This window comes from Jejuia spongiicola (assembly GCF_023502325.1).
Lineage (GTDB): Bacteria > Bacteroidota > Bacteroidia > Flavobacteriales > Flavobacteriaceae > Wocania_A > Wocania_A spongiicola.
In genome coordinates this window covers 57672-115342 of record NZ_JAMFLZ010000002.1, presented here as the reverse complement: position 1 = coordinate 115342, position 57671 = coordinate 57672, and the positions used below count along the sequence as shown (strand labels likewise).

The window sequence follows — 57671 nt, the reverse complement described above, 5'->3', positions numbered from 1 at the left end:
GATAATAAGGCAAATAATAAGAAAGCTAATTTTTGTACCAAATTTTATAAATTATTATAGTGATATAACTTAATATTAAAAAAATCACTGGTATAAAGAACGCATTTCTAATCTTAAAGAAATTAAAAATTGCTTTTAATTTTTTGTTAAAAACTCTGTGCTTTTTTTATTTAGAAGCTCCAAAAACTCTATTTCTTTGCCATAATTCAGCAAAGTAAAATCAAAGTTTTCTGTTTCTACAAATCGGATAAATTCTTCAACCCTGTGTTTAGGAATATCAAAATTATCAACTAAAAACTCAGAGCCAAAATAGTATTTAATTGATTCTACAGGAACATCAGGAACACCCACTTTTTCCTTATTAGGAACCTCTGATCTAAACAAAGGAATTAATAATTGATCTACTACATTAACAATATTCAATCCATTAACCATAGGCTTATGTTGTCTATCAATACTAATATTATCAACTTTTGATATCGCATCATTTTCAAAATTATAATCCTTATTATTCTTTACTCCAAAATACAAAGCATCTAACTTAGGCTTAAACAATTTGGTGGTTTTTATATCAGTTTTTAGGTTTCCTGAAAGCTTATTTTTAGTTACAACAATCTCATCTAATTTATTTATCTCTTCAATTAAAAAAAGTTTAATTTTTTTAGATTCAATAATATCTTTATTTACAATAAAACTTATATTTTGATATTGCAATGCACTTACTTCAATAGTATCATTCAATGCTACATTTAATTTAAATTCGCCTTTTTCATCAGTAATAGTACCTATACCTGTGGATACATTAAAAATTGTAATGCCAATAATATCACTTCCTTCAACTATAATATTTCCTGAAACTTCAATTCTTTTAACGGTTTGAGAAACTGCACTTATAGAAACAAAAAAAGCAAGAATGACAAGTAATTTTTTCATAGGTTTTTATTTTAAAAATATGATTTAAAAGGCTAATATTAAAGTAAAATTTATTAAATCTTTTATAAAAGCTAATTTTGATTAGTTTTACAGTAAATTATAAATTTCTATGAGAAATATTATTATCGCAAGCACTTCTACATTACACGGAAGTGATTATTTAGATTATATTTTAGATGAACTAACTCATTTTTTTAAAAATGCTCAAACTGTTTTATTCATTCCGTATGCCAGACCTGGTGGAATATCGCATGATGATTATACTAAAAAGGTAGAAATAGCTTTTTCTAAAATTAATAAAAAAGCTGTAGGTATTCATACTTTTGAAAACCCAATAGAAGCCATTAAAAATGCTGAAGCTATTTTTACTGGTGGTGGGAATACTTTTGTTTTGGTAAATCAGTTATATAAAAATAATTTGGTTGATGTTTTAAAAGAAACGATTACAAATGGCACTCCCTATTTAGGCACAAGTGCTGGTAGTAATATTTGCGGACTTACAATAAAAACATCCAACGATATGCCAATAGTATATCCTCCTAGTTTTAATACTCTAGGTTTAGTGCCTTTTAATATTAATCCACATTATTTAGACCCAGACACCAATAGTAAGCATATGGGAGAAACTAGGGAAACAAGAATTAAAGAATTTCATAGTTATAATACACCGCCTGTAATTGGTTTGCGCGAAGGTAGCTGGTTACATGTTATAGATGACTCAATTGTTTTAAATGGCAATTTAACGGCTCGTATTTTTGAATATAACAAAGTTCCATACGAAGTAGAGTCTGGAACACAATTAAATCATTTAAAATAAAAAAGCTTCATATTTCTATGAAGCTTAAAGAGCGGGAGACCAGGTTCGAACTGGCGACATTCAGCTTGGAAGGCTGACGCTCTACCAACTGAGCTACTCCCGCATTAGCGATGCAAATATATACAATCTTATAAACTATTTGCAAGCAAAAACTACAACTTTTTAAAAAAATGATAACCTAAAATTTTAAAACCCTCATTATAATAAAATTTATGCGAAGGAGGATTACTTACATAGGTGTTTAATTCAATTGACTCACAACCTTTTAGCCTTACATAATTATAAATCCATTCAAAAAATTGCTTACCTAAACCTTTTCCACGATAAGTATCATCAATATAAACATGATCTGGTTCAACACTTTTTCCAGAATAATGTCTCGTACAAAACCACAAACCACATATTCCTATTAATTTTTCATTATCAAAAATGCCTGCACACTCATAGTTTTGGGTAATCATTTCTGAAAAACGTTGCTTTAAAACAGCATCTGTATCTTTATTTCCATTTAGCTTTTGAACTAATGGTATAATAGAATTTATGTTTTGTTTATCGATAATTTTAAATAGAAAAGACATTACATATTTTTTGCACGAAGGTAATTATTTTCTAATTATTAAAGAACCCTAATTTTAAACTGAGCAAATTAAAAGAGTGACTTAAAGACTGAAAATTGTGTCTAATATTAACACATAAAAGCAAATTATTTATATAAAGTCTTTTTTTTGTAATTTTAGTATCATAAACATATTCTGATGAGAGGTAGAAATTTTAAAGTTAGGTTATTAATTGGTTTAGCTATAGTAGCTTTTGCATTTATTAAAAAATGTAATAGCAAAGAGAAAAATGAGTATACAGGACGTATTCAAACTATTAACATGACATCGGACCAAGAAATAGCAATTGGATTACAAAATGCTCCGCAAATGGCTCAGCAACACGGTGGATTACATTCAAATAATCAATACCAAGCCTTGGTTGATAAAGTAGGGAACAAACTTATTAATAATAGTATGGCCAAAGATACACCTTACAGGTACGAGTTTCACCTTTTGGCGGATGAAAATACTATAAATGCATTTGCGCTTCCTGGAGGGCAAATTTTTATAACTTATGCACTATTTTCAAAATTAGAAAATGAAGATCAATTAGCTGGTGTTTTAGGACATGAAATTGGACATGTTTTAGGGCGGCATTCTGCAGAACGCATTGCCGAAAGTGACTTTTGGCAAACCGTATCAACTGGAGCTTCAGTAGGAGCAGATATGGGAGGTTTAGTAAGTGGGATTGGGCAGCAAACCTTATTGAAAAATGGTCGTGGTGATGAATTGGAAAGTGACGACCTTGGTGTTTTATTTATGCTGAATTCTGGCTATAATCCTGAAGAAATGATTGGGGTTATGCAAATTTTAAAAGATGCAGCTGGACCAAACCGTGTACCAGAATTTCAAAGTTCGCATCCAGATCCAGATAACAGGATTGAAAAAATTCAAGAATCTATAGAGAAATATAAAAATCAATAAAAAAAAGCCTTGTTTTCACAAGGCTTTTTCGAGTGACTAGCTCTAAATAATTGTTATATGAATTTTAATTATTTTAACTTAATGCTTCTTCAATAATTATTAAAGCCTCTTTGGCATTAGATTGTTTTGCATACTTCTTAGCAGTCATGCCTTTATCAGACTTAACTTTTAATTTAGCTCCTTTAGATATTAAAAGCTTTAAAATTTCTGTTCTATTAAACTTAGCCGCATACATAGCTGGCGTCATTCCATTAGACTTTTTGTTTACATCTTCTCCCAAGTTAATTAGCTTTTTTACGGTCTCAATATCTCCTTTTGCAATAGAAACACAAAAAGGATTCACCTTTACAGTAGTTTGAGTAATAAAAGTAGATTGATTTTCAGTAATGTTTTTTGCGTTAACTGATACTACAGAGAAACATAATGCGATTGCAGAAATAATGATTGATTTTTTCATGATGAAAGATTTTAATTTGATTAATGATTTTGTTTTTTGATATACTAAAGAGACGACAAAAAAATTAATCTGTTACATTAATTAACATAAATAATTATTTTTTAACTTAATTTTTAGAAATCCTTAAGATAATTTATAGATTTCTAAAAAACATTTAAAAACCAATAAAACCAGTAAGTTAAAAGGGTTTTCGCAACTTAGTTTCGTCAAAGTTCTTGTATCTTTGTTAAGAATTAATTTTTTTTAAAAATGAATAAAAAAGTCATATTAATGATATTGGACGGTTGGGGAAACTCACCAGATCCAAAAGTTTCTGCAATCGATTATGCTCATACTCCATTTATTGACTCATTATATAAAAAATATCCTTTCGCCACTCTAAGAACCGATGGCCTTCATGTTGGTTTACCAGAAGGGCAAATGGGAAATAGCGAAGTTGGCCATATGAATTTAGGTGCTGGTCGCATTGTATATCAAGACTTAGTTAAGGTAAACTTAGCAGTAAAAAACAAAACACTTAATAACGAGAAAGTTTTAGTAGATGCTTTTAGCTATGCAAAAAACAATAGCAAAAATGTTCACTTTTTGGGCTTATTAAGCGACGGAGGTGTACACTCTCATATTAATCACCTATTAGGCTTAATTGATGCTGCTAATGAATTTGGGATAACTAATACTTTTGTGCACGCATTTACTGATGGACGTGATGTAGACCCAAAGTCTGGCTATGGTTTTATAACAGCACTTGAAAATCATATTGAAAAAACGAATACCAAACTAGCAACTGTTACAGGACGTTACTATGCCATGGATAGAGATAAACGTTGGGAACGTGTTAAATTAGCATATGATGCTTTAGTAAATGGTATTGGCGAAAAATCTACAAATGCTACGAAATCCATTCAAAAAAGTTATGACGATGATATTACCGACGAGTTTATAAAACCAATTATTCTAACTGATAATGAAGGAAATCCAATTACAAATATTAAAGACGATGATGTTGTAATATTTTTTAATTTTAGAACAGATCGAGGTCGTGAGTTAACTGAAGCTTTAACGCAAACTAATTTTCATGAACAAAACATGCATAAATTAAATTTGCATTATGTAACACTTACCAATTATGATGATACTTATAAAAACATCAATGTTATATTCAATAAAGAAAATTTAACTGAAACTTTAGGAGAGGTTTTAGAAAAACACAATAAAAAACAAATTAGAATTGCCGAAACTGAAAAATATCCTCATGTTACATTTTTCTTTTCTGGAGGTCGGGAAGAACCATTTAATGGTGAATCTCGAATTTTAAGGAATTCACCTAAAGTAGCTACATACGATTTAAAACCAGAAATGAGTGCTTACGAATTACGAGACGCTTTAGTGCCTGAATTACAAAAAGGCGATGTAGATTTTGTTTGCTTAAATTTTGCTAATGGAGATATGGTTGGTCATACTGGTGTTATGGAAGCAGCAATAAAAGCATGCGAAGCAGTTGACGAGTGTGTAAAGGATGTTGTAAATACTGCACTAAATAGTGGCTATTCAACATTATTAATTGCAGATCATGGTAACTGTGAAACCATGATTAACCCGGACGGTTCACCAAATACGGCACATACTACAAACCCAGTACCAGTTATTTTAATTGATAATGATTTAACACAAATTAAAGATGGTATTTTAGGCGATATGGCCCCTACCATTTTAAAACTAATGGGAATACCACAACCTGAAACCATGACTCAGCAGGCTTTGGTTTAAATAAATGAAAAATAAATTATTGTACTTTTGTAACAAACTCAAGTCTTTAATTTGAATGAATTTTAACGAGACACTTATAATAGCTGTAGATTTTGATGGCACTATAGTAGAAGATGCTTATCCGAAAATAGGGAAGCCTATGCTTTTTGCTTTTGAAACCTTAAAAAAATTACAAGAAGAAGGGCATCGGTTAATTTTATGGACCTATAGATCTGGTGAAAAATTAAATGAGGCTGTTAATTTTTGTGAGGAGAATGGCATAGCTTTTTACTCTGTAAATAGTAGTTTCGCTGAAGAAGAATATAGCAAAAACATTAGCAGAAAAATTCATGCCGATCTATTTATTGACGACAGAAATATTGGTGGCTTTATTGGTTGGGGGGAGATATACCAGATGTTAACCAACACGAAACCTAATATTCCAGAAAAGAAAAAAGGGTTCTTTAATTTCTTTAAATAAGCTTAAATTAATTCAAAATAAGCTTTATCAATAGACTCTCTATGATCTGGGTGTGCTATATCTACTAAAGCTTTAACTCTATCCTTAATTGTTTTTCCGTATAAATTGGCTATACCGTACTCTGTAACTACATGATGTACGTGCGCGCGCGTTGTAACAACACCTGCACCTGGTTTTAAACTTGGTACAATTCTGCTAATTCCTTTTTTTGTTGCAGAAGGCAATGCAATTATTGCTTTACCACCCTCGCTTAATGAGGCTCCACGAATATAATCCATTTGCCCTCCAACACCAGAGTACATTTTAGCTCCAATAGAATCCGCACAAACTTGTCCTGTTAAATCTACTTCTATAGCTGAATTTATGGCTACCATTTTTGGATTTTGTTTAATTATCGAAACATCATTTACATAATCTGATGCTCTCATTTCAACAAATGGGTTATCGTCAACATAATCATAAAGTCGTTTTGATCCAATTAAAAAAGTTGCTAAGGATCGACCTGGATTAATACCTTTAAAATTTCCATTAATCACATCTTTTAAAATTAAGTCTATTACACCATCTGAGAACATTTCTGTATGTAACCCTAAATTCTTATGATTTTTTAGCCGCGATAAAACAGCATTTGGTATGGAGCCTATGCCCATTTGTAAAGTACTCTTATCTTCTATTAAACTAGCTACATAATCTCCAATTTTATTTTCAATATCAGAAGGCTCGCCATTGTTATGCACTGGTATTGGTTCATCACATTCAACAAATAAATCAATCTCTGTATGATGTATTATACCATCTCCATGAGTTCGAGGCATTTGAACATTTACCTGAGCTATAACAATTTTTGCACTTTCTATTGCAGCCAAAGTAGCTTCAACTGAAACTCCTAACGAGCAATACCCATGCTTGTCTGGAACAGATACATGAATTAAAGCCACATCTAATGACAAAATATTTCGTTTAAACAATAAGGGTAATTCGCTTAAAAAGACTGGAGTGTATGATCCGTTTCCAGCGGCTAATGTATGCCTAACATTACTCCCTATAAAAAAAGAATTAACGTGAAAACTATCTTTTAAATCAGGATTTGCATAAGGTGCCTCACCTTCTACATGTAAATGGCAAACCTCAACATTTCTAAGTTCTTCATATCTATCCGACATTGCTTTTGTTAGCAATTGTGGCGCAGCTGCCGCCGCTTGTACATATACTCTATCATTACTTTTTATAACTTCTACAGCTTCTTCAGCACTAACTACTTTATACATCTTAACTCATTTTATACAGCAAAATTACCTATTATTTAAATTATAAAAACTGTCAAAAGTCATATAAAATCAAAATAGATAGAATTTTATTTTTAAGTATCTTTGCCATTATTTTTTAAGTATGATTATAGTAAAAACTAGTGAGGAAATTGAATTGATGCGCGAAAGCGCTTTGATTGTTTCTAGAACGTTAGGAATGCTGGCGAAAGAAGTTAAACCTGGTGTTACAACCTTGCAATTGGATAAATTAGCCGAAGATTATATTCGCTCTCAAGGTGCTATTCCTGGATTTTTAGGCTTGTACGACTTCCCTAATACACTTTGCATGAGTCCTAACGATCAAGTAGTTCATGGTTTTCCTACCAGTGAGCCTCTTGTAGAAGGAGATATTATATCTATTGATTGTGGCGCTTTAAAAAACGGTTTTTATGGCGATCATGCTTATACTTTTGCTGTTGGTGAGATCGCTCCAGAAACAGAAAAATTACTTCAAGTAACCAAAGAGTCTCTTTACGTTGGTATAAGGGAGTTTAAAAAAGGGAATCGTGTTGGAGATGTTGGCTATGCCATTCAAAAGTATTGTGAAGATCATGGTTATGGTGTAGTAAGAGAATTAGTTGGTCATGGATTAGGCAGTAAAATGCATGAAGACCCAGAAATGCCAAACTATGGAAAACGTGGTCGTGGCAAAAAATTTATTGAAGGTATGGTGGTTGCTATTGAACCTATGATTAATATGGGAACTCAACGTATAAAACAACACAGAGACGGTTGGACAATTACTACTTTAGATAATAAACCAAGTGCACATTTTGAGCATGACGTAGCTCTTATAAATGGCAAACCAGAATTACTTTCAACTTTCGCCTATATATATGACGCTTTAGGAATTGAAAGTAATGAAGAAGAAGAATTTAGACAAAAGCAGTTTGTATTATAATTTATGACTCACAAATTTTCAGACATACCAGAAAAGGACCTTGTTGAAGGCATAAAAGGAAAATATATCCATACTGATAACAATACCGTAGGGCTTATCAATATTGAAGAAGGAGCTATTTTACCGGCACACTCTCATATACATGAGCAAATAACACAAGTTATTTCTGGTAAATTAGAAATGACAATTGATGGCATTACTAAAGTTCTTGAAGCAGATTCTATAACAGTAATACCTTCTAATGCTATTCATAGTGCAAATGCTTTAACAAACTGTGTTGTAATTGACACATTTTTTCCAGTACGCGAAGATTATAAATAATCGTTTTTGAAAAAACTTTTCAAGATTATATTGAATATTATCCCAAGACCTTTACTTATAAGGTTAAGTTATATTATTCGTCCCATTTTGGCTTTTTTTTTAAAAGGAAACAAGTACATTGATCCTATAGATGGAAAAGGTTTTAAAACCTTTTTACCCTACGGGTATGGTACTCAACGCAACAATGTATTATCTCCTTCAACTTTAAGTTTAGAGCGCCACCGCTTATTATGGCTGTATTTACAAAATAAAACTGATTTCTTTTCTACTAATAAAAAAGTGCTTCATTTTGCTCCAGAACAAGCTTTTTACAAGCGCTTTAGAAGGATGCCTAATCTAGATTATACAACTACAGATTTAAACTCGCCTTTAGCTGATGTAAAAGCTGATATTTGTAACCTTCCTTTTAAAAATGATAGTTATGATGTTATTTTTTGCAACCATGTTTTAGAGCATATCCCTAATGATACTAAAGCAATGCAAGAATTATATCGTGTTTTAAAACCTAATGGAATGGGAATTTTTCAAATACCACAAGATTTATCAAGAGAGTTTACTTTTGAGGACGATACTATAACAGATAAAAAAGAACGCGCAAAGATTTTTGGACAATATGACCATGTTCGTGTTTATGGTCGTGATTATTTTGATAAACTCCGTTCTGTAGGTTTTAAAGTTGATGAAGTTGATTATACCTCTAGGCTTTCTGATGATGACATCGCAAAATATTGTTTAGCAAAAGGAGAAATTATTCCTGTAGTAACTAAATAAAAAAAAGCTGAACTAAAATATATTTAGAACAACTTTTTTATTGATTAATAGCAATAATAAGACACAAAACTTCTAAAAAAGTCACAAAACTTATTCTGGAAAATTATTTAAGTTTAAAGTTTTAATCTCGCTTTTATCGTTTTCAAAAATTAAAAACACTTTAAGCTCTGGATGTGTTTTTAAAAACGTTTTTACTTTTTCAATACCCATAGTTTTGAAAACAGTTGCATAAGCATCAGCCTCCATACAGTTATCTGTAATAACAGAAATGCTTAATAAATTAGTTTTGCTAGGGTAACCTGTTTTGGTATCAATTATATGGGCATAACGGTTACCGTTTTCGTCTATTTTAAACTTTCTATAAGTTCCAGAAGTTGCCATAGCTTCATTTTGTAATGGTATAGCATGATTTATGGATTGTGTCCCATCAAAATTTGGATTTTCAACACCAACTCTCCATTCTAATTTTCTTTCAATATTTATGCCTTGTGCTCTCAATTCTCCGCCAATATCAACTAGGTAGTTTTTTATATTTTCACTTTGCAAAAATTCTGAAATAACATCAACGGCATAGCCCTTTGCAATAGCGTTGAAATCTAGAAACATACCATCTGGCTTAATAATTTCATTATCAATTCTATGAATCTTTTCAAATCCAACAAACTGCATTAAACTATCAATTTTCACACTATCTAAAGCAATGATTTTACCTTCTGGTCCAAAATCCCAAGCATTCACTAGCTTTCCAATCGTTGGATCAAAAAGGCCTTCAGTTTCAACATAAACCTTTTTAGAAGTATCATAAACATTTCTAAAATGAGAATCCATTGTAAGAGATTCATTTCTATTTAATTTAGAAATATCTGAGTTTACTTGATAAGTAGACATAGATTTATTAATAACATAAAATAGACTATCAAATTGTTTTTGATAATTAATTTCAGAATTATAAGTAACTCTATAATATGTGCCAAAAACCGCACCTTCAAGTATGGTGTTTTTTTGCTCTTTTTTACATGAAACTATAAGTAAGACAGTAAAAATTAATGCTAATATTTTTTTCATCTTTTAATTCAAGTTAGTTTCTAAAACTTGTATACCATTATACTCTAACAAATATTCTTCATTTAAATAGATTGGAGATTTTTTGTCATTACTATTTCCTAAACCAACGCCAGCATATAAAACTTTAGCATCTTTTTCTCTGGCATGTTTTTTAAATGACTCCATCCAAACTACATCATAATTGTTAGGATTGTCAGGTAAAATAACTGCCCGTACAATTACAAAATAATACTGCTTATTTTTATCGATACATACAAATTGTGGATGTTTTTTTAACTTACTGTTTACAGCAATAAACTCAAAACCGCGTTCTTCTAAATCTTTTCCAACATGGTTCATTGCTAAATTATGTAGTTCTTGTTCTGAAAGTGGTTTACTCATACAGCAAAAATAATATAAAAAAACCCAACACTTTCGTATCGGGTTTTGGTTTTATAAAGTTTGAAGTCTATCCTCCAAAATCATCAAATCTGATATGCTCATCTGGAATACCAAAATCTTCTCCCATTTTCTGAACGGCTTTGTTCATTAATGGTGGTCCACAGAAATACAGTTCTATATCTTCTGGTGATTCATGATGACTTAAATAGTTATCAATTACACAGTTGTGAATAAATCCAACAAAACCATCTCCTTCCTCATCATTAATATCTGTTTTAACCTTCCAATTATCACTTTCCATTGGTTCTGATAATGCTAAATAGAATTTAAAGTTTGGAAAATCTTTTTCTAATGCTCTAAAATAATGGATGTAAAACAATTCCGCTTTAGAACGTCCTCCATACCAATACGTTACTTTACGTCCTGTTTTTAAAGTTCTGAATAATTCGTATAAATGCGAACGCATTGGAGCCATACCAGCACCACCACCTACATACAACATTTCACTTTCAGACTCGTTGATAAAGAACTCACCGTAAGGCCCTGAAATTGTTACTTTGTCCCCAACTTTTTGATTGAAAATATAAGATGAAGCAACACCAGGATTTACATCCATCCAGCCTCCTTTAGCACGATCAAAAGGAGGAGTTGCAACACGAACATTCAGCATAATTTTTCGTCCTTCAGCTGGATATGAAGCCATAGAATAAGCACGTTCAACAGGCTCGTCATTCTTCATAACCAAAGGCCATAAACCAAATTTCTCCCAATCTGCTTTAAATTTATCAGGTTCTCCAGGATGATCTTCTGGATGTGCAGAAATATCCATATCTGAATATTTTATTTCACAGTTAGGAATTTCAATTTGAATATATCCACCTGCTTTATAATTCATATCTTCTGGAATTTCAACAACAAACTCCTTAATAAACGTTGCCACATTATAGTTTGAAACTACAGTTGCTTCCCATTTTTTAATACCAAACACTTCTTCTGGAATGGTAATGTTCATATCTTGTTTAACTTTTACTTGACAAGATAAACGTGCGCCTTCTTTTAATTCTTTACGCGTAAAGTGTGGCACTTCTGTAGGCAAAGCTTCTCCTCCACCTTCTAATACATGACATTCACATTGAATACATGTTCCACCACCACCACATGCAGATGGTAAAAATATTTTTTGCGCACCCAATGTTGATAACAATGTACCTCCAGAAGCTACTTCAATTTCTTTTTCGCCATTGATGGTGATCTTTACTGGACCAGATGGTGATAATTTTTGTTTTACAAATAATAATAATGCTACCAACAACAACGTAATGATTAAAAATGCTGTTACTGTTGCTATTACTGTTCCTAATGTTCCTGCTGCCAAAATCATATTACTCAGTTACTTTTATGTTGTTAGCTAATACTTTATCTTCTTTTGTAGAATCTTTAGATTCAACTTTTGCAGTCTTTTCTTCTTTCGGAGCTTCTTCTTCTTCTCCTCCAGTTAACATCCCACCAAAACTCATAAACCCAATCGCCATTAATCCAGTAATGATGAATGTAATCCCTAAGCCTCGTAATGCTGGTGGTACATTTGAATATCTGATTTTCTCACGAATAGCAGCAATGGCTAATATCGCTAAAAACCATCCTATTCCCGAACCAACTCCATAATTTAAGGCTAATCCTAAGGTTGCTATTTCACGAGATTGCATAAATAATGAACCTCCTAAAATCGCACAGTTTACAGCGATAAGTGGTAAAAAGATCCCTAGTGAATTATATAATGATGGTGAAAATTTTTCAACCACAATTTCTACCAATTGTACCATCGTTGCAATGGTTGCAATAAACATGATGAATGATAAGAAACTTAAATCGTAATCTGCATACTCTTCTCCTAACCAAGACAACGCTCCTGGTTGTAATAAATACTGGTCTAACAACCAGTTAAGAGGCACCGTTATAGCTAATACAAATATTACTGCAGCACCTAGACCTACTGCGGTGCTTACTTTTTTAGAAACAGCAAGGTAAGAACACATTCCTAAGAATGTAGCAAACACCATGTTGTCTATAAATATTGATTTGAAAAATAATTCTATATGTTCCATATTTTTAAGTCTTAAGTCTTCAGTTAGCGGTCTTCAGAATTAGCATTTAATGCCTGCCGTGGACTCTTTTACTGATGACTATTTTAATCTTCTACTAATGCTTTATTTCTACTACGTTGAACCCAAATAATGATTCCTACAACTATTAATGCCATTGGTGATAATAACATAAATCCGTTATTTTCATAACCAATAGAATATAATCCTGTTTTTTCAATTGGATCACCTAATACCGGTATTCCTAATAATGTTCCAGATCCAAGTAACTCTCTAAAGAATCCAACGATAATAAGTATAACAGCATATCCTAAAGCATTTCCAATACCATCCAGAAATGACCTCCATGGGCCATTACCTAAAGCAAAAGCTTCAAAACGCCCCATAATTATACAATTGGTAATTATTAATCCAACAAATACTGAAAGTGTTTTACTTAACTCATAAGCAAATGCTTTTAGTACTAAATCCACAATAATTACAAGTGTTGCTACAACGATAAGTTGAACGATAATTCTAATTTTTGATGGAATGATATTTCTCATTAATGAAATAACTACATTTCCTATTCCTAAAACAAATAATACAGATATAGACATTACAATTGACGCTTCTAATTCTGCCGTAATTGCTAAAGCTGAACAAATACCTAATACTTGAATAGTAATTGGGTTGTTATCTGCTAATGGGTCTAATATTAATTTGCCGTCTTTTTTTGAAAGTAAGCCCATAAATTAATTGTTTTTTAAGTTTTCAAAATAAGATACATAAAGCTTCAAATCACTTCTTATCATGGCAGAAACTCCATCTCCTGTAATGGTAGCTCCAGCAATAGCATCTACTTCGTTATCAGTTTTATTTTCGTTTTTTGGATCTGCGTTTCCTTTGGCTACATTAATTCCTTTAAAACTCCCATTGCTCATTAAATGCTCGCCAATAAAATCATCCATAAAAAAGCGTTGCTTGATATTTGCGCCTAATCCTGGTGTCTCTCCTTTATGGTCAAAATATGCGCCTTGTACTACCATACTTTCATCCATAGCAACATAAGCCCAAATAGCATCCCAAAGGCCTTTTCCTCTAATTGGAGCTATATAAAATGTTTTACCATCCTTTTCTCCTATAAATAAAGGCAAACGTCTTGCTATACCAGCTTTAGCATTTGCTTGTTCCTTTTTTACATCAATTAAATACGCTTGGTCGTCTTCAGATACTTTCCCGTCTTGAATTACCAATTGTTTCTTAATATATTGAGAGAATAACTCAGGTGCTTTTTCTGTAGATACAAAATTAGCACTGTTTCCTTCATTTTCATTTACTCCCATAGCATACAAAATATTTTGCTGCTTTTCCAAACGCTCATTTTCTGCAATTCTAGGTTTTAATGACGATGCCATAAACGCTAATAAAGCACCAACCACTATTACCATAGCTATGGCAAATATTATAGTATATGAATTTTTATCTGTTCTATTTTCCATCGTTATGCAACTTTAGCTTTTAAACGTTTCATTCTTTTCTTAACATTGCCCTGTACTACGTAGTGGTCAATTGTTGGTGCAAACACATTCATTAATAGAATAGCTAGCATTACTCCTTCTGGATATGCTGGATTAAATACACGAATTAGAATAGAAATAAATCCTATTAAAAATCCATAAATCCATTTTCCTTTATTTGTTTGCGATGCAGTTACAGGATCGGTAGCCATAAACACGGTACCAAAGGCAAAACCTCCTATTAATAAATGATGCCACCATTTTGTGCTCATTAATCCGTAAAATTTACTGCTTTCAGTTATCCAACCATAATCTATAACTTGATTAAATATTAATCCCATAACTAAAGCTCCTAATACAGAGGATAACATAATTCTCCAGCTTCCAATTTTTGAAAAGATTAAAAATAATCCTCCTAATAAAATTAGTAATGCAGACGTTTCTCCAACCGAACCTGGTATGAAACCTAAAAACATATCCATTACTTCATAACCAGCTCCTTTATTTTGAGCTAGACTTCCTAATATAGTTTCACCAGAAATAGCATCTAGATTTGCTCCTGCTGCAATTTCGTTTGTTCTTTCAACAGCACCTTCAACCCAAACTTTATCTCCACTCATCCAAGTTGGGTAAGCAAAGAATAAAAATGCGCGAATAGTTAATGCTGGATTAAGAATATTCATTCCTGTACCTCCAAAAACTTCTTTACCTATAACAACACCAAATATTACTGCTACAGCAAGCATCCAAAGTGGAATATCAACAGGTACAATAAGTGGCACTAACATTCCTGTTACTAAGTAACCTTCTTCTACTTCGTGTCCTTTAATTATGGCGAAAATAAATTCAATTCCTAAACCAACACCGTAAGACACGATTACTAATGGTAATATTTTCCAGAATCCAATCATAAAGTTGGCCATTGTCCAGAATTCTGAACTAAAGAAACCGCTAGCTGCTGCTTGAATTTCTCCAACAGCTAAATTATGTTGGTAACCCGCATTAAACATCCCGAAAATTAAACATGGTACCATAGCCATAATAACAGTATTCATGGTACGCTTTAAATCATCGGCAACTTTTATATGAGTACCATTATGTGTGGTCTCATTTGGCAAGTATAAAAACGTATGGATAGCATTAAATGCTGGTATCCATTTTTTGTGTTTATTCTTTTCTTTAAACTTATGTAAATTTTGTTTTAAACCCATTATCCTATCTCTTTAAGCATTAAGTCTAATCCTGCTCTTATAATTTTTTGGTGTGGTTGTTTAGACACACAAACAAATTCTGTTAATGCAAAATCTTCAGGTGCAACTTCATACATTCCTAAAGCTTCCATTTCATCCAAATCTTGATACATACAAGCCTTTAAAATTTGCATTGGATATATATCTAAAGGAAAAACTTCTTCGTAAGTTCCAGTAGTTACAAATGCACGATGCTCGCCGTTTGTATTTGTATTTAAATCATATTTTTTCTTAGGAGTTAACCAAGAAAATGTTAAAGCTCTAGAAGTAGATACTTTATTGAAAACAGGTTTATTCCAACCAAACAGCTCGTAGTCATCACCTTCTGGAATTATAGAAATTACATTGCTATAATAATCTAAACTACCATCTGGTTTTACTTGTTTTCCTGAAAGTACATTCCCTGAAATAATTCTAGCATTAGCATCTTTTGAAATGCCTTTATCATAAATCATGGTTGCAACTTCACTTCCAATTTTTGTAACAAAATACCTTGGTTTTTCTACTGAAGATCCAACTAAGGCTACAACACGTTCTGCGTTAAACTTGCCAGTTAATAACAACTCACCTATTATAACTAAGTCTTGAGCATTAACTGTCCAAACCACTTCGCCTTTATTAATAGGGTCTATTTTATTAATTTGAGTTCCTACATTACCAGATGGATGCGGACCAGAAACTTTATGAATAGTAGCTCCAGAAAGATTAGCTAATGGCGAATTAGAGTTTTTCCCAACAGAAACATGAACCTTCCCTTCTGTAAGTTTACTAAGAGCAGTAATTGCGGCTTGTAATTCAGCTTCTTTACCTTTCAGTATAAAATCTAAATCAGCAGCTAAAGGTGCACTAGCATAAGCAGAAACAAAAATAGATTTTGGTGCTTTATCCGGGTTTGCAATAACATCATACGGACGTTGTTTTACAAATGGCCAACAGCCAGAAGCTAATAAATGTGCTTTAACTGTATCTGCGGTTGCAGAATCTAAATTAAAATTCCCATTATCTTGATAAGTTTGTGCTTTATCTGCCTCAATCTTTATGGCATCAATGCGTCTTTTTGGTCCACGAACTACCTCTATCACTTTTCCAGATACAGGCGAAGGAAATTTAACAGCTTCATTAGACTTATCAAAAAACAATGTCTCTCCAGCTTTAACTGTAGTACCTTCTTTTGCGATAAGTTTTGGAATAATGCCGTGAAAATCTTCTGGTCTTATGGTGCAGTAGTTACTAACAATAGCTTGTTCAGCAGTTTTTTCAGCTTCACCAATGAGTTTAATGTCCAGACCCTTTTTAATACGAATGTCGTTTGACATATTTATTTTATTGAAATTAGTTGTCTAAAAATCGGTGCAAAAATACGAATTAATACCTAAAAATTCATTCAAAAAAAATCATCTTTATTATTTATATTTATTCTAAATAACATTTTTATATTAGGCATAAAATTTGTATATCTTTACAAAAAAACTAGTTGCATAATGACGTTTAGGTCTTTGTATTTAATTTGTTTATTATTAATTCCTGTATTAACTTTTTCTCAAGTTACAGAAGTTAATCCGCCTGATTATATCAAAACTATTGCCTTTAGAGGCGACACCAGAGAGAGCCAATTACCCATTTTAAAACTTGAAGACTATGTGATATTAGAGTTTGATGCATTAAATGGAGATGAAGAAGACTTTTATTATAAAATTGAACATTTTAATTTTGATTGGACACCGTCTATTTTAGTAAAATCTGAATATATGGATGGTTTTGACAATCAACGCATTCGAAATTACGAAAACTCATTAAACACCTACCAAATATACTCTCATTATAAACTTACAATTCCTAATTTACAAACCAAACGTTTAAAGGTGTCTGGTAATTATTTATTAAGTGTTTTTAATGATGATGACGAGCTAGTTTTCTCAAGAAAATTTATGATTTACGAAGACAAAGCCAATGTAGGTGTGAGTATAAAACGCTCCAGAGATGTTCAATTTATTGAAGAAAAGCAGCGTGTAGATATTGTTATTTCATCAAATGAAATGCAATTAAATAACCCAAAACAAAATGTAAGAACACTAGTAATACAAAACAACAATTTAAACACAGCCATTTCTAATTTAAAACCTCAATACACTATAGGTAATAAACTTATTTATAAATATGATACCGAATCTAGTTTTTGGGGTGGAAATGAATATTTATATTTTGAAAATAAAGATGTTAGAGCAGCAAACATTGGAGTGCAGCAAGTTGATTTGCAAGATTTATATCATAATTATTTATTCGCAAATACTGAAAGAGCTGGTAAACCATATACTTACAACCCAGATATTAACGGAAATTACTTGGTAACAAATATTGATGCCGACAATCCAAATATTGAAGCAGATTATGTTTGGGTACATTTCTCGTTAATTGCAAACGAGGCTTTAAAAGACAAATCTATTTATATATATGGTAATTTTAACAATTACGCCATAGATGAGAGTACAAAAATGATTTATGATGAATACAATCAAGTATTTACAAACGCTCTATTACTAAAACAAGGCTTTTACAATTACAAATATGTAATTGTAAATAATAGTGATGATATTGAAGAAGGCGCCATTAGTGGAAATTACTACCAAACCGAAAACAATTATAAAGTTATAGTGTATTACAGAGATTTGGGTGCACGATACGACAAAATAATAGGTTTGGGCGAAGGTAGTTCGGTCAATATCTCCAATTAATTGTACCGTTCAACTAATATTTTCAATCATTGATGTTAATTTTTGTTATTCTCAATGTAATATTCATTATTTTAGCCGACTAAACGCATTGTATATCAACAGTTAACATGGTTCAACAAGTTACAAGTGGCATAAAAATTTCGGTAGAAACCAATTTCGAAGGCTCATTTTATAAAAATTATAAAATACAGTTTGCCTTTGGATATACGGTAACTATAGAAAATCAAAGTAAGGACTCGGTGCAGCTTAATGCGCGTCACTGGGAAATTATGGATGCCTTAAATAATGTTGAAGTTGTAACAGGCGAAGGTGTTATTGGCGAAAAACCTGTTTTAAAACCAGGAGAATCGCATACCTATACATCAGGTTGTTTATTAACCTCTCCTTTTGGTGCAATGCAAGGGCATTACAGCATGGTAAACTTTACCACTACTAAAAAGTTTCAAGTTACCATTCCTACATTTAAGTTAAGCGCTCCTTTTGCAATAAACTAGTTCGTTATTACGAATCACTCTTTTTTGAGTGATGGAGCATCTCATCTTAAAATTTTAAACAATATTTATATAAAAAGTTGGGCTTTAAGCTATATCTATTTCTCGTGACTCGAAAAAATAAGGATGCCACTGCAACCCCTAATGCGAACCCTTCGTTTGGTAACAACTTGTGATTAATTAACGTTAATGAAAATAAAAAATCAACTATATTAGTCTTAGTAATGTATATAGACAACTATTAATCACACGCAAACAATGAAAAATTGGAATAAAATCGGAAAAATAAAAAGTTTAGCGATTTTGATTCTTTGTGTTTTATCACTAATGCTTGTTGATTTTAGCAGAAAAACGGAATTTAGAAATGACTTTTTTATCGGAATTATTATTCTGACTTTTTTATTCTTTGTTTCATTTCTTCCATTAATCACCAAATTTTGGAGTTTACTCGGATTTAAGTTTGAAAAACCAAATTGGAATGAAAACCCAATTACTTTTAAATTCTCAAAGAGCTTGAACTTTTTTCAATTTATGGCTTTTTGGTTTATAAGCTCAGGGTTTATTAACACTTTATTTGTTGGAATTTTTAATCAACAATTTGATGGAGAAAGTAGTAATTTATTTTTTGCGGGAATCAGTCTATTAATCGGAATAAAATTGAGCTTAAAATGGCTGAATAAAAACAGAAAAGAAAAAAATATTACCAACAATGCATAACAAAAATAGTGCTAATTTAGTTGTTGAAACACGCAACGAAATCATGCACAAGGCCGTTAACCTTTCTTTTTAAACTCTATGAAAATGATTGAATATTTATACTTAGGATTTCTTATTGTCTCTATGGTACTCATTTATTTTGCTTCTAAACAATATTACAACACGAAACATTTAATTCATAATGGTATTAAAACGAATGCAAAGGTTATTGACTTGATTAAGATAAGTAGTGATGATGGTTACACCTATAAACCTGTCTTTGAATTTACTGATAAAACTGATAGAAAAATAACATTTAAAAGTGATGTTAGCTCTAGTCCTGCACCTTATAAAATAGGTGAAACAGTTAAAATCGTTTATTCTAAAAAAACGGATGAAAAAAAAGTTGTTTCTTTTTGGGGATTATATAGATGGACAATAATACTTCTTTGTTTCGCTTCTCCGCTATTAATAATTGGAGGTGGATATTTTCTTTATTCAAAAACCTAATCAACAAAGGCTAACAATATGTATAATTCATTGCTGCTGATTTTCCTGTCGGAAAATCAGCCGTGGCTAAACAATAGGAGTTGCTTTTTACTATCTCAATGATTACAACAACGAGTCATACATTAACCTGATATAAAATATCAGAACTCTAACACATGAGTGTTCCATATTTTAACAGAATACTAGAATTTTTATAAGTTAAAAAAAGACTAATTGTATATATTTTAACTATAGTAGAAATAGAATAAAAATAGTTTAGTGGTCTAATTCACTTTCTATGAAAATAAAACTACTATTTCTAATTCTGATTTTTTCACTTTCCTATATTACTGGATATACGCAAACAGAATCCAATACTAAAAAAAACAAACTTGAATTTTCGACAGGTTACAATTTTGGGGCTTTAAAAAATCTTGAATTTGCACCAATTGCGCGTTACAATTATAATGGTTTAATCTACAAGTTGAATTATGAACGCATAAGTAAAAATCAAAATTTATTTGAAATAAAATTAGACTATTTAAATTCGGAATTAAAAACAGATTTAATTCCAACTCTTAATGCAGGCTATTCAAAAACAGGACTGGGCTTTTCGTATTTAAAGCAAATTTATTATAAAAACGCTTTTTCTATACATCTAGGTTTACAAGCACAAACCAATGTGTCAGTATATTCAAATAGCAACTATTACGCTGCGGAGCAAGAGTTTGGAATCGCAAGTCGATTTACTTATCAATTAAACAAAAAGCAATATTTAACGTCAAAAATAATTATTCCTCTAGCCTTATTAAGAGTTACGGAAAGTTCTGGTTTTAGTACCTACTCTTTAAATCGCTACCAAAGTACCTTATGGGAGTTAGAGTACGGCTATACATTTTCTAACAATTTTGATTTAAAGTTAAACTATGATTTTAAATATAATAGACTTCAAATTCCAAATATTTTTAGAGAATTACAACATCAAATTAACTTAGGTATTAACTATAAATTTTAATTAATTATGAAACTCAATACATCTATAATTTATATTTTTTATCTCCTATTTATTTTAATGATAATTTCTTGTGCAGACTCCTTAATTGGTGATAATGGGAAACGAGATGAAGACATTTATTTAAATTACCAAACCAAAACAGATTTAGAATTACCGTTTGATGAAGAATGGTATGTATCTGTTGGAGGAAGAACACACCTAGAAGGAGGTCACCACTTTATTACTCGTGGTTCTGGTCAAAGATATGCGTATGATATTGGCAAAGTAGTAAATGGAAGTTATTTTTCTGGAGATGGCGGTACAAATGAGGATACTTATACTTTTGGAGCACGTTTAAATGCACCTGGTGATGGAAAAATAATAGCTCTAGAAAATAATATTGAAGATAATGTTAGACCCGGCACTGTTAATGAGAACATTAATGATAGTAATCTTGCTGGGAATTATATTATGATAGACCATTTAAATGGTGAGTACTCTTTTATGGCACATTTTAAAAAGGGGTCAATAATAGTTTCTGTTGGCGATACAGTTGTAAAAGGGCAAGAAGTTGGTAAGGCAGGAAATAGTGGAAATTCTTCTGGTCCACATTTACACTATCATTTGCAAAACACACCAGAATATCTTAACGGAATAGGCCTTCCTGCTCAATTTGTAAATTATTATGCAGATGATAGGTTTATAGAAAGAGGGGAGCCCGTAAAAAATCAAATAGTAAAGAAAAACTAAAAAAACGTTTTATAATAACATGCATAGTTAATGTTTTGGTAATTACATACTCGGAAAATCCTATAGATTGCCCACTGATTCGTTTTCTTTTGCTAACTTAGTTCATTCTCAAAGCTACAAACCATGGCCAGCACGTTATGCTTCATTAAAGCAATACTAAAAATTAATAAAACATGAAACGTATTATTACAGCATTTGTTTTTACAGGAATTTTGATTTCTTGTAATTCATCAGACAAAACTAAAACCTCTATACAAGAACCCTCTGCAACAGAAACCGCAACAGAAACCGCAACGGAAAACGCATCAAATGATATAGATAAACAATTAAAAACTATTGATACTGATGAAGATTTAATTGCCACTGCATTAATGGCTGCTCCTGCAGAAAGCAGATCAGGCTGTAAAGTTATTGGGTATAACATGGCAGGTGAATTTGTGACGTTAAGAGATGGAAATAATGAATTTATTGTTCTTGCAGACAATCCTAATAAGGTTGGGTTTAATGCCGCATGTTATCATAAAAGCCTTGAACCCTTTATGGCAAGAGGAAGAGCCCTAAAAGCTGAAGGCAAAACAGGGAAAGAAATCTTTGCTATTCGTGAAGCAGAAATGAAATCAGGTCAACTTAAAATAATTCCTGGATCGACTTTGCACATCTACTTCGGATCAAAAACAACGTATAACCCTGAAACCTCTATGGTTGAAGATGCTCAACTCCGTTATGTAGTATACATGCCTTGGTCAACATCAGAATCTACCGGCTTACCAAAAGTACCACCGGCTCCAAATCATCCTTGGATTATGAATCCAGGAACACATAGAGCACATATTATGATTTCGCCTTTACCTGAAGATTCTGAGTAGTCTTAATGAAGAATTAAAATTACTTATTGTATGTAATCAGGAAATCTTGTCGGTTTTCTAGTCGTTCGTTTTCTTTTACTAATTTAGAATAAACTATACAGCCAATCATATACAAATACGTTATACCTAATTTGGTGAAATATGAGATTTAAAAGCTCCATTTTTACATTACTATTTCTTTCTTCGTCCATCATAATATTTGCACAAAAGTTTGAACCAGAAGATGGCAAATGCTTAGTTTTTATTGGGCAAGATTTAGAAGCAACTGGTGGCTTTGATGATTACAATAATGGTTACACTGATTATTTTGATATACCCGCTGGTGTAACAACATATACAAACTTATCTCCAAATAACACATCATACGGACACTACAACAAAGGGTTAGACGGTCTTAAAACCAAAGCCAATTGGGGAGCTGGAGATTCTTGGGCTAATCTTTATCTACAAGATTCTACTTATCAAAACAGTGCTATAGCCATTGGGTTATCCTTTGTAAACCATGAAAAAAATGTTTCTAAAGGAAAGCTTGATTACTTAATTAAAGATTTAGCCGATTGGATAAAATCTACTAAGCGTCCAATATTTTTAAGGATTGGTTATGAGTTTGATGGTTGGGATTGGAATCATTATAAGAAAAATATTATTTAAAAGCATGGAAAAGAATACACTCTATTTTTAAAACTAAACAAGTCGATAATGTTGCTTTTGTTTGGCAATCTAAAGGAACAGGTTCTAATCAAAATATTTTAGAAGCATGGTATCCTGGTGATGATTTAGTCGATTGGTGTGCCTATTCTTATTTTGGGCAACCGGATCAAGAAATGCTCATTTTTGCGAGGAAACATAAAAAGCCAGTATTTATTTCGGAAGCAACTCCAGTAAGGCAAATAGACAATTTATATTTCGATTCTGATTTAAAAAAAGAAAAGCTAGAAAAAACAATATGGAAAGAATGGTTCATACCTTTTTTCAAGACCATAAATAAAAACTCAGATGTAATCAAAGCATTTAGTTATATAAACTCTGATTGGTCTTCTCAACCCATGTGGATTACAAATTCAACATTTAATAAAGTTGACTCTAGGCTTCAGGTTAGTAAATATGTTTCGCAAAAATGGAAAGAAGAAATAGAGAAGCCAAAATACTTAAATGCTTCTGACGAATTGTGGAATAAAGGATTAAAAAACTAACTTAAGAATCAAAGCTTCCTCTCAAACCTAAAAACCTTTCCATTCTGCTCCACTTGAAAAAATTTGCAATTGGAATAATGTATAAATAGGTATCCTAAATTATAATTGAAAGTTTTATCCTTAATTTTAAAAATAGCATCTACATCAACATTCCCATATGGAGAAATACGTCTGAATCTATATTCTAACTCATCATCCGTTTCATGTAGCTCAAACCAAGCTCCCGCAGCAATTCCAGAAAGCCATTGTGCTTTTTCATGCAAATCCTCAACTGGTTTTGGTTTCTGTGTTCCTACTAAGTTAACTTTATGGTTTTTCAACTTATCTAAAAAGCAGCGTATATTTTCACTTTTTTGTGATCCTTTAAATTCTGAAATAACACCTGTTTCAGAAACCTCATAAGGATGATTTTCAGTATCAGCCAATAAAACATTACCAACAGTGCTTGGTGTAAACCATTTCGAATTTTTTAAATCCTTTTTTATTTGAGAATCTGACACCGAAACTATTAATGTATCGGTAACAAAACGTGCACAATTGCAAGCCTCTTTTATAAATGCTGCGTAACGTACAAAATGCTTGTTTTGCATTTTCGTAATATGCGCTCGAGCCTTTTGGTAATCAATAGACTTACAAACCGAAGCTACTAATTTACCATCACCATGCGTAAGTTTTGGGTGAGTTGCTAAAAACTTTAAAATGGCATCTAAATTTTTAATAGAGTCATTTTCAATTTCAGCTTTTAACGGAAAATGCAATTCGTTATCGGTATCTCTTCCTCTAACACGTCCGTTTGGTTCTGGCGTAATATAACGTCCAAAATCATGATATTCTAAAATGCCAGTTTCTTTATTAATCAACACCAAAGCGGCATGCCCTGCTCGCAAATAATCTTTTTTACCAACGCCTAAAAAACGTAAATAAGGAGAAAACCATTCTTCAGAAACCATTACAATAGTATCTGGATACGCCAAGGTTAAAATAATGCCTGTGTTATTCATTAACAATTTGCGGAATATGGAATGTTTTTGAAGTAATTACGTGGTCTACAAGACTTTCATACTGCATTTTTACAGTATGATTTGTTTTTTCTACTTGAGTTATACTAGTAGTTTTTACAAAATGACGATCCATAACAACGCCATATTCGATATTTTCTTTACCAGCACTTTTATGAAAGTTTATTAATGACTCTTTATTTAATTCATTTCCATTTTTAAAATCTTCAAACCAATTTAATCGTTCGGTTTTCATGGCTTTGGTATATAACGTAGAAGACGACCAAATTTTAGGTTCTAAAGGTAACTTTGTAAAATGTTTCTCAGTTCCGTCCCAAACCAACTCATAAAATTCTAAATTAGAATTCCAATCTGCAATCACCATTGTAAAAGGCTCAATATCTTCAAAATCATATGTATTTACAGTATGTTTCAAAGTATCAGCAACCATAAAATGATTAGCTACCACACCTCTACTCAATCTATATTCAGGTTTACGTTCATGAAACTCAAAACCTCCATTAAGCACACAAATCAATCTGTTTTTTTCGCTAACACCAATCCATGTCCCTCCAGAAATCTCATCTTTTGGAAATAAAACTGTAGTTTCATTAATAGTATAAAATTCAGGTTTTAACGACACTCTATTTGGTGCTTCATCACGATTTGAAGTCAACACAAAGTCATTTTCACCTTTAGGAATTATAGTTACTGTACACATGTAATCGATAGTCTTTAATCAGATTGCCAACTTACAAAAAATAACTAATATTTAACGCCATTTTAATAAACCATCAATTTAATAAATCATTTAAAAATTCGTAATTTTGCAGCTCAATTTTTGACAATTCAATAAAACACACACATTATAATGGGAAAAGGATTTTTTAATGTACCAGTAGCTGTTAACGAACCAGTTAAGGGATATGCTCCAGGTTCACCTGAGCGCGAAGCTGTTCTTTCTGCTTACAAAGACATGTTTAATAGCCAAATTGATGTACCAATGTACATTAACGGACAAAACGTTACTACAGGAAACACAAGAACAATGTCTCCACCGCATGATCATAAACATATTGTAGGCACATACCATTTAGCCGAACAATCTAATGTTGATGCAGCCATTTCTACAGCCTTAGAAGCTAGAAAAAGCTGGTCGTTAATGCCATGGGAACAACGCGCAGGTATCTTTTTAAAAGCAGCAGAATTAATTGCTGGTCCTTACCGCGCTAAAATAAATGCTGCTACTATGATAGCGCAGTCTAAAACGGTGCATCAAGCAGAAATAGATGCGGCTTGTGAGTTGATTGATTTTTTACGTTTTAATGTTCAGTTTATGACTGACATTTACATGGAACAACCAGAGAGTACAAGCGATGCTTGGAACCGTATTGAGTACCGCCCATTAGAAGGGTTTACATATGCTGTTACTCCTTTTAACTTTACAGCTATTGCAGGAAATCTTCCTGCATGCATGGCTTTAATGGGGAATGTTGTAGTTTGGAAACCTAGTGATAGTCAAGTATATTCTGCCAAAGTTATTATGGATGTATTTGACGAAGCTGGTGTTCCTCCTGGTGTTATTAATGTAGTTTTTGGAGACCCTGTTATGATTACTAATACAGTAATGGCTAGTCCAGATTTTTCTGGATTACATTTTACAGGTTCTACCTTTATATTTAAAGAACTTTGGAAACAAATAGGAAACAATATTCATAACTATAAAACTTACCCAAGAATTGTTGGAGAAACTGGTGGGAAAGATTTTATTGTTGCTCATAAATCTGCAAATGCAAAACAAGTAGCAACTGCTATTGTTCGTGGTGCTTTTGAATTTCAAGGACAAAAATGTAGTGCAGCTTCTCGTGCATATATTCCACAAAGTCTTTGGGCAGATGTTAAGAAATATGTTGTTGAAGATGTAAACTCTTTTAAAATGGGGTCTCCAGAAGATTTAAGCAATTTTATTACCGCTGTAATTCACGAAGGTTCTTTTGATAAATTAGCTAAATATATTGATGGCGCAAAAGCTGATGCTGATGCAGAAATACTAGTTGGTGGCGGTTATGATAAAAGCAAAGGATATTTTATCGAACCTACAGTTATTGTTACTAAAGATCCTAAATACACAACTATGTGTACAGAGTTATTTGGTCCTGTAATTACTATTTATGTTTATGAAGACGACGCTTACGCGGAAACTTTAAAACTAGTAGACGAAACTAGCGAATATGCTTTAACAGGTGCTATTTTATCTACCGACAGATATGCAGTAACGCAAGCTACTGAAGCTTTACAAAATGCCGCTGGAAACTTTTATATTAATGATAAACCAACTGGTGCAGTTGTAGGCCAACAACCTTTTGGTGGAGCAAGAGCTTCTGGAACTAATGATAAAGCAGGTTCTGCTCAAAACTTATTACGTTGGGTATCACCAAGAATGATAAAAGAAACATTTGTTACTCCAACAGATTATCGCTATCCGTTTTTAGGGGAATAAACTCCTGATCGAGAAACAATAAATTTATAAAAGAGACTGTCTGAAATCTAGACAGTCTCTTTTTTTTTTTAAATCTATTTTAAATTTAAGCCACTTGACTTTGGAAGAAAAAATGTCGAACTTCGTTTAGCGCAGTATATCAATCATTAAAACAAACTGATATACTTAAAAAGCATCAGCGGCAATTATAAGATAATGAGATACTTTACATTTATATTAATGATATTCTGTTTGATTTCTTGTAGCAATAGGCTAAAAGACGAAGTGAAATATAGTACCGACTACTTTGAATTTGAAAATAATTATTGGGTCAATTTACATCATTTCCTATATCAGAAAGCCGACAGCAGTCAACTGAGAAAACTACAAGAAGACGGATTAAATTTTGTAGAAATTGGAGAGGCTAAATCCTTAATTCAATTATCAAATGATGAAAAAGCTACTTTAGAATTAGCTGTTAAGTATTACAAAGACAGCTTAATAACAAAAAACCTAAGAAGGGATTTAAACGGTCTTAGGGTTTGGTTTCAGGAAAAAAGGGAAACTGAAAAAATAACCGACATAACTTACGGTAGAAAATTTACTGAAGTGATTAATGAAGTATCTCCAGTTTATGAAAAATATTTTTGGAGTCTACATAAATCACACAATATTTCTGTTTTAAACAAGCACATTAAAGTTATTAATGAAATAGAGGAAGAAGTCATTGCTAAAATGGAAAAATTCTCGTTAAACAAATGGCCTGATTCTGTAAAAGTAAGAGTTGATATTACTGCGTATGCAAGTTGGGCAGGGGCTTATACTACTTCTAAACCTAGACATAATATTATCATATCTACAATAGCCCCCTCAAATATCACAAGTTCTTTTGTGGAGACAATATTACACGAAGGCTCCCATCTACTCTATTTATTTGAGGAAAGCCCAATCAGAGATAAATTCTATTACAAAAGTGAAGAGTTAGGGATTGAATTTCCCAGAAATTTATGGCACGCAAATATGTTCTATTTAAGCGGAAGAGCGACACAGGATGAACTCTCAAAGTTTGGAATAAAGCATATAATACTTATGGATGAAAAAAATATTTTCTCAAATTATAATACACCTAAATTTAGAGAGAGTAGCGAAAAGTTTTATACTGGAAAAATTAACGCAGATTCATTAGTAATTAACATTTTAAATGAAATAAAAGCCGCTAAAAATGGCTATAAGTAATTGCTTGTCCCTGCCTACTTCTGGGAATTCGAGAGGATTTTCAGTTTCGTGTGTACTTGCAAAGTTATGTGCCAACCCACATAACTACTCATAGCCGATACCGTTAAACGAACCTTCAAAAAATATCCATAAACAGAGTTTGTAATAACTAAATTTAGTTTAATGCCTTAACTGGAATTTACTAAATATAAAAATCTGTCTCTTTTTCCTATTTCTCATACGTCTTAACTATATGACCTTTAATTATAAATATGTTAAAGATTTTATAGTATAAATAGTATTAACCAAAAAAAGAGAAAAACATGAAAAAACTTATACTAATAACATCATTAGTTATTGCATCTCAAATCTTGTCTGCTCAAAATTACAAAACCTCAACATCCGACATGAAAGAAGTCAATTCTAAAATCGAGGTTTTAGGTAATAAAAATGAGCAGAATTCAATTATAACTGTACTTGTTGATAAAAACTGGAACGGTATTGGAATGCTGATGGGAAAGAATGCAACATTTACAATGAATTGGCAAAACGTTTTGAACAGCCAATTTATAAAACTTGAATTTGAAAGCAAACGAAAAACTGGAGATAGTAAAGCTATTATATTTAAGGCAACTGCCTTTTACAAAATAGTAAATGACACTACTGTTATTGGAAATTGGTTTGATAGTAGAGGCGTATCATTTCCTTTAAAAGGTTCTGTAAAAGCAAATGAACTAATTATATTTTGGGGGAGCGAAGAAACCGAAATGGGAAAAACGATATATAGTAACTCAAATAATAATGAAATAACCGTTGAAGATTTTATAAAAATAAAAGGAACATATACTAAATTTGGTTACGCAATTTATAAGGCAAAAGATTAGTAAATAATTAGCCATAATATAGGATACGATTAAATGAGCATTATAAATTTATCTTAAATTTAATCAAAATTGGTTTTATCTAAGGAGGAATTATTAAATTCGAAAACGTGTCCCCTTTTTTAATTTAACAAACGTCTTAACTATATAAACTTTAAAAATATATAATTATGAAAGAATTTATGATGATTTTCGTTGGAGCTGATTATGTTGATTTAGGCTTATCGCCTGAAGAACTTCAAGGTAGAATGGGCAAATGGTTTGCTTGGAATGATAAAATGACACAAGCAGGTATTGTTACTCATGGTAATGCATTAACGCCACAAATACGTCGTGTGGTTGGAGCCAACAGAACCGTAACTGATTTAACATCGGCAGAGGTTAAAGAAATTGTTGGTGGCTACTACATTGTTAAAGCTCAAGATTTTGATGCGGTTCAAAAAATTGCTGAAGACTATCCAGATTATGACCTTGGTGGCACTGTAGAAATTCGTGAAATTATGGTATTTGACCAATAATGGAGCAAAAAAACATAGACCATCTTTTTCGCTATCATAGCGGAAAGATGGTTTCTGTATTAACCCGAATCTTCGGTCTTAAGCATCTTGATATTATTGAAGATGCTGTACAAGACACCTTTATAAAAGCTAGTATTAGCTGGCGCACCAAACAACCCGATTATCCTGAAGCATGGTTAACTCAAGCTGCAAAAAATAGAGTTTTAGATATTTTTAGAAAACTAAAAACGGCACAAAAACACCTTCCAAACATCAATCAAGGAACAGATGCTATTGCTATAAATGAGCTTTTTTTAGATTCTGAAATTGAAGATGCGCAATTGCGTATGATTTTTACCGCTTGTCATCCTAAATTAGATTCAAGAGATCGCATTTCATTTGCCTTAAAAACTGTTTCTGGATTTAGCATAAAAGAAATATCATCGGCCTTACTTACCAAAGAAGACACTATTAAAAAACGGATATTAAGAGCAAGAAAAACTATTAAAGAATCACAATTAAAATTTAAAATCCCTCAAGGCAAATTGCTTGCACCTCGCTTAGAAAGTGTTATGGAAGTGCTTTATCTTATTTTTAATGAGGGGTTCCATTCAAACAAACGCGATATACTCATAAGAAAAGAATTGTGTGGAGAAGCTATCCGTTTAACCCAAATGCTTTTAAAAAACAAGCTTACCAGAACACCTGAAACTTATGCTTTATGCGCTTTAATGTGTTTTCATTCTGCCCGATTAGAAACCAAAACAAATGCAGAGAACAAACTTTTAGATTTAAAGACCCAAGATAGGAGTCAATGGTATTTTCCGCTTGTAAAATTAGGTAACACCATGATGAATAAAGCCGTTGTTGAACAAAATGAATTTTCTTGTTATCATTATGAAGCTGCAATTGCTGCAGAGCATTTACGCGCAAGAAATTTTGAAGATACTAATTGGGATAAAATTCACTATTGGTATCAATGCTTAAACACTTTACAACCTATGCCAATTCATGTATTAACTATGGCTGTAGTATGCATGCAAAACCAAAATTACACTATAGCAAAAACATATTTAGACGATATTAAACAAGATGACTTTGAACAACGCAGCTATTTATATTATGGAGCAAAATCTGATTATCATGCTGCAACAAACAACATTGACAAGGCTATTAAATATATTAATTTGGCCTTAAATACTGTAAACAATCAATTAGAAAGAGAGTATTTATTAAAAAAGAAAACAGCACTTTTAAGCAAAAAAAATGATTGAACTTCGTAAGTTTATAAGCACCCCCTTAATCTAATAGTATCGATGAAAAAAAGTATAGTTCTTTGGTTAATTGCCTTAGCAATAATTGGCTGTAAACACAATACAGAACCCAATAAAAACCCAAGAGTGCCATTAATTACTTTGATTGACTCTTTAAATTTAAATAAAACCGATTTAAAGATTTTAATTGATAAAAGTGATTATAAATTACTTGTAGTTTCAAATTCTAAAATTATTAGAGAATATAAATCTGTATTTGGAACAAACCCGATTGATGACAAATTAATGGAGGGAGATAGGTGTACACCTGAAGGAAAATTTAAGGTTAGAGATTTATATCCGCATAAAGCTTGGTCTAAATTTATATGGATTGATTACCCTACTGAGGATTCATGGAAAAAACATAGAAAAGCTAAATTAGAGAATCGTATTAGTCAAGACGCCAAAATTGGTGGAGAAATAGGGATTCATGGCGTTCCTAATAATAGCTCTAATTTAATTTCAGAAAAACAAAATTGGACTTTGGGATGTATCTCTTTATCCAACGATGATATAAATGATTTATACGACGTTGTTTATAAAAATATGAGTATTGAAATTGTCAAATAAAAAATACAATTATTCAATAATAATTTTTTTGTTAATTCTCCCTTTAACCGTATTCAATTTTACAATATAAGCACCTGTGTCTACTAGTATTTGCTTAGATGTTTTACTTGTAGTATAATCTATAAACTTTATTTTTTGTCCAATAATATTATATAATGTTACATCTAAAACATCTTCGTAATCTATTCCTATTATTTTTAATTCGGATATCGACTTATCAAAATAAACAAATACATTATCTGTAATTCCAATATCATCAACCGATAAAGATTGTGACTGAAATACTAAAGAAAATCTATCGTTATAAACACCTGCATCTAGAAATATTTCAAATGGATTATTATTTATTAAAAACGTTTCGTTGGTAATATTATCTTTTATATAAAGTGTTTTAGTCTCATTTAAATTTTCAACACCATCAAGTTTAATTCTTGCTATACCAGAGTTTTTAATAACGATTCCTATTGGAAATTCTTGAGTGTCATCAAAATTACCAACTCCTTGAATGACAAACTTTCCTTTGCTAAAAGCCCAATACATATCTTCTTCTGCAACATCAAGCATAAAAGCATCATACCCTAAATCAAATTCATTAGAAGCATTAATATCCTTACCTATAACTATTTGCCTATGATATCCTGTTGGAGAATCAAAAATTAATCGTATTCTAGGAGTATCGTCTCTATGCTCATTATTTGTAATACTGTTTTTCTTATCTGTAGGCTTTAAAAATAATGATGTTGAACCGTCTTCGGTAGCAAAAACACGTTGGCTATTTTTAAATACAATATCGCCTCCATCAACAATATCGACAGCTGCTCCATTATCGTCATCAAAACCATCTAATGCAGTACTTACAAAAAATCCTTGATTAACCGGAATGTATTGTCCTGGAATTTTAGTTCCCAAAGCTGGCCCTCCTGCATTTGAAGTATTATTAATCCTCGTATCATCTGAAATTGCCGCAGCACCTCCAGTTAAGTTTCTTGTTGCATAACCACCAACATAACCTCGCAACTCGTGAGTGTTTTCTTCACCAAAATGATCCCAAAAATATAAAGCACCATTAAAAATAGTTCCTGTTGCATTATTTCCACCATCAGCAATACTCATATTATCCAAAATAAATTCTGTTGCATCAATTGCCGATGGATATGGGTTACCTATTAAACGATCGACATCTCCAGTTGGGTTTTGAGCGGTTACATTTTTATTTAACGCTAGTATTACATCTCCATTATTTGGCAAACCTTTGAACACATAGTTTTGTTGATCTGTAATTGCCACAGACCCTGATGTGCCTTTCATTGTAAAGCCTTCTCCCACAGCCAAAGATGTTGCTTCGCTAATACTTTCCCAAGAGTTATAATCATCTTCTGGTCCATAAAACTTGAATAGCCAATGCGAGCTGATTTCTTTTGCAGTCCCTGGAGGTGGTGGCAAACCTACTCCTGTACTTAAAGCTAAAATAAAATCTAATGATTGATATGCATTTGTATCTGTCCCGTCGTTTAAAACGCCAGATATAGTATGATTAGCATTTGATGAAGAAACTCCTGTACCTCTAGTACTTGTATTTCCTGCTATTGGGCCAACAGAAGAAGACCAATAATTATAGTTAAAACCATTTGCAGTTCCTTGCTGATCTTTTTCTAAAAAGCCGCCACTATCTGCATCTATAATACTACTCTCACCTTGAATTAATTGAGATTCGCCTATCAAATCTATAATCCCATCTAATTCTAAGTAATGAGAAATAGTTAATGCTTGTCCTGAGTTTGTTTCATCCTGAGTATCAACAGGGTCTGCTATTGTTAAAGTTCCAGCGGTTTGAATTAAGCCTAATAACGATATATCTCTATCTCCGGACGTAATATCATGAGAGATTTCAGCAATATTCCAATCCATTACAGTAGTTCCATCTAAACTTAGCGAATTTGGCACCATTTGATCAGCACTATTACTCCAGGTTGTTCCAGCATCCCAAGCTCCGTTAGCAATAGATACATAAGGCAAAGGTGTGGTTTGATTATCTATTACCTCTTTCGTTTTATTTAAATATTTTAATCGTAAAAAGAAGCGATCATCGGTTAATCCTTCAATAGTAGAACCGTAAAAAGAATTAAAATCATAATACACTCTTAAATTACTCCATGGTATATTCGCTATCTCATTACTTGTAGAGGCTTGTGGCAAAATTTTTCCGTCTACATAATCCGTTCCAGCAATATCAAATCGTTCTATTTCTTGATTCATTAAATAGCGTATCTGATCTTGACTTAATGCTAAATCCCAAACATAAACTTCATCAATCTCACCTAATAAAGGATTTATAATATTATTTTTATCAACATAAACTGCACCTATAGCGTAATTATTAAAGTTTGGAGACGGGTGCACAATGTCCTGAACTGACTTATCTAAAACACCATCTATATACATTAAAATAGTACCACTATGATACACAAACGTGGTATGATGCCATTTACCATCATCTACATCGACATTTGATGTATATTTTGGTGTAACAGCATCATCAATATACACCTCAATATTACCCGTTGTATTTAGTCTGATTTGTAACTTTTCGCCTTTAGCCATTACTGTTCTATTGCTAGCATTTGCGGCACATTTAATCCAAGCAGAAATTGTAAAATTATCCACATTTAAATTAAGATTAAATTCACCAACTAGGTAATCGCCTGAGGCTATATTTACTGAATGATTTTCGGCTAAATTTGATGTTTTACCAAAAGTAAAATACTTTGCGCCATCAAAATCATACCAAGTTTGGAGGTTTACTCCCCCATCTTCAGACCTAAGCGGAATTACATCAATAATATCTCCATTTGCGAAATTAGGATTATCAGCAACTATTAAAGCATATTCCTCAGTAGCTAGTTTTGAAAAACTACTAAATGCAGCAGATGGAATAGAAATATAAACAGTTTCTACGTCGCCATTTACGTTTTCATTTGATTCAACAATTTTCCATATTCTATCAATACGTGTTAACGATGTTGTAATTCCAGAAGCTATAGTTACTGTATTTGTACTAGAACCAGAAAAAGATGCATTATTATTTCCCCAAACCAAAAAATCTCCATCTTTCTTGAATTCATTTGGATTAGCACTGTTGGTTGTAAAAAGCCCGCCTAAACCAATACATACTTCATTAAGCATGTTTATAGTTTTTGATTGTTTTTGATTTAAATCTGAAATAGAATCTCTACCAATACCAGCAACATTGTAATTATAACCAGAGTTGGCCGTAATATCCCAAACCTTTGTGTCGAAAGAGTTAACATAATCCTTTTGCACTTCGGTTGAAGCGCCTAATGTAATTCCGTATTTAACAGCTAAATATGATTCCACTTTTTGTCTATCAGCATCAGATAATCTTTCAGAGAATGTAAATACCTCAGCAACACGACCATTTAAACTGCCTTGGATGTCAAAATTCCTACCAATCCAATAATCACTCCCCGATATATTTGTAAAAGCAACATCTGAAACATTTGACGTTGTTAACACATTAGAATTATAAAGTATATCTTGCTTAGTAGGTGATACTGCAGCATCATTTCTTACATTAATTATTCCAGCATTGGAATAAGATGAACTAATTTCTGCTTCACCATTAAAACTACCTCCGCCATCTACATCTTGATTATATGATAAGGTTTCGTTAGTAAACTCCGTCGAATAATTGCCAAACCCAATACCTGTAATATCTCCTGCACTTCCTGAATCTACGCCTGCAAAAATGGTATTTCTAACCGACGCACTAGTCATAGTAGCATCTGGAATCATAACAATAAATACATCATGGTTATAAAAACCGCTTATTGGTGCATCATTATTATACATGTATTGCTCAGTAGCTCCGCCATCGTTTTCAAATTTCACTACAGGGTTATAATTAATATTATCTGTAGCTGTATCTAAAAAGGTTGGTTCTTTACCAGATACAGTAGCGGCATCTTTTCCATTAGTTCCTAAATCTAACCAACTTGTTAAATTGGAACCAGATGTGACTATTCCTCTTGTAGATTTTAACCACAATTTGAAATTGGCGGTAATACCTCCAGGTCCCGGTATATTTTCGTTAAACATTTCTGCGGTTACATTTAATAGAAAAGGATTCGTATCAGGATCGTTAGTATTTATGCTAATGGTGGCAGACTGAGTACCTGTACCAGCAACTGGTGCTACAAAAGTTACATCGAGATAAATTCCAAAAAACGAAGGTAATCCTACAAATGGTATCCCTTGAGGTGAAGCTGTAGTAAAATCTCCATTATTACTTGTAGCCGACGTAATATTCATTGGACAATTACCAATATTAGCAATTAGAAACCTTCTTGTAACAGATGCTCCTTCGTCTACAACTCCAAAAAATGTTCCATTCGCATCTGAAGTTGTTGCATTGTTATAAGAAATATCAGCAAAAGGATTTCCTCCTAAAACATATATTTCTGGAGAAGAATTAACTTGTAGCGTAAAAGTAAAATCAGGTTGGTTTTTAATTTCAACTGTAACCAGTGTACTAGTAGTTGCACAGCCTGGGCTTATGTTTTCTATCTCAAAATCTAAATATTTATTCCCTCCTCGGCAACCGTTTGGCTTTATATTCTTTTTAGGGTTATTTGGATTAATATCGAAGTCTGTAGTGTTAGATATATCTATATCTTGAATTTTTAGATTTTTACAATTAGAGCCTTCAATGTTAGTAATTGTAAAATCTAAGGTATTACCAGCGTTAATGGTTATAGTAGATCCTTGTGTAACAACTGAACCTCCAATAACTTCAAGCTGCATAACTTGAGTATTACCGGCAAAACAAATTAAGAAAAAAGAGATTAAGAAGTAATTAAAAGGGCAATTGAGACTAGAGGGCTTTCTCATATTAAAACTTTTTAGGGCGTTAAAATTTTAAATGAGAGACTAACGTTTTATAAACAACGCTAAACAAATCTAATGAAAATTCGCGCAAAAATCAAAAAAACTTGAGAGACACTAGTTGCAACAAATTATTTTTCAATTTAATACAAGATAAATTTTATTTTATTTAACATTGTTTTTTGTATGAATTTACTATATTTCTATATGAAAAAGAATATCCTACTATTAATATTTTTAATTCCTTTATTGTCCTTTACCCAAGCAAAAAAACTTTACAGAAAGGCAATTAAAGCAACAAACCCTAAAGACAAAATAGAGTTATTTACACAAGTAATAAAGCTAGAACCTAAAAATTTTAACGCCTATTTTCAAAGAGGTATTGCCAAAAATGATATAGGTGATTATTATGGAGCTATGATGGATTATTCTAAAATAATTATTTATAGACCCGATGCCGATTCATATTATAACCGAGGCAATTCGAAATTCAGTTTAGAAGATTATTCCGGTGCAAAACAAGATTATGAAAGTGCTTTAAAACTTGATCCTCAATTTTTTGATGCATTATATAATTTAGCTTATAGTAAATACTATCTAGAAGACTATATAAGTTCTATTGTAGATTTAAGCAACATTATTAAGGCAATTCCAACAGAATATAAAGCATATACACAAAGAGCAAATGCTCTTTTAGCTTTAAAAAAGTATAAATTGGCGTTACAAGATTTTTCGATGGCTGTTTTAATTAACCCTAGTGAAGACACTTATTACGATCGGGGTTTAACACACCTAAACATTAACTATTATAAACAAGCAAAAAATGATTTTAAAAAATGTTTAAGCTATAATTCAAAGAATGTTTCGGCTTATTTTTACCTAGGCGCTTCTCATTTACTTTTAGGCAAATACGACAAGGCTTTATCTAATTTTACTACCACTTTAAAATATGATGCGTTAGATTATGAAGCCATTTTAGGGTTAGCATTAACCTATTACAAAATGAATGATATAGAAAATGCTAAGTTATACTTAAAAAAAGCTCAAACTATGCTATCGCCTAATATTAAAAGAGACAGTACAATTGAGCTATTTGCTGATACATATTGGTATAAAAATCAGTTTTACTTTTTCAAACAAAATTTTGAAATGTTAAGTAAATTGGCAAATTAACCCTTGTATTTTAGAGGCAAATGCACTAATTTTTTAGTTTCAAAAAAGTCTTCGTTATAATAATCGGTTAAATTATAAATAGATGCGGTTTTATAGTCTTTAAGCTCTTCACTTAAATCGCCTCCTTTCAAATACAAAATACCGTTTTTTAAATCGTGATTTTGCTTTTTAGCAATTTTACCTTTTACCCAATGCACAAAGGTTGGCATTGCAGCAACGGCACGACTTATAATAAAATCATAAGTATCATTAATTTCTTCAACACGGCTATGCGTAGTTTTAACATTGGTTAATCCTAAGCCTTCCGTAACTTCATCTACTACTTTTAATTTTTTTGCAATACTATCTACTAAATGAAATGAGCATTCTGGAAATAAAATAGCTAAAGGAATACCAGGAAATCCACCACCTGTACCAACATCTAAAAGTTTAGTTTCATCTTTAAATTGAATTAACTTCGCTATAGCTAAAGAATGTAATACATGACGTAAATAAAGTTCATCAATATCTTTACGTGATACTACATTAATCTTTAAATTCCAATCCTTATACAGGGATTCAAGTTGCTCAAATTTATGTATTTGATCTTCAGTTAGATTTGGAAAGTATTTTAAAATCAGTTGCATCTATGTTAAATTTTCAACAAAAATATACTTTTTATATGCATATTTTTACAAAAAAACGTTATTACTTAACTTGGTTTATACCTATCTTTGTCGCGTATAGGTATAAGCTAAAATAAGTGTAGCATATTTAAAATTAATAGCATGACTAAACAAACCCTTTCTTTCTCAAGAAAAGACTCTACAAAGTTTTTTAAAACGCTTAACAAACGTGTAAACGATTATTTTAAGGAAAACAACGTTAAACGCACAGGGAACTGGAAATTGTATTTAAAAGCAATTGTAATGTTTTCTTTATTAATAGTACCTGTAGTTTTAATTTTAACTAATGACTTACCTGCCTGGGCTCAAATTATCCTTATGATGGTTGTTGGTGTTGGTATGGCAGGCGTTGGTATGAATGTTATGCACGATGCAAATCATGGCTCATTTTCAAGTAAAAAATGGGTTAACAAATTAATGGGGAGTAGTATTTATATCTTAGCTGGAAACGACTATAATTGGAAAGTGCAACACAATGTATTACATCATACATATACCAATATTCAGGGGCATGATGAAGATATTGATGCTGGTAGAATAATCCGCTTTTCTAAACATACAAAGTGGCTAAAAATTCATAAATACCAAAAGTATTATGCTTTCTTTTTATATGGTTTATTAACTGTAAATTGGGCAATAACTACCGATTTCATACAATCGTATCAATACCTAAAAAGAAAATTAGCTTACGGTAAGCTTCCAAACCCAGCAACACAATGGACAAAGTTAATTATTGGTAAAATAGTATATTATGCTATATGGATTGTTTTACCAATATCCTTAGGTTTTACTTGGTGGCAAGTTCTAATTGGGTTTTTAGTTATGCATTATACCGCTGGCATCATTTTAAGTGTTATTTTTCAATTAGCGCATGTAATGCCTAATACAGAAATGCCTTTACCAGACGAAAAAGGTAATATGAAAAATACCTGGGCTATTCACCAATTATTTACAACTTCAAATTTTTCACCTAAAAGTTGGTTAGTAGAATTTTATACAGGTGGTTTAAATAGGCAAGTTGAGCATCACTTATTTGCTAACATAAGTCATATTCATTACAGAAAAATAGCGAAAATTGTTAAAGAAACTGCAAAAGAGTTTAGCTTGCCATATAATGAATACAACACCTTTTGGAAAGCAGTCTCAGAACATTACAACCAATTAAAAGTGCTAGGACAAAAACCTGGTCTAGCCTAAACTTCATATATACCTATAAACAACCAAATTCATGAGTTTACTTTCAGAGAGAATTTTAAACATGTCTACCTCTGCCACATTAGCTATGGCTGCCAAAGCAAGAGAATTAAGAGGAGAAGGAAAAGATATTATTGGTTTAAGCCTTGGCGAACCAGATTTTAATACACCAGACTTTATTAAAGAAGCTGCAATTCAAGCTATTAATGATGGTTATAATTCTTATACGCCAGTTGATGGTTATGTTGAATTAAAAGAAGCTATCATCACTAAGTTCAAACGCGATAATGGCTTAACTTATGCATTACCACAAATAGTGGTTTCTACAGGCGCAAAACAATGTTTAGCAAATATAGCAGGGGTTATGCTAAATGCTGGTGATGAAGTTATCTTACCATGTCCGTATTGGGTAAGTTACTCTGATATTGTAAAATTAAATGATGGTGTTCCAGTAGAGGTTAAGACCTCTATCGATACAGATTTTAAAATGACAGCTGCTCAACTTGAAGCTGCAATTACTCCAAAAACAAAAATGATTTGGTTTAGTTCGCCTTGTAATCCAAGTGGCTCTATTTATAGTAAAGAAGAGTTAAGAGTTTTAGCCGATGTATTAACTAAGCATCCAAATATTTATGTCGTTTCAGATGAAATTTACGAGCACATAAACTATGTTGGTGGTCATGCAAGTATGGCACAGTTTGACGATATGTATGATCGCACCATTACGGTAAATGGTGTTTCTAAAGCCTTTGCTATGACCGGATGGCGTGTTGGATATATTGGCGCTCCTGAAAAGATTGCTCGTGCTTGTAATAAAATGCAAGGGCAAATTACAAGCGGCACAAACTGTATTGCGCAACGTGCTGTAATTACAGCATTAAACGAGTCGCCATCTCGAGTACAGTATATGATTGATGAGTTTAAAGTACGCCGCGATTTAGTTTTGAATTTATTAAATGATATTGAAGGTTTTAAAACCAATACTCCAGAAGGCGCTTTTTATGTTTTCCCTGATGTATCCTATTACTTCGGAAAAACACTAAAAGGAAAAACCATAAACAACGCTACCGATTTTTCTTTGTATTTATTAGAAGAAGCCTTAGTAGCTACCGTAACCGGTGATGCTTTTGGAAACCCTAATTGTATTAGAATTTCATACGCAGCCTCACAAGAGCAAATTATTAAGGCTATAAAACGTATTAAAGAAGCTGTTAGTTAAACGCTTATATTACGAAATATTGAAAAGCCACTAATAAAATTAGTGGCTTTTTTAATTTATTAAATAGACAAAAACTAAAATTATAATCAGTATTACTATACAAAAAATTGATATTTGTTTTACTCTAGTTTTGCGTTGCTCTCGTTTTAACTTTTCTCTTATTCTTTTAAGCTCTTGAGGTGTTGCTTTAGGAAAATCAAACTGTTGACTTTTTGACCAATCAAAACTACCTGAGGTTTTTCTAAATCTTCTGCTTTTATCAAGCATTATTGATTTGTTGTTCTTAATTGTAGTTAAAAATGATTCCCCGAATGGCATATTACAGTATTATTAGTTATACAAGAAGAATAAAATTAAGACAGTAATTATTACCCCAAATACAATTAACAATTTTACTTTATGAACTCTATTCTGCTTAAGAATTTTTTCTCTTATTTCGTTTAACTGTTCAGGAGTAGCTGTAGGAAACTCAGCTAATTTAGCATTAGAATAACTTCCTGACAAACCTCCTCTTTCTTTTCTTTTTGATATAAGATCCCTATTATTCTTTAAAGAATTGTTTGCTGCCATCATTGACCCTTCTCCTCCCATGAGTTCTAAAATTTAAAATGAAACTATAATTAATATTTGATAAGTAAATTGACACTCAATAAATTATAATTTATTGATTCAACTCATTATGTCTAAAAGAATGCTTTGAGGTTAACTCAAAAGATTATCAGTTAACAATCGTAAAAAAACCTGCTTTATATATATGTAGCAAATTTTATAAAAATGTTACATTTTTACAAGTATTGAGAAGTTTTTTGAAAGAAAACACAACAAAAAACCATCAATTTTAAAATTGATGGTTTAAATCGAAATGTTTTGTTTAATGAATGGTAATTAATTTAAGCCCTTATTGCCATCAAGAAACAATATACAAATGAATACTATTTATTGATTTCTACATTGTGGTTTTACCACATATTTTTCTTACATTAACACTATACGAAAAAACAATCTATACTTTTGCACCCCCAACCTTTAAAAATAATGACCCTTGTAGCAAAAAAACTAGTTGTTCATGAACAAAAATGGCATCAAACTCTTAATTGTTGAAGATCATAATATTATAGCTCATGCATATGAAAACATTTTGAATGACATACCTAATATTAGCTTTAATATTTCATTTGCAAAAAATTGTGATGAGGCAATAGAAAAAGTACAGCGTATAAAAACTCAAATAGTCATTTTAGACCTTCAACTTCCAATATCAAAAAATGAGCGCTTTGTTTCTGGGGAAGATATTGGACTTTTAATTAGAAAAGAAAATCCTGATACTAAAATATTAGTTTTAACTTCTATAACTGACCAAATTAGAATAACTAACATAATAAATGAAATTGACCCTGAAGGCTTTATGATTAAATCGGATATCGATTCCACAGATTTAAAAATCGCAATAAATAAAGTCTTAAACGGTCAGAAATATTACAGTAAAAAAATAGAAGGCTATCTTGACAAAACCATTATTAATGGTATAACAATAGACAACTTTGATAGACAAATATTATATCATCTATCAATGGGTGAAAAAACAAAGGATTTAGCTAAATACATTCCGCTATCTACTCGTGCTATCGAGGTAAGAAAAACGAAGCTAAAAACCTTGCTAGACGATAAAAATGATGATAACTTTAATTTGGTGAAAAGTGCAAAAAAAATTGGAATTATTTAAATTAACATAAGAGGTTATATTACAAAAGTAATTCATAATCTATAAGTGTAACAATCTAGTAATTAATTAGAAGTTTGGTGGTTATCCCAAAAAAGTAAATTAAGACCAGATTAGGTAAAAACCTAGTCTGGTCTTTTATATTGGGTAAAATTTAAGAATATATTGCTATAAAAATAACAGCAAAAGCTGACACTTTTAAAATAGTTTCTATACTTGAAGTAAATTGATATTGGCCGATTTTTAAACGCTGTCTCATGCCAAATAGAGATTGTGAAGTTGTATTGTTTAAATTCTTTTTTGCAAGATTTTTGTAATTAGAATTTAATAAGCCTTCTGGCTTGGTAAATTTTTCAATTGCCCTAGGTTCTGGTTCTAAATCTTCTACTTTTAATGTTAATTCCATGTTATTATTTTTAATTGGTTTACATATACTAGACGCATAACTAAATAAAATGTTACATAGTCTTTTTTTTGTAAACCGCTAAAAATCAAACAAAAAAAGGCTTAGCATTTATATATACTAATAAAAGCCAAGTTTAGAATATTTCAAAAAAAACAAAAAAGCCAAGCTTTATCTAGCCATTTTTTTTTCTCGTTTGTATTCGTAAATTGATAAAATTCCTGCTAAAACAAAAAGCATTATAGCTTTAAAATAATCATCGACCATTAATACTAAATCAATATTAACAATTAATATTACCATAACAATTGTTACAATTACTACTTTCTTCAATTTTTTAATTTTTATAAGTTAGGGTACTCCTTAGATGATTCAATACTCATCAATATTTGTACCAAAGCATGCCTCATTTCATAAAAACAAGCTTCAGCAATTGGATTTGGTTAGATTTAGGCTGTGTAAAAATAGTATTATAAAATTACAATACATAATACTACAATAATTAAACGAATAACTTATCGGTTAATTGTGAGAAATGATAAAATTATATTCTACCTATTACGCCAAAAGAAAGGAGTAAATAAAATAAGTACTGTAAAGAGTTCTAATCGGCCAATGAGCATTAAAAAGCTACACCACCATTTCCCTATACTGGGTAAATTAGCATAGTTATTTACTGGTCCAAAATCACCTAAAGCTGGTCCTACATTTCCCAAACTAGACGCTGCTAAACCAATAGCGGATTTAAAATCTATTTCCATCATAGAAAAGCCTAATGCTCCAATAATAAAAGAGAGCATATATAAAATAAAAAATGCCAATACATTAAACACAATATCTCCAGATATAGACCTTTTATTATATCGCACAGGAACAATAGCATTAGGATGTAGTGTACGTTTAAATTCTAAAAATCCGTTTTTAATTAGTATTAAATGACGCACTACTTTTACACCGCCTGAGGTACTGCCAGCCGATCCTCCAAGAAACATAAGCCCAAAAAATAAGACTACTAAAAATGGGGTCCACATAGTAAAATCTGCAGTAACAAAGCCAGTAGTTGTAACTACTGATATTACTTGAAACAACCCATGTCTAAATGCACTTTCTGCTTCTCCCCAAACCATAGGGTGGTTTATAGTAGAAGCTGCAATATCTGCTCTAAAATAAATAATACATGCCGCTATAACAGTAAAAACAACAATGAATTTAAAATAAAGTTTAAACTCTTCGTCGTGTATTATTTTCTGGATTTTTCCTTTGAAGGCAAAATAACTTAATACAAAGTTAGTGCCAGCTAAAAACATAAATATTATGATTATGTATTGAATGATAGGCTCATTGTTCCAATGAGCTACACTTGCATTTTTTGTTGAAAACCCACCAGTTGATAAGGTACACAATGCATGATTAATAGCATCAAAAAAGGACATGCCAGCAACCTGTAACAATATGGTTTCTGCAGCTGTATAACCAAAATAAATTAACCATAAACGTTTTGCCGTATCGGTAATTCTTGGGTGCAGCTTATCGGCACTTGGCCCTGGAGCTTCGGCCGCAAACAATTGCATACCTCCTATTCCTAGTAAAGGCAATATAGCAATAGCGAGTACTATAATACCCATTCCTCCAATCCAATGTGTTAAACTACGCCAAAACAAAACACCTTTAGGGACTGCCTCAATATCGTTTAATATACTTGCTCCTGTTGTTGTAAAGCCAGACATTGTTTCAAAAAAGGCATTAGTAAAACTCGAAATACTTCCTGTAAAAACATAAGGTAAAGTACCGGCTAAAGCCATTATAATCCAACCAAAAGTTACAACTATATAACCTTCGCGCTTATTCATTTCTTTTTGATGACGTCGCGTAAATAGCATGACCAGAGCACCTATTACTAGTGTAACTATGCCCGCTAAAAATAATTGAAGCGTAACTCCATCTTTATAAATTAAACTAATAAGTGATGCGAGTAACACAAAACCACCATTAAATAATAATAGGAGCCCGAAAAAATGAAAAATGATTTTGTAGTTTAACTTCATTAAAACGCAGTATTAAAGAAATATTTTTTCTACACCTTTTATAGATTTAAGCAAACTGCAAACCACAACCCTATCGCCTTCTTGAATTTTAAAATCTCCTAAAGCAATTAAACCTACTCCATTTCTGATGACACCGCCAATAATAGCAGATCTAGGAAAATCAATCTCTTTTATAACTTTATTACAGATTACAGATGTTGCTTTGACTTCAAACTCTAACAATTCTGCATTCATGTTATTCAATTTGGTCATAGCTACAACTTCACCTTTACGTATATACCTAAAAATATTATTTGCAGCTAGTAATTTTTTATTAATAAGTGTATCGATACCAATAGACTGAGACAATTCAAAATAATCCATATTCTCAACCAAAGCAATAGATTTTTTTACACCTTTAGATTTAGCCACTAAACAAGACATGATATTGGTTTCAGAATTATCACCTACAGCAATAAAAGCATCCATATCGCTAATACTTTCTTCATTTAAAATGTCTACATTTCTACCGTCACTATTAATAACTAAAACGTTTGGTAAGACATCAGCAATATCAAAAGCACGTTCTTTACTTTTTTCTAAAAGCTTTACTTTAAACCCTTTTTGACTTAACTCTCTTGCCGATTTAAAACCTATTTGAGTTCCGCCAAGAATCATAACATTTTTTATTTCTGTATTTTCTTTACCTGTAAGTTTACAAAGTTCTTCTGCGCCACCTTCAGAGGTTATAAAAACGACATTATCTCCTTCTTTAAACAAAGTATCGCCTCTAGGGATGATAGTAAATTGGGTTCCTGCTCGCTGAATAGCTATGGGTACAAAATGAATTTCCGGAAAAATTTTAGCTGCTTGCTTAACCTTTTTTCCCACAAAAGAGGCTTCTTTTGACAAGGTTAAACCTGCCATGGTAAGCGCTCCTTCCTCAAACTCATAATTATCATTAAAGGAAGATGATTTAAGCGATAATTCAATCTCAGAAGCCGCTAAGGCCTCAGGAGAAATAAGCTCATCAATTCCAAACTTGGTAAAACCAACTTCATCCTTATGGTTTATAAATTCAGTATTAGATATTCTAGCAATGGTACGCTTTGAACCTAGTTGCTTTGCTAAAACACAGATAGTAATATTAGTGGTTTCTGAAGCTGTTACACCAATTAATAAATCACTAGTATCTACACGGGCTTCTTTTAAAATAGCAATCGATGTAGCGTCGCCTTTAATAACTTTTATATCTAAATGTGTATCAGCGTGGGCAAGACTTTCTTTATTTGTGTCTATTAAAGTAATCTCTTGAGATTCGTAAGACAATAATTTCGCTAAATGAAATCCAACTTCACCAGCTCCAGCAATAATAATTTTCATTATTTGTATATCATAAAAAGTATAACAAATATAGTATAAAATAAATATTGCTACCTTACTAATAGTCAATATAATATTTGTAAACCAATTGCATTATGCTTTTATAAAAGTTTATATTTGCTCAAAATTTTACAGATTTGTCAAAAATAAAGCCTTACAAGAATAGCGAATTAGGAAAAAAGGAACAGGTTACCAAAATGTTTGATACCATTTCTGGTGATTACGATGGATTAAATCGTGTGATTTCTTTTGGTATTGATATTAAATGGCGAAAAAAAGTGGTGAAATTGGTTAAAGAAAAACAGCCAGAAACCATTTTAGATATCGCAACAGGAACTGGAGATTTAGCTATTAATCTTGCTGAAACTAATGCCACAAAAATTATTGGTTTAGATATTAGCAGTGGCATGCTGGATATTGGTAAAGAAAAAATTAAAAAGAAAGGTTTAGAACAGAAAATTGAGATGGTTTTAGGTGATTCTGAAAACATGCCTTTTGATGATAACACCTTTGATGCCATTACCGTTGCTTTTGGAGTCCGTAATTTTGAAACTTTAGAAAATGGCTTAAAAGAAATTCTTAGAGTTTTAAAGCCTAGCGGTAATTTTGTGATTTTAGAAACATCAATGCCAGATAAAACTCCATACAAACAAGGTTACAATTTTTATACAAAAAATATTTTACCAGTTATAGGCAGAGTATTTTCTAAAGATAGAAGTGCCTATAAATATTTGTGCGAATCGGCATCAACTTTTCCTTATGGAGAAGCTTTAAACAATATTTTACGTAAAATTGGGTTTATTAATGTTGAAGATTTTCCGCAAACCTTTGGAGTGGCAACAATCTATAGAGCATCAAAACAATAAAAATGAAGCACCTTTTTCTGTTATTAGTATTTTTTTTAGTAGTTCAAACCTCTGATGCACAGTTATTCAAAAGAGAGAAGGTTACTTATGATGCAAATCAAGGAAGAGGAACTACTGATAATAATTTGTTACGTTGGGGTTACTTTTTAGGCATCAATAATTACGATTTCAATTTTGATTACAATGAGGATTTACGTGATATTTATGTAAAAAGAAGTCCAGGTTTTAGTGTTGGGTTAATTGGTAATTTACGTATTAATAAATTTATTGATTTACGCTTAGAACCAGGTTTACTAATTACAACCAGAGAGTTATATTATAGCCAAACATATTTTGAAGGGTTTCCAGATTTAAATAATTCAGATTTAAAAAGAGAAGTGAAATCTACTTACATTCATATTCCTTTATTAGTAAAACTTTCTACCAAACGAATTAATAATTTTAAGCCGTTTATTGTTGGTGGAGTTTCAACAGCCTTAAACCTTTCTAGTAACGAAACAAACCCCAATGATAATAGCAATGGCCAATTTAGAACCAAAAAGAACATGTTGTTTTATGAACTTGGTTTTGGTGTAGATTTGTATTTATATAATTTTAAATTCACTCCTTCTATACGTGGGCTTTTTGCTATTAATGATGAGTTGGTAAGGGATACAGACCCAAATAGTCCTTGGACAAGTAATATTGCAAGCATGAAAACACGAGGCGTATTTATTAACTTCACGTTTCAGTAGTTTAATCTGTACGACAAATAATATTCTCTCAATTAACTCCTTCTAAACTCACTTAATAATATAGCTGTTGCTGTTGCTACATTTAAACTTTCGGTAGCTTGCAAATCACCAAATCTTGGTATAGAAATTTTTTCATCTATAGTTGCTTCAACTTGTTTTGATATACCGTTGGCTTCATTCCCCATAACTAAAATTCCAGAATTAGGTAATTGCTTTTTATAAACGGTTTCTCCTTCCATAAAGGCTCCAAAAACAGGAGGTTCTGCTTTGCTTAAAAAAGCAGCTAAATCTACATAACTTATATTAACTCTAGTTATAGACCCCATGGTAGCTTGAATAACTTTAGGGTTAAAACAATCAACCGTTTCTTTGCTGCAAAGCAAATCTTTAATACCAAACCAATCGCAAAGTCGAATAATAGTGCCTAAGTTTCCAGGGTCTCTAATCGCATCAAGTGCCACAATCATTCCATTTAAATTTATTGGTTTTGGCTTTGGTATTTTAAAAACAGCCAAAGCTTTATTTGGTGTAGTTAAAAAACTTATACGCTTTAAATCGGCTTTAGAAATTAAAATTTCATCTTTGGCATCAATATTGAATGTTTCTGTCGTATATAATGCTTGAAGTGTTAATTTAGATTGTAATAGTTCTTTTATTGTTTTTGTACCCTCAACAACAAAAAAACCATGTTGCAGTCTATATTTTTTTTGCTTTAAACTCGTTATTAATTTTATCTGGCTTTTAGAGAGCATTAAATCTTTTTTATATTATTCATTTTTTAATTTTATAAAGAAATGAAAAAATATTTATAAGGTTAAATTACGCTTAAATTATTTAGGTGTTTTTCTGAGGAAATAATGTATTTTTGAGTCCATAACATGTATTTATTATTATTTCTTTTAATTAAAACAAACTCTTAAACCCGTAACTTGAATTAAATATAATTTCATTTGCAAAAACAACTCTTAAAAATACTACTATTATTATGTTTTACAGGATACTTTACATCCTGTGATACTGTAAAAAGAGTTGCAGAAAACGAACACTTATTAGTAAAAAACACGGTATATGTAAACGATAAAAAGAACAATACCGAAACCATATCTAATTTATTACACCAAAAGCCAAACAGTAAATTACCATTGATTGGTAATTTAAGACTTAATATTTACAATTTGGCGCGCCCAAATAGAGATTCCATTTTTGAAGCTTGGTTAGATAAAAACCCTAAAAGACGAGAACGCCTAAAAAAAGCATATTCTCAAAAGCAAGTAGACAGGCTTAAATCATCGGCTTTAGGATTTAATAATTGGTTAAAAAAAACTGGCGAGCCTCCTGTAATTGTTGATGAGAAAAAAACAGAAAAGACTGCAAAGCGGTTAAAGTCTTATTATAAATTTAATGGCTGGAGTAATGTTGACATAAAATATGACATCAACAAACTGGATAATAAGCGAGCAACTATTGATTATTTTGTAGAACATGGAGAGCCATATATAATAGATTCTATTACAAAAAGTATTTCGTCTCCCGTTATAGACTCTTTATATAAGACAATTAAAAAAGAGGCATTAATAAAGAAAAACAATCAATATGTTATTCCTATTTTAGGTTTAGAGCGTGACAGAATTTCTGCTGAAATGCGTAACTCTGGCGTGTATCATTTTAATCAAGACTATATTAGGTTTACTGTTGATACGGTTGATACTAATAAAAAAGCCAACATTGATGTTATCATTCAAGATAGAGCTATCAGAACTCAAGATTCTACTATACGAAAACCATTTAAAATTTATAAAATAAAGGATGTAAACGTATTTACAGATCACACTTTTGAAAATAATGATAAATCACCTAAAGAATCTCTTAAATTTAATGGTTATAACTTATATGCTTACGATGAAATAAAATATAAGCCTAAAGCTATCACTGATGCTATCTTTATAAACCCAGGGAGTATTTTCAGAGATATTGATAGAACACGTTCTTATAGACATATAAGTGAGTTGCGAACGTTTAAATATCCAGATATAAATTATTTTGAAAATGAAGATTCTACATTAACTGCAAATATTTATTTAACACCATTAAAAAAATTCGGGCTAGGCTTTAGCGCCGAAGTATCTAAAAGCAACATACAAGATGTTGGATTTTCATTGAGCCCTTCTTTACTTATAAGAAATATTTTTAGAGGCGCAGAAACTTTTGAAATCTCTGGAATAGCATCTATTGGAGCTTCGGATGATGCCGCAAATAATCGCGATCAATTTTTTGATATTAATGAGTTTGGAGTAGACTTAAAACTTACTTTTCCAAGATTATTCTCTCCTTTTAATACTGAAAGATTAATCCCAAAATATATGTCTCCAACTACCAGAATTAGTTTGTCAGCAACGAGTCAAACCAATATTGGCTTAGATAAGCAAACTTTTACTGGTACATTTAACTATAAGTGGAATCCAAATGCCATAGTTACTAACAGGCTTGATTTATTTAATGTACAATATGTTAGAAATCTAAATATTGGAAATTATTTTGATGTTTACCAAAACTCATTTACCACATTAAATAATATTTCAAAAACTATAAATTATAATAGTGGAAATGATTTAACTTTTCCAGATCTAACTGATGCTTTTCTAAGTGATGTTCTAAACAACAATACGTCTTTAACTCCTATTGACGACGACTATAAAACCGTATCGGCAATTAACGAACGTAAAAACAGATTGACTGAAAACAACTTAATATTCTCTTCAAGTTTTAGTTTTACTCAAGATAAGCGTCAAAATTTATTTGATGAAGATTTTTCAATATTTCGTTTTAAATTAGAAGCAGCAGGCAATTTACTAGCAAATACTTCAAAACTTTTAGGGTTAAATAAAAATGCCGATGACCGTTACGAGTTATTTAATGTCGCTTATTCTCAATACATCAAAACAGAGTTCGACTATGTAAAACACTGGGACTTAGGAAGAAAAAATGTTTTAGCAATGCGAGCTTTTTTTGGTATTGCAATCCCATACGGCAACTCCTCTAGTATTCCTTTTTCTAAAAGTTTCTTTGCAGGTGGTGCAAACGACAATCGTGCATGGACCGCTTATAGCTTAGGTCCTGGAAGCTCAGAAACCATTAATGAGTTTAACGAAGCTAATTTAAAACTTGCATTTAGTGTAGAGCAACGGTTTAATATATTCGAAAATTTAAATGGGGCAGTATTTGTTGATACAGGTAACATATGGAATGCTCTTGACGATGTTGAAGATGACAATGCTACTTTTACTAATTTCAACTCCTTAAAAGATATTGCTATTGGTTCTGGCTTTGGTTTACGTTACGATTTTAGTTTTTTTATTTTCCGTTTCGATATCGGCTTTAAAACTTATGATCCTTTTTATAGAGACCAAAACCGTTGGTTTAATGATTACAATTTTGGTAACGCAGTATATAATATTGGTATAAATTATCCTTTTTAATAACAAAGAATCACTCTATCTTTTATTAAAACTTCATTAAAAATCCTCATTGATTTATATTAAGCTGAGCTTATCTAAACAAGTATAAAAATGAGGTTTTAACACCATTCAAACTATAACGTTTTAGTTTCATTTAGATAGTTTCATCCAATAAAACCTTAACTATTTATTTAAAAATTGATTACTTTTGAAACCTACTAATTTTTAATCAATTAAATAAAAAATGGGACATAATATAAAACCAGGTGTTGCAACAGGTAAAGAAGTTCAAGCTATTTTCAACCATGCAAAAGCTAATAATTATGCACTTCCTGCTGTTAACGTTATTGGTTCAGATACTATAAATGGTGTTTTAGAAACTGCAAGAGACTTAAACGCTCCTGTAATTATTCAATTTTCAAATGGTGGCGCGCAGTTTAATGCAGGTAAAGGGTTAAGTAACGACGGGCAAAAAGCAGCTATTGCTGGTGCCGTTGCTGGTGCTAAACATGTACATACATTAGCAGAAGCTTATGGTGTTCCAGTAATTTTACATACAGACCACTGTGCTAAGAAACTTTTACCTTGGATTGATGGTTTATTAGACGCTAGTGAAGCACATTATAAAGAAACTGGGAAATCTTTATTCAGTTCTCATATGATTGATCTTTCAGAAGAGCCAATCGAAGAAAATATCGAAATCTGTAAAACCTATTTAGAAAGAATGTCTAAAATGGGTATGACTTTAGAAATTGAATTAGGTATTACTGGAGGAGAAGAAGATGGTGTTGATAATAGCGATGTTGACGACTCAAAACTATACACACAGCCAGAAGAAGTAGCTTATGCATATGAAGAATTAAGTAAAGTGAGTTCGCAATTTACTATTGCAGCGGCATTTGGTAATGTTCATGGTGTTTACAAACCAGGAAACGTAAAATTAACTCCAAAAATCTTAAAGAATTCTCAAGAGCACATTTCTAAAAAATACAACGTTGAGCACAACCATATTGATTTTGTATTCCACGGTGGTTCTGGTTCTACGGTAGAAGAAATTCGTGAAGGTATAAGTTATGGTGTAATTAAAATGAATATTGATACTGATTTACAATATGCATTTATGAGTGGAATTCGCGATTACATGGGAGATAAAGCTGAATATTTAAAAGCGCAAATAGGAAATCCTGATGGAGATGATGTGCCAAACAAAAAATTCTACGACCCACGAGTTTGGTTACGCGAAGGGGAAAAAACATTTGTAACTCGTTTAAAAAAGGCTTTCGAAGATTTAAATAACGTAAATACTTTATAAAAGGTAATTTTACTACAAATACTAAGAAAAAGGCTCTGTATAATTCAGAGTCTTTTTTTTATATTCAACTCAAAAGCAATTAATTACACAACTAAAATCAATAAAATCATTGTGGCATTACCCCAAAATTAAAAAAAGGTTTAATTTTGTCGTCGGGCTTTCCACTATATCTTTTGCAAAAAAGCAAAAGGTTAAGACTATTAACAAATAGTCGAACGGTTGCAATCCCTAATGCAATTCATGATATTAAAGATTATATAATCTAAAAAAATAAATCATATGTCTTGGTTTAAAAGAAAAGATAAAGGAATACAAACGAGTACTCAAGAAAAAAAGGACACCCCAAAGGGCTTATGGTATAAGTCTCCAACAGGCAAAATTGTAGATACTAAAGAATTAGAACAAAACTTTTATGTAAGTCCAGAAGATGGGTACCATGTTAGAATTGGCAGTAAAGAATACTTCGAAATACTTTTTGATGATAACAAATTTAAAGAATTAGATGCTAATTTAGAATCTAAAGACCCATTAAAATTTGTTGACACTAAAAAATACCCAGAACGTTTAAAAGCAGCACAAGATAAAACCAAATTAAAAGATGCAGTACGTAGCGCAGTAGGAAAATCTAAAGGAAAAGACTTAGTTATTTCTTGTATGGATTTTGCTTTTATAGGCGGCTCAATGGGTAGCGTTGTAGGTGAAAAAATTGCTCGTGCAGCAGATTATGCCCTTAAGAAAAAGCTTCCTTTTATGATTATTTCAAAATCAGGTGGAGCGCGTATGATGGAAGCAGCATTATCACTTATGCAATTAGCAAAAACATCTGTAAAATTAGCACAGTTAGCTGACGAAGGCATTCCTTATATCTCGTTATGTACAGACCCAACAACAGGAGGAACAACAGCCTCTTTTGCTATGCTTGGTGATATTAATATTGCAGAACCAGGTGCTTTAATAGGTTTTGCTGGACCTCGTATTGTTAGAGATACTACGGGAAAAGAATTACCAGAAGGCTTCCAAACCTCTGAGTTTTTACTGGAACACGGGTTTTTAGATTTTATTACACATAGACAAGAACTAAAAAACAAAGTAAATCAATACATCGATTTAATAACAAACCAACCTTTAAGATCATAACATAAAAGTGGCTGATTAGTCACTTTTTTCTTTTTAAAAGATACTCTTATAAATCATTAAAAATTACTATATTTGCCGCTCGAAAGAAAAACTTTCGTGTACATAAAAATCATTTACAATAATATTAGCATGTATTTAGATCAAAAAGCAAAAGAAAAGCTATTTAAAAAGCACGGTAAAAATGCAAAAGATACAGGTTCTGCAGAAGGACAAATTGCATTATTTACAGAAAGAATTAATCACTTAACAGAACACTTAAAAAATAATCGTAAAGATTATAATACTGAGCGTTCATTAGTAAAACTAGTTGGAAAGCGTCGTGCTTTACTAGACTACTTAACTAAGAAAGATATTTTAAGATATCGTGCCATAGTAAAAGAATTAGGATTAAGAAAATAATTAAAAGAGGCTTCACAGCCTCTTTTTTGTTTTAAATATAACTCTCACGAAAGAGTATAACTATCGTAAATAAGAAGCTAATTACAGTTTTTCATTGGTCATTACACAATAACTACACAACAACACAACGACCATTGTTTAATTAGAATTAAAAAAATTTATGATTCCACAAGTTTTTAAAGAGGTCATAGACCTAGGTGACGGTAGAGAAATTTCTATTGAAACCGGAAAATTAGCAAAACAAGCTCATGGTAGCGTTGTTGTGCAATCTGGAAAATGTATGTTATTATGTACAGTTGTTTCCAATTACAAACAAGCAGATGTAGACTTTTTACCTTTAACAGTAGACTACAGAGAAAAATTTGCAGCAGCTGGACGTTATCCAGGAGGTTTCTTTAAAAGAGAAGCAAGACCGAGTGATGGCGAAGTTTTAACGATGCGTTTAGTAGATCGCGTTTTACGTCCATTATTCCCAAAAGATTATCATTCTGAAACTCAGGTGATGATTCAATTAATGTCTCATGATGATGAAGTTATGCCAGATGCTATGGCTGGTTTAGCAGCTTCGGCAGCTATTCAATTATCAGATTTTCCATTTGAATGTCCAATCTCTGAAGCTAGAGTTGGTCGTGTAAACGGTGAATTTGTTATCAACCCAACTAGAGCACAATTAGAAGAGTCTGATATCGATATGATGATTGGCGCTTCTGCAGACTCAGTAATGATGGTTGAAGGTGAAATGGATGAGATTTCTGAAGAAGAAATGACTGAAGCTATAAAGTTTGCTCATGAAGCTATTAAAGTACAATGTGCAGCTCAAGTAGCTTTAGCTGAAGCTTTCGGTAAAAAGGAAACTCGTGAGTATGAGCCAGAAAGAGAAGATGCTGATTTAGCAAAGAAAATTCATGACATGGCATATGATAAAGTATATGCTGTAGCTCAAGCAGGTTCTGCTAAACATGAACGTGGCGCTGCTTTTGGTGAAATTAAAGAAGAAATTAAAGCATCTTTTTCTGAAGAAGAGCAAGAAGACTTTGGTGGATTAATTTCTAAGTATTATTCTAAAGCCGAAAAAGCTGCCGTTAGAGATTTAACTTTAAATGAAGGTTTGCGTTTAGATGGTAGAAAAACTGACGAAATTAGACCAATTTGGTGTGAGGTTGATTATTTACCTTCTACACATGGTTCTTCAATATTTACACGTGGGGAAACTCAAGCTTTAGCTACTGTAACATTAGGAACAAGTAGAGAAGCGAATCAAATAGATATGCCATCCTACGAAGGTGAAGAGCGTTTTTATTTACACTACAACTTCCCTCCTTTTTCAACAGGTGAAGCACGACCAATTCGTGGAACATCTCGTCGTGAGGTAGGACATGGTAACTTAGCACAACGTGCTTTAAAAGGTATGGTTCCTGAGGATTGCCCATATACAGTACGTGTAGTTTCTGAGATTTTAGAATCTAACGGTTCGTCTTCTATGGCAACGGTTTGTGCTGGTACAATGGCTATGATGGACGCTGGGGTACAATTAAAGAAACCAGTTTCTGGTATTGCTATGGGATTAATTTCTGATGCTGATTCTGGAAAATACGCTGTTTTATCAGATATTTTAGGTGATGAAGATCACTTAGGAGATATGGACTTTAAAGTAACTGGTACTGCCGATGGTATTACCGCTTGCCAAATGGATATTAAAGTAAAAGGATTATCATACGAAATTCTTGTTAATGCTTTAAAACAAGCACGTGATGGTCGTTTACATATTTTAAGTAAAATTACTGAAACTATAGAAACTCCTAATGCTGAAGTTAAAGATCATGCACCTACAATGGTAACTAGACGTATTCCTAATGAGTTTATTGGAGCTTTAATTGGTCCTGGCGGAAAAGTTATTCAAGAGCTTCAAAAAGAAACTGAGACAACTATTGTTATTAATGAAGATCCTGTTACTGAAGAAGGTATTGTTGAAGTTTTAGGTGTAGGAAGTAAAGGTATCGATGCAGTTATGGCAAAAATCGATTCTTTATTATTTAAACCTGAAGTTGGTAGCGTTTATGAAGTAAAAGTGATTAAAATGCTTGATTTTGGCGCTGTTGTAGAATATACAGATGCACCAGGTAATGAAGTTTTATTGCACGTAAGTGAATTAGCTTGGGAACGTACTGAGAATGTATCAGATGTTGTAAACATGGGCGATGTTTTTGATGTGAAGTATTTTGGAATTGATTCTAGAACACGTAAAGAAAAAGTATCTCGTAAAGCAATTTTACCAAAACCTGAAGGTTATGTAGCAAGACCACCAAGAGACAATAATCGAGGTGGGCGTGATAACAGAGGTAGAGATAATCGTGGGCGTGATAATCGTCGTGATGACAGAAGACCTAGAGAAGATAAGAAAGAGGATTAATTTTTAATCTTCAAAACTTTCAAAGCCCGTCAAGTTTAAACTTAGGCGGGTTTTTTATTTAATTAAAAATGGGTTAACAACAGAATATTCAACTGCTTGTATCATATAAAAAATGCAAAAAGGTAAAGTGACTTTTTTAAGACTTTTGCGTCATAATTATATAGATTACAAAAATTTATTTTATTTTTTTGTAACAAAAAGTAAAATTTGTGCGTATAACTAATGAACAACCTATTTATTCACAATTAAATCACAAGAGAATATTAGATGAGACAACTTAAAATTACAAAGCAGGTTACTAATAGAGAAACTGCTTCGTTAGATAAATATTTACAGGAAATTGGTAAGGTAGATTTAATTACAGCCGATGAAGAGGTAGAATTAGCTCAACGCATTAAAGCTGGTGATCAAATTGCTTTAGAGAAATTGACAAAAGCTAATTTGCGTTTCGTAGTATCTGTGGCTAAGCAATATCAAAACCAAGGGCTTACTTTACCAGATTTAATTAATGAAGGAAATTTAGGATTAATTAAAGCAGCACAACGCTTTGATGAAACACGTGGTTTTAAATTTATATCTTATGCTGTGTGGTGGATTCGTCAATCGATTCTTCAAGCATTAGCTGAACAATCTCGTATTGTACGTTTACCTTTAAATAAAATTGGTTCTATTAACAAAATTAATAAAACGTTTGCCTTTTTAGAGCAAAGTCATGAGCGCCCACCTAGTGCTGAAGAAATTGCTAAAGAGCTTGACATGACTATCAATGATGTTAAAGAGTCTATGAAAAACTCTGGTCGTCACGTAAGTATGGATGCCCCTTTAGTTGAAGGAGAAGATTCTAACTTATATGATGTATTAAATAGTGGTGAATCGCCAAATCCTGATAGAGAATTATTACACGAATCGTTACGTACTGAAATTGAGCGTGCTTTAGAAACATTAACACCGCGCGAA

Annotated in this window: 57 protein-coding genes and 1 tRNA gene (2 of these 58 cut by a window edge); 34 read left to right on the top strand and 24 right to left on the bottom strand. The window is 31.8% G+C overall.

The genetic code is table 11. From position 1 onward, the window contains the following. A protein-coding gene (locus M3P09_RS04390) for a carboxypeptidase-like regulatory domain-containing protein (RefSeq protein ID WP_249972168.1) crosses the window boundary here: on the bottom strand, positions 1–41 show its start. The gene continues 772 nt to the left of window position 1, outside the view; 41 of the gene's 813 nt are visible here — the first part of the coding sequence; the start codon lies at positions 39–41; its stop codon lies beyond the left edge, outside the window. 94 nt (positions 42–135) lie between these two features. Next, complete coding sequence (locus tag M3P09_RS04385; protein ID WP_249972167.1) at positions 136–933, bottom strand: carboxypeptidase-like regulatory domain-containing protein; 798 nt, start codon at positions 931–933, stop codon at positions 136–138. Positions 934–1042: 109 nt separating this feature from the next. Here M3P09_RS04385 and pepE point away from each other — a divergent pair, with 109 nt between their 5' ends. Beyond that, the gene (gene pepE / locus M3P09_RS04380) at positions 1043–1750 is read left to right on the top strand and encodes a dipeptidase PepE (RefSeq protein ID WP_249972166.1); all 708 of its coding nucleotides are present in this window, start codon (positions 1043–1045) and stop codon (positions 1748–1750) included. Between the two features lie 30 nt (positions 1751–1780). Here the strand turns inward: pepE and M3P09_RS04375 are convergent. After that, positions 1781–1853, bottom strand: a tRNA-Gly gene (locus M3P09_RS04375). Positions 1854–1902: 49 nt separating this feature from the next. Beyond that, on the bottom strand, positions 1903–2328 hold the full coding sequence (locus M3P09_RS04370; RefSeq protein WP_099564426.1) for a GNAT family N-acetyltransferase: 426 nt from the start codon (positions 2326–2328) through the stop codon (positions 1903–1905). Between the two features lie 177 nt (positions 2329–2505). Here M3P09_RS04370 and M3P09_RS04365 point away from each other — a divergent pair, with 177 nt between their 5' ends. Then, positions 2506–3273: a M48 family metalloprotease gene (locus M3P09_RS04365; protein ID WP_099564427.1), complete on the top strand. Its 768-nt coding sequence runs from the start codon at positions 2506–2508 to the stop codon at positions 3271–3273. Between the two features lie 73 nt (positions 3274–3346). Here M3P09_RS04365 and M3P09_RS04360 read toward each other — a convergent pair whose 3' ends face one another. Then, positions 3347–3730, bottom strand: coding sequence for an ankyrin repeat domain-containing protein (locus M3P09_RS04360; protein WP_099564428.1), 384 nt, complete (start codon positions 3728–3730; stop codon positions 3347–3349). Positions 3731–3979: 249 nt separating this feature from the next. Between M3P09_RS04360 and gpmI the strand changes: the two genes are divergently transcribed. Next, positions 3980–5497 (top strand): 2,3-bisphosphoglycerate-independent phosphoglycerate mutase, encoded by a 1518-nt coding sequence (gene gpmI, locus M3P09_RS04355; protein WP_249972165.1) that lies wholly within the window; start codon positions 3980–3982, stop codon positions 5495–5497. 55 nt (positions 5498–5552) lie between these two features. Further along, entirely contained in the window at positions 5553–5957 is a 405-nt protein-coding gene (locus tag M3P09_RS04350; protein ID WP_099564430.1) for a BT0820 family HAD-type phosphatase, read from the top strand. 2 nt (positions 5958–5959) lie between these two features. Here M3P09_RS04350 and M3P09_RS04345 read toward each other — a convergent pair whose 3' ends face one another. After that, a complete protein-coding gene (locus M3P09_RS04345) occupies positions 5960–7225 on the bottom strand; it encodes an acetyl-CoA hydrolase/transferase family protein (protein WP_249972164.1) in 1266 nt (421 codons plus the stop codon). 121 nt (positions 7226–7346) lie between these two features. On the opposite strand from M3P09_RS04345, the gene map reads away from it, so the two are divergent. Genes map through M3P09_RS04330 form a run of 3 tightly spaced genes read left to right on the top strand, consistent with a single transcriptional unit; the run spans position 7347 to position 9257 of the window. Further along, positions 7347–8165, top strand: a complete 819-nt coding sequence (gene map, locus M3P09_RS04340; protein ID WP_249972163.1) for a type I methionyl aminopeptidase — start codon at positions 7347–7349, stop codon at positions 8163–8165. Between the two features lie 3 nt (positions 8166–8168). Then, entirely contained in the window at positions 8169–8486 is a 318-nt protein-coding gene (locus tag M3P09_RS04335; protein WP_099564433.1) for a cupin domain-containing protein, read from the top strand. Between the two features lie 6 nt (positions 8487–8492). Next, the gene (locus M3P09_RS04330; RefSeq protein ID WP_249972162.1) at positions 8493–9257 is read left to right on the top strand and encodes a class I SAM-dependent methyltransferase; all 765 of its coding nucleotides are present in this window, start codon (positions 8493–8495) and stop codon (positions 9255–9257) included. A 90-nt stretch (positions 9258–9347) separates the two neighbouring features. Here the strand turns inward: M3P09_RS04330 and M3P09_RS04325 are convergent, their stop codons facing one another. The 8 genes from M3P09_RS04325 to M3P09_RS04290 all read right to left on the bottom strand — a co-directional run bounded on the left by M3P09_RS04325 (position 9348) and on the right by M3P09_RS04290 (position 16870). Beyond that, complete coding sequence (locus tag M3P09_RS04325) at positions 9348–10322, bottom strand: FAD:protein FMN transferase (RefSeq protein ID WP_249972161.1); 975 nt, start codon at positions 10320–10322, stop codon at positions 9348–9350. 3 nt (positions 10323–10325) lie between these two features. After that, entirely contained in the window at positions 10326–10703 is a 378-nt protein-coding gene (locus tag M3P09_RS04320) for a Na(+)-translocating NADH-quinone reductase subunit F (RefSeq protein ID WP_099564436.1), read from the bottom strand. Between the two features lie 67 nt (positions 10704–10770). After that, positions 10771–12084: an NADH:ubiquinone reductase (Na(+)-transporting) subunit F gene (nqrF, locus tag M3P09_RS04315; RefSeq protein ID WP_099564437.1), complete on the bottom strand. Its 1314-nt coding sequence runs from the start codon at positions 12082–12084 to the stop codon at positions 10771–10773. 1 nt (position 12085) lies between these two features. Next, positions 12086–12808, bottom strand: coding sequence for an NADH:ubiquinone reductase (Na(+)-transporting) subunit E (gene nqrE, locus M3P09_RS04310; RefSeq protein ID WP_249972160.1), 723 nt, complete (start codon positions 12806–12808; stop codon positions 12086–12088). Positions 12809–12891: 83 nt separating this feature from the next. Further along, on the bottom strand, positions 12892–13536 hold the full coding sequence (locus M3P09_RS04305) for an NADH:ubiquinone reductase (Na(+)-transporting) subunit D (RefSeq protein WP_099564439.1): 645 nt from the start codon (positions 13534–13536) through the stop codon (positions 12892–12894). Positions 13537–13539: 3 nt separating this feature from the next. Continuing rightward, the gene (locus M3P09_RS04300; RefSeq protein ID WP_249972159.1) at positions 13540–14286 is read right to left on the bottom strand and encodes a Na(+)-translocating NADH-quinone reductase subunit C; all 747 of its coding nucleotides are present in this window, start codon (positions 14284–14286) and stop codon (positions 13540–13542) included. Between the two features lie 2 nt (positions 14287–14288). After that, the gene (locus M3P09_RS04295) at positions 14289–15515 is read right to left on the bottom strand and encodes an NADH:ubiquinone reductase (Na(+)-transporting) subunit B (RefSeq protein WP_249972158.1); all 1227 of its coding nucleotides are present in this window, start codon (positions 15513–15515) and stop codon (positions 14289–14291) included. Then, entirely contained in the window at positions 15515–16870 is a 1356-nt protein-coding gene (locus tag M3P09_RS04290) for a Na(+)-translocating NADH-quinone reductase subunit A (RefSeq protein WP_249972157.1), read from the bottom strand. Before M3P09_RS04290 ends, M3P09_RS04295 begins: the two co-directional genes overlap by 1 nt. Positions 16871–17035: 165 nt before the next feature. Between M3P09_RS04290 and M3P09_RS04285 the strand changes: the two genes are divergently transcribed. The 9 genes from M3P09_RS04285 (at position 17036) to M3P09_RS04245 (ending at position 23765) form a co-directional block, all read left to right on the top strand. Further along, a complete protein-coding gene (locus M3P09_RS04285) occupies positions 17036–18286 on the top strand; it encodes a type IX secretion system plug protein (protein ID WP_249972156.1) in 1251 nt (416 codons plus the stop codon). Between the two features lie 107 nt (positions 18287–18393). Beyond that, complete coding sequence (gene apaG / locus M3P09_RS04280) at positions 18394–18780, top strand: Co2+/Mg2+ efflux protein ApaG (protein ID WP_034041315.1); 387 nt, start codon at positions 18394–18396, stop codon at positions 18778–18780. Between the two features lie 255 nt (positions 18781–19035). After that, positions 19036–19494 (top strand): hypothetical protein, encoded by a 459-nt coding sequence (locus M3P09_RS04275; RefSeq protein WP_249972155.1) that lies wholly within the window; start codon positions 19036–19038, stop codon positions 19492–19494. An 84-nt stretch (positions 19495–19578) separates the two neighbouring features. Then, a complete protein-coding gene (locus tag M3P09_RS04270; RefSeq protein ID WP_158231442.1) occupies positions 19579–19983 on the top strand; it encodes a DUF3592 domain-containing protein in 405 nt (134 codons plus the stop codon). 277 nt (positions 19984–20260) lie between these two features. Then, positions 20261–20977 (top strand): hypothetical protein, encoded by a 717-nt coding sequence (locus tag M3P09_RS04265; RefSeq protein WP_249972154.1) that lies wholly within the window; start codon positions 20261–20263, stop codon positions 20975–20977. A 6-nt stretch (positions 20978–20983) separates the two neighbouring features. After that, on the top strand, positions 20984–21706 hold the full coding sequence (locus tag M3P09_RS04260; protein WP_249972153.1) for a M23 family metallopeptidase: 723 nt from the start codon (positions 20984–20986) through the stop codon (positions 21704–21706). Between the two features lie 173 nt (positions 21707–21879). After that, positions 21880–22572 carry a hypothetical protein gene (locus M3P09_RS04255; RefSeq protein ID WP_249972152.1) on the top strand — a complete coding sequence of 231 codons (693 nt, stop codon included), beginning with the start codon at positions 21880–21882 and terminating at the stop codon, positions 22570–22572. 141 nt (positions 22573–22713) lie between these two features. After that, a complete protein-coding gene (locus M3P09_RS04250; protein ID WP_249972151.1) occupies positions 22714–23223 on the top strand; it encodes a hypothetical protein in 510 nt (169 codons plus the stop codon). A 173-nt stretch (positions 23224–23396) separates the two neighbouring features. After that, the gene (locus tag M3P09_RS04245) at positions 23397–23765 is read left to right on the top strand and encodes a hypothetical protein (RefSeq protein ID WP_249972150.1); all 369 of its coding nucleotides are present in this window, start codon (positions 23397–23399) and stop codon (positions 23763–23765) included. An 8-nt stretch (positions 23766–23773) separates the two neighbouring features. On the opposite strand, the gene M3P09_RS04240 is transcribed toward M3P09_RS04245, so the two are convergent. Together M3P09_RS04240 and M3P09_RS04235 are read right to left on the bottom strand one after the other, a co-directional pair. Next, entirely contained in the window at positions 23774–24766 is a 993-nt protein-coding gene (locus tag M3P09_RS04240; protein ID WP_249972149.1) for a DUF6695 family protein, read from the bottom strand. Then, complete coding sequence (locus M3P09_RS04235; protein WP_099564451.1) at positions 24759–25484, bottom strand: NRDE family protein; 726 nt, start codon at positions 25482–25484, stop codon at positions 24759–24761. The genes M3P09_RS04240 and M3P09_RS04235 overlap by 8 nt, the downstream gene beginning before the upstream one ends. A 150-nt stretch (positions 25485–25634) precedes the next feature. Here M3P09_RS04235 and pruA point away from each other — a divergent pair, with 150 nt between their 5' ends. The 6 genes from pruA (at position 25635) to M3P09_RS04205 (ending at position 31718) form a co-directional block, all read left to right on the top strand. Continuing rightward, positions 25635–27263, top strand: coding sequence for an L-glutamate gamma-semialdehyde dehydrogenase (pruA, locus tag M3P09_RS04230; RefSeq protein ID WP_099564452.1), 1629 nt, complete (start codon positions 25635–25637; stop codon positions 27261–27263). A gap of 219 nt (positions 27264–27482) precedes the next feature. Further along, positions 27483–28478, top strand: coding sequence for a hypothetical protein (locus tag M3P09_RS04225; RefSeq protein ID WP_249972148.1), 996 nt, complete (start codon positions 27483–27485; stop codon positions 28476–28478). A gap of 302 nt (positions 28479–28780) precedes the next feature. Next, the gene (locus M3P09_RS04220) at positions 28781–29341 is read left to right on the top strand and encodes a hypothetical protein (RefSeq protein ID WP_249972147.1); all 561 of its coding nucleotides are present in this window, start codon (positions 28781–28783) and stop codon (positions 29339–29341) included. Positions 29342–29508: 167 nt separating this feature from the next. Continuing rightward, positions 29509–29856, top strand: coding sequence for a YciI family protein (locus M3P09_RS04215; RefSeq protein ID WP_099564455.1), 348 nt, complete (start codon positions 29509–29511; stop codon positions 29854–29856). Continuing rightward, positions 29856–31109: an RNA polymerase sigma factor gene (locus tag M3P09_RS04210; RefSeq protein ID WP_249972146.1), complete on the top strand. Its 1254-nt coding sequence runs from the start codon at positions 29856–29858 to the stop codon at positions 31107–31109. Before M3P09_RS04215 ends, M3P09_RS04210 begins: the two co-directional genes overlap by 1 nt. A 42-nt stretch (positions 31110–31151) precedes the next feature. Further along, positions 31152–31718 carry a L,D-transpeptidase family protein gene (locus M3P09_RS04205; protein WP_249972145.1) on the top strand — a complete coding sequence of 189 codons (567 nt, stop codon included), beginning with the start codon at positions 31152–31154 and terminating at the stop codon, positions 31716–31718. A gap of 9 nt (positions 31719–31727) precedes the next feature. On the opposite strand, the gene M3P09_RS04200 is transcribed toward M3P09_RS04205, so the two are convergent. Beyond that, positions 31728–36626: a DUF8202 domain-containing protein gene (locus tag M3P09_RS04200; protein WP_249972144.1), complete on the bottom strand. Its 4899-nt coding sequence runs from the start codon at positions 36624–36626 to the stop codon at positions 31728–31730. 201 nt (positions 36627–36827) lie between these two features. Here M3P09_RS04200 and M3P09_RS04195 point away from each other — a divergent pair, with 201 nt between their 5' ends. Next, positions 36828–37793 carry a tetratricopeptide repeat protein gene (locus tag M3P09_RS04195; RefSeq protein WP_249972143.1) on the top strand — a complete coding sequence of 322 codons (966 nt, stop codon included), beginning with the start codon at positions 36828–36830 and terminating at the stop codon, positions 37791–37793. Here the strand turns inward: M3P09_RS04195 and rsmG are convergent. Then, positions 37790–38419 (bottom strand): 16S rRNA (guanine(527)-N(7))-methyltransferase RsmG, encoded by a 630-nt coding sequence (rsmG, locus tag M3P09_RS04190; RefSeq protein ID WP_249972142.1) that lies wholly within the window; start codon positions 38417–38419, stop codon positions 37790–37792. The genes M3P09_RS04195 and rsmG overlap by 4 nt on opposite strands. A 141-nt stretch (positions 38420–38560) precedes the next feature. On the opposite strand from rsmG, the gene M3P09_RS04185 reads away from it, so the two are divergent. Both M3P09_RS04185 and M3P09_RS04180 read left to right on the top strand, forming a co-directional pair. Then, positions 38561–39655: a fatty acid desaturase family protein gene (locus M3P09_RS04185; protein WP_099564464.1), complete on the top strand. Its 1095-nt coding sequence runs from the start codon at positions 38561–38563 to the stop codon at positions 39653–39655. 31 nt (positions 39656–39686) lie between these two features. Next, positions 39687–40871 carry a pyridoxal phosphate-dependent aminotransferase gene (locus M3P09_RS04180; RefSeq protein WP_249972141.1) on the top strand — a complete coding sequence of 395 codons (1185 nt, stop codon included), beginning with the start codon at positions 39687–39689 and terminating at the stop codon, positions 40869–40871. Between the two features lie 330 nt (positions 40872–41201). Here M3P09_RS04180 and M3P09_RS04175 read toward each other — a convergent pair whose 3' ends face one another. Beyond that, a complete protein-coding gene (locus M3P09_RS04175; RefSeq protein ID WP_099564467.1) occupies positions 41202–41462 on the bottom strand; it encodes a hypothetical protein in 261 nt (86 codons plus the stop codon). Positions 41463–41937: 475 nt separating this feature from the next. Between M3P09_RS04175 and M3P09_RS04170 the strand changes: the two genes are divergently transcribed. Next, a complete protein-coding gene (locus M3P09_RS04170) occupies positions 41938–42594 on the top strand; it encodes a response regulator (RefSeq protein ID WP_099564468.1) in 657 nt (218 codons plus the stop codon). 151 nt (positions 42595–42745) lie between these two features. Here the strand turns inward: M3P09_RS04170 and M3P09_RS04165 are convergent, their stop codons facing one another. From M3P09_RS04165 to trkA, 4 genes are all read right to left on the bottom strand, one after another. Then, entirely contained in the window at positions 42746–42997 is a 252-nt protein-coding gene (locus M3P09_RS04165) for a hypothetical protein (RefSeq protein ID WP_249972140.1), read from the bottom strand. A 168-nt stretch (positions 42998–43165) separates the two neighbouring features. Then, complete coding sequence (locus M3P09_RS04160; RefSeq protein WP_249972139.1) at positions 43166–43327, bottom strand: hypothetical protein; 162 nt, start codon at positions 43325–43327, stop codon at positions 43166–43168. Between the two features lie 218 nt (positions 43328–43545). After that, positions 43546–45039, bottom strand: a complete 1494-nt coding sequence (locus M3P09_RS04155; RefSeq protein ID WP_249972138.1) for a TrkH family potassium uptake protein — start codon at positions 45037–45039, stop codon at positions 43546–43548. A 12-nt stretch (positions 45040–45051) separates the two neighbouring features. Beyond that, a complete protein-coding gene (trkA, locus tag M3P09_RS04150) occupies positions 45052–46401 on the bottom strand; it encodes a Trk system potassium transporter TrkA (protein WP_099564471.1) in 1350 nt (449 codons plus the stop codon). Between the two features lie 137 nt (positions 46402–46538). Here trkA and ubiE point away from each other — a divergent pair, with 137 nt between their 5' ends. Further along, complete coding sequence (gene ubiE / locus M3P09_RS04145) at positions 46539–47267, top strand: bifunctional demethylmenaquinone methyltransferase/2-methoxy-6-polyprenyl-1,4-benzoquinol methylase UbiE (protein ID WP_249972137.1); 729 nt, start codon at positions 46539–46541, stop codon at positions 47265–47267. 2 nt (positions 47268–47269) lie between these two features. Further along, complete coding sequence (porT, locus tag M3P09_RS04140) at positions 47270–48001, top strand: type IX secretion/gliding motility protein PorT/SprT (RefSeq protein WP_249972136.1); 732 nt, start codon at positions 47270–47272, stop codon at positions 47999–48001. A gap of 32 nt (positions 48002–48033) precedes the next feature. On the opposite strand, the gene M3P09_RS04135 is transcribed toward porT, so the two are convergent. After that, on the bottom strand, positions 48034–48753 hold the full coding sequence (locus M3P09_RS04135) for a TrmH family RNA methyltransferase (protein ID WP_249972135.1): 720 nt from the start codon (positions 48751–48753) through the stop codon (positions 48034–48036). 198 nt (positions 48754–48951) lie between these two features. Between M3P09_RS04135 and tamL the strand changes: the two genes are divergently transcribed. The 6 genes from tamL to M3P09_RS04105 form a co-directional block, all read left to right on the top strand. Next, complete coding sequence (gene tamL / locus M3P09_RS04130; RefSeq protein WP_249972134.1) at positions 48952–51477, top strand: translocation and assembly module lipoprotein TamL; 2526 nt, start codon at positions 48952–48954, stop codon at positions 51475–51477. A gap of 223 nt (positions 51478–51700) precedes the next feature. Beyond that, positions 51701–52768, top strand: coding sequence for a class II fructose-bisphosphate aldolase (fbaA, locus tag M3P09_RS04125; protein ID WP_099564476.1), 1068 nt, complete (start codon positions 51701–51703; stop codon positions 52766–52768). Between the two features lie 279 nt (positions 52769–53047). Next, positions 53048–53905 (top strand): acetyl-CoA carboxylase, carboxyltransferase subunit beta, encoded by an 858-nt coding sequence (gene accD, locus M3P09_RS04120; RefSeq protein WP_249972133.1) that lies wholly within the window; start codon positions 53048–53050, stop codon positions 53903–53905. Positions 53906–54034: 129 nt separating this feature from the next. Then, positions 54035–54304: a 30S ribosomal protein S15 gene (gene rpsO / locus M3P09_RS04115; RefSeq protein ID WP_099564478.1), complete on the top strand. Its 270-nt coding sequence runs from the start codon at positions 54035–54037 to the stop codon at positions 54302–54304. Between the two features lie 160 nt (positions 54305–54464). Further along, positions 54465–56714 (top strand): polyribonucleotide nucleotidyltransferase, encoded by a 2250-nt coding sequence (locus M3P09_RS04110; protein ID WP_249972132.1) that lies wholly within the window; start codon positions 54465–54467, stop codon positions 56712–56714. Positions 56715–56981: 267 nt separating this feature from the next. Beyond that, positions 56982–57671: the 5' portion of a sigma-70 family RNA polymerase sigma factor gene (locus M3P09_RS04105; protein ID WP_034041378.1), read on the top strand. The gene runs 174 nt beyond the window's last position; 690 of the gene's 864 nt are visible here — the first part of the coding sequence; the start codon lies at positions 56982–56984; its stop codon lies beyond the right edge, outside the window.

What these genes read in the sequence shown, in the direction of transcription:
- M3P09_RS04385 (WP_249972167.1), bottom strand. Translation starts at nt 933, where the DNA reads ATGAAAAAATTACTTGTCATTCTTGCTTTTTTTGTTTCTATAAGTGCA.
- pepE (WP_249972166.1), top strand. Translation starts at nt 1,043, where the DNA reads ATGAGAAATATTATTATCGCAAGCACTTCTACATTACACGGAAGTGAT.
- M3P09_RS04370 (WP_099564426.1), bottom strand. Translation starts at nt 2,328, where the DNA reads ATGTCTTTTCTATTTAAAATTATCGATAAACAAAACATAAATTCTATT.
- M3P09_RS04365 (WP_099564427.1), top strand. Translation starts at nt 2,506, where the DNA reads ATGAGAGGTAGAAATTTTAAAGTTAGGTTATTAATTGGTTTAGCTATA.
- M3P09_RS04360 (WP_099564428.1), bottom strand. Translation starts at nt 3,730, where the DNA reads ATGAAAAAATCAATCATTATTTCTGCAATCGCATTATGTTTCTCTGTA.
- gpmI (WP_249972165.1), top strand. Translation starts at nt 3,980, where the DNA reads ATGAATAAAAAAGTCATATTAATGATATTGGACGGTTGGGGAAACTCA.
- M3P09_RS04350 (WP_099564430.1), top strand. Translation starts at nt 5,553, where the DNA reads ATGAATTTTAACGAGACACTTATAATAGCTGTAGATTTTGATGGCACT.
- M3P09_RS04345 (WP_249972164.1), bottom strand. Translation starts at nt 7,225, where the DNA reads ATGTATAAAGTAGTTAGTGCTGAAGAAGCTGTAGAAGTTATAAAAAGT.
- map (WP_249972163.1), top strand. Translation starts at nt 7,347, where the DNA reads ATGATTATAGTAAAAACTAGTGAGGAAATTGAATTGATGCGCGAAAGC.
- M3P09_RS04335 (WP_099564433.1), top strand. Translation starts at nt 8,169, where the DNA reads ATGACTCACAAATTTTCAGACATACCAGAAAAGGACCTTGTTGAAGGC.
- M3P09_RS04325 (WP_249972161.1), bottom strand. Translation starts at nt 10,322, where the DNA reads ATGAAAAAAATATTAGCATTAATTTTTACTGTCTTACTTATAGTTTCA.
- M3P09_RS04320 (WP_099564436.1), bottom strand. Translation starts at nt 10,703, where the DNA reads ATGAGTAAACCACTTTCAGAACAAGAACTACATAATTTAGCAATGAAC.
- nqrF (WP_099564437.1), bottom strand. Translation starts at nt 12,084, where the DNA reads ATGATTTTGGCAGCAGGAACATTAGGAACAGTAATAGCAACAGTAACA.
- nqrE (WP_249972160.1), bottom strand. Translation starts at nt 12,808, where the DNA reads ATGGAACATATAGAATTATTTTTCAAATCAATATTTATAGACAACATG.
- M3P09_RS04305 (WP_099564439.1), bottom strand. Translation starts at nt 13,536, where the DNA reads ATGGGCTTACTTTCAAAAAAAGACGGCAAATTAATATTAGACCCATTA.
- M3P09_RS04300 (WP_249972159.1), bottom strand. Translation starts at nt 14,286, where the DNA reads ATGGAAAATAGAACAGATAAAAATTCATATACTATAATATTTGCCATA.
- M3P09_RS04295 (WP_249972158.1), bottom strand. Translation starts at nt 15,515, where the DNA reads ATGGGTTTAAAACAAAATTTACATAAGTTTAAAGAAAAGAATAAACAC.
- M3P09_RS04290 (WP_249972157.1), bottom strand. Translation starts at nt 16,870, where the DNA reads ATGTCAAACGACATTCGTATTAAAAAGGGTCTGGACATTAAACTCATT.
- M3P09_RS04285 (WP_249972156.1), top strand. Translation starts at nt 17,036, where the DNA reads ATGACGTTTAGGTCTTTGTATTTAATTTGTTTATTATTAATTCCTGTA.
- apaG (WP_034041315.1), top strand. Translation starts at nt 18,394, where the DNA reads ATGGTTCAACAAGTTACAAGTGGCATAAAAATTTCGGTAGAAACCAAT.
- M3P09_RS04275 (WP_249972155.1), top strand. Translation starts at nt 19,036, where the DNA reads ATGAAAAATTGGAATAAAATCGGAAAAATAAAAAGTTTAGCGATTTTG.
- M3P09_RS04270 (WP_158231442.1), top strand. Translation starts at nt 19,579, where the DNA reads ATGATTGAATATTTATACTTAGGATTTCTTATTGTCTCTATGGTACTC.
- M3P09_RS04265 (WP_249972154.1), top strand. Translation starts at nt 20,261, where the DNA reads ATGAAAATAAAACTACTATTTCTAATTCTGATTTTTTCACTTTCCTAT.
- M3P09_RS04260 (WP_249972153.1), top strand. Translation starts at nt 20,984, where the DNA reads ATGAAACTCAATACATCTATAATTTATATTTTTTATCTCCTATTTATT.
- M3P09_RS04255 (WP_249972152.1), top strand. Translation starts at nt 21,880, where the DNA reads ATGAAACGTATTATTACAGCATTTGTTTTTACAGGAATTTTGATTTCT.
- M3P09_RS04250 (WP_249972151.1), top strand. Translation starts at nt 22,714, where the DNA reads ATGAGATTTAAAAGCTCCATTTTTACATTACTATTTCTTTCTTCGTCC.
- M3P09_RS04245 (WP_249972150.1), top strand. Translation starts at nt 23,397, where the DNA reads ATGCTCATTTTTGCGAGGAAACATAAAAAGCCAGTATTTATTTCGGAA.
- M3P09_RS04240 (WP_249972149.1), bottom strand. Translation starts at nt 24,766, where the DNA reads ATGAATAACACAGGCATTATTTTAACCTTGGCGTATCCAGATACTATT.
- M3P09_RS04235 (WP_099564451.1), bottom strand. Translation starts at nt 25,484, where the DNA reads ATGTGTACAGTAACTATAATTCCTAAAGGTGAAAATGACTTTGTGTTG.
- pruA (WP_099564452.1), top strand. Translation starts at nt 25,635, where the DNA reads ATGGGAAAAGGATTTTTTAATGTACCAGTAGCTGTTAACGAACCAGTT.
- M3P09_RS04225 (WP_249972148.1), top strand. Translation starts at nt 27,483, where the DNA reads ATGATATTCTGTTTGATTTCTTGTAGCAATAGGCTAAAAGACGAAGTG.
- M3P09_RS04220 (WP_249972147.1), top strand. Translation starts at nt 28,781, where the DNA reads ATGAAAAAACTTATACTAATAACATCATTAGTTATTGCATCTCAAATC.
- M3P09_RS04215 (WP_099564455.1), top strand. Translation starts at nt 29,509, where the DNA reads ATGAAAGAATTTATGATGATTTTCGTTGGAGCTGATTATGTTGATTTA.
- M3P09_RS04210 (WP_249972146.1), top strand. Translation starts at nt 29,856, where the DNA reads ATGGAGCAAAAAAACATAGACCATCTTTTTCGCTATCATAGCGGAAAG.
- M3P09_RS04205 (WP_249972145.1), top strand. Translation starts at nt 31,152, where the DNA reads ATGAAAAAAAGTATAGTTCTTTGGTTAATTGCCTTAGCAATAATTGGC.
- M3P09_RS04200 (WP_249972144.1), bottom strand. Translation starts at nt 36,626, where the DNA reads ATGAGAAAGCCCTCTAGTCTCAATTGCCCTTTTAATTACTTCTTAATC.
- M3P09_RS04195 (WP_249972143.1), top strand. Translation starts at nt 36,828, where the DNA reads ATGAAAAAGAATATCCTACTATTAATATTTTTAATTCCTTTATTGTCC.
- rsmG (WP_249972142.1), bottom strand. Translation starts at nt 38,419, where the DNA reads ATGCAACTGATTTTAAAATACTTTCCAAATCTAACTGAAGATCAAATA.
- M3P09_RS04185 (WP_099564464.1), top strand. Translation starts at nt 38,561, where the DNA reads ATGACTAAACAAACCCTTTCTTTCTCAAGAAAAGACTCTACAAAGTTT.
- M3P09_RS04180 (WP_249972141.1), top strand. Translation starts at nt 39,687, where the DNA reads ATGAGTTTACTTTCAGAGAGAATTTTAAACATGTCTACCTCTGCCACA.
- M3P09_RS04175 (WP_099564467.1), bottom strand. Translation starts at nt 41,462, where the DNA reads ATGGGAGGAGAAGGGTCAATGATGGCAGCAAACAATTCTTTAAAGAAT.
- M3P09_RS04170 (WP_099564468.1), top strand. Translation starts at nt 41,938, where the DNA reads ATGAACAAAAATGGCATCAAACTCTTAATTGTTGAAGATCATAATATT.
- M3P09_RS04165 (WP_249972140.1), bottom strand. Translation starts at nt 42,997, where the DNA reads ATGGAATTAACATTAAAAGTAGAAGATTTAGAACCAGAACCTAGGGCA.
- M3P09_RS04155 (WP_249972138.1), bottom strand. Translation starts at nt 45,039, where the DNA reads ATGAAGTTAAACTACAAAATCATTTTTCATTTTTTCGGGCTCCTATTA.
- trkA (WP_099564471.1), bottom strand. Translation starts at nt 46,401, where the DNA reads ATGAAAATTATTATTGCTGGAGCTGGTGAAGTTGGATTTCATTTAGCG.
- porT (WP_249972136.1), top strand. Translation starts at nt 47,270, where the DNA reads ATGAAGCACCTTTTTCTGTTATTAGTATTTTTTTTAGTAGTTCAAACC.
- M3P09_RS04135 (WP_249972135.1), bottom strand. Translation starts at nt 48,753, where the DNA reads ATGCTCTCTAAAAGCCAGATAAAATTAATAACGAGTTTAAAGCAAAAA.
- fbaA (WP_099564476.1), top strand. Translation starts at nt 51,701, where the DNA reads ATGGGACATAATATAAAACCAGGTGTTGCAACAGGTAAAGAAGTTCAA.
- accD (WP_249972133.1), top strand. Translation starts at nt 53,048, where the DNA reads ATGTCTTGGTTTAAAAGAAAAGATAAAGGAATACAAACGAGTACTCAA.
- rpsO (WP_099564478.1), top strand. Translation starts at nt 54,035, where the DNA reads ATGTATTTAGATCAAAAAGCAAAAGAAAAGCTATTTAAAAAGCACGGT.
- M3P09_RS04110 (WP_249972132.1), top strand. Translation starts at nt 54,465, where the DNA reads ATGATTCCACAAGTTTTTAAAGAGGTCATAGACCTAGGTGACGGTAGA.